Below are 57,671 nucleotides of genomic sequence, written 5' to 3' on the forward strand. Positions count from 1 at the left end.
CAATTGGGGTGCAGTTCAAAAAGGGACGTTTTTACTTCCATATGTATATGGATTAGTTTTTTCCAGGACGATCGTTATAGCCTGCTGTAAAGATGGCAGTCAGGAAGGCGAGCATCACGAGTAGGATGAGGATAAAATCCATTTGAACTCCTCCTTTGAAAGTAGTATTATTCTTTCCAGTATCTTTCCTCATTATAAATGAAAACGGTTTTCATGGGAATGTATTTCTGCTGAAATTTAACAATTCGAGGGGATTCGTGCAAGCATAAATGAAGAAAAACGTATATATGACAGGGTATCTTCCCTTGTTTTCTATTATTCTGTTCAGTTCGGGGTTTGCCATTTACTTTGAAAGACTTTTAATTGATAAGCTTACATACTTTGGTGTTTACCAGGGAATGCAAGAATTATTTGATGATCATGTGATTCACCTATCGATCGGCTTTTGTTTGTTTTTGCTGTTCTTTATGGTGTTTGCTGCTCTAAAGCTGCTGTCTGACACGTTAACGCACCTCAGTTTGTTCTTTTTTTCGAGTGATTCACAAGGGACGCTGCTTCAGCACGGAAAAGGCGGGAGCTGGTACTTTTTTGTAGGCGGTATGCTTGCGATCGGATTGAACCATTCCGTGCTGCTGATAGGTGTTGTGTTCATTGTCGCATCTCTTTTGTACTTTTTTCAATTCTTATTGCGGATCAGCTCGAGCTTATCAACCAAAGGTATCATGGGAATGGTATTTCTACACTTATTCTTCTGGACAGGTTTCGGGCTGCTTGTTGTTTATACAGTGATGCGTTTGTATAATGCGTTCGTGGCAGCTATTACCTAGAAAGTTAAGTAGGTAGAAAAAGTGAGTATTGTCGAATTTTGAAATCTCGCCGTATTTTTTATGAATCTCGCCGTATTATCATGAATATACTTCTTGTCATTAGCTCCACAGTTCCTAATACACAGCTAAAAAACCCTGCCACTACTAAGTGACAGGGTTTATTCTCAATTTTGATATGCTTTTATCATTATATCCCGCCAAATCATGACTTCTGGAGACGAACTCTCAATGGACCGAAGACTGCTTGGTGTATCACGTCCTACCCAAACGCCTGCTGTGTAACGATCAGTCAGACCGATAAACCACAGGTCGCGCACGTCATTTGTTGTTCCTGTCTTTCCGCCAATATACGTTGATCCCCTGAACCGAGCATCTTTTGCAGTACCTGAAATCGTTACAGCCTGGAGCATCTCACGCATCACGCTATTTGTTTTTTCACTCCACACAGAAACAGGTTGCTCTTTCCAAGCATATAACACCTTTCCGTTCTTATCTTTAACAGAAGTGATCAACCTAGGTTTTACAAATGTACCTCCAGAACTAAAAGTCGTATACGCACTTGTGAGTTCTAGCGGCGAAAAGCCTTTAGAAAATCCACCGAGTGCGCTTGCAAGTTGATAATCTTCACGTGTTAAAGACGAAAATCCAAAGGGCTTTAAATAAGAAAACGCCTTATTCACTCCTGTTTTCCTTAGTGCTCTGACAGCCGCTGTGTTGATTGAGCTCGCCATCGCTTTTTTCAAAGAGACAGTTCCGTAAGAAGCTCCTCCATAGTTGTTAGGACAATAGTTGCCTTCACAAATTCTTGTTGCAGAAATGAGGGAGTGTGATTTTGCGTCAAATACTTCAACATAAGGAGCATAGACGAGTAGCGGTTTTATTGAAGATCCTGGCTGTCTTTTCGCTTGGTAGGCACGGTTGAATTCTTCTAATCCAACATTCTTTCCGCCAACTATAGATACGATCTGTTTTGAAACATGATCGACAACAACGACAGATCCTTCTACATCGTTATAGGGTAACCTGCTATTCACAGCACGCACTGCTTCTTTTTGTAGCTTAGGATTTAATGCAGTCTCGACAACAACACCGCTTTTTAATAGCTGATCTCTCTTTAGCAGAAGCTCTTCGGTTGTCAGTCCATTATTAGCAGGAGCGGTTCTTATTAAACTTAGAAGCTCTTCTTTTACATATCCTACAATTTCAGGATAGAGAACGACAGGCTGAGAAACGTTTAATTTAATATGTTGTTTAAGCGATGCTTCATAAGTAGCTTCGTTTAAATAACCTTGCTCTTTCATCTTCAATAAAATCCACTTTTGCCGTTTTAGCGTGTTCTCGAAGTTTGTTAGAGGATCATACAGCTTTGGATTGTTTGGAATGGCCGCGAGCAGTGCTGTTTCAGCTACTGAAAGTGAACCCACAGGCTTACTGAAGTAATATCGACTAGCCTTTTCAATGCCATACACACCATTTTGAAAATAGATCGAGTTGATATAAAGCTCTAAGATTTTCTCTTTTGACAATTGTTGTTCGATTCTGTAGGAGATTAATAGCTCTTTTAATTTTCGGTCATATGTACGTTCGTGTGTTAAGAATAGATTGCGTGAGAGCTGCTGTGTGATCGTACTGCCGCCCTGCTGAACAGATCCTGCTGTAGAATTTGTAATAAAAGCTCGGGCGATCGCTTTTCCATCGATTCCATGATGCTGTATGAAATCTTGATCTTCCGTAGCGATGAATGCTTGGCGCATAGGTTCAGGGATTTTGTTGTAATCAAGATAAATGCGGCTCTCATTACTCTTGAACTCATACAGAAGATCTCCATTTCCATCAAGAAGGCGACTGTTTTCAGCTAGTTTCATATTCTCCACTTGAGCAAGTGACGAAATCGCTTTTTGAAAAGGAATATAGTTTTCGTGTTCAGTTCTTAAACCCATAAATGAAAAGAACACGATACAGAGGAGTAAGAGTACTGTCATAAGGCCAAGCTTTTGATTCATAAGGCTTTCTCCGTTTCAAAACATAAGGATAAACATATTTTACCATGACTATGCAAATGGAGATTCCAACTTTTTTAAATAAAAATCGCTATACAAACAGAATGATTACGGACATCCCCGCATAGAGTAGATTAACACTTGATGGAGCCAATACAATCAAGGAGGTACTCATGGATATTTTATCGAGAATCCAACTGCATCGTGAAGAAGAACAGCGTTTAGCCTGGGAAGGTACCTTCGCTGAATACCTTGATATTTTACGTGATCGGCCATTTGTTGCCCAGTCTGCGCATTCAAGAGTATACAACATGATCAAAGATGCTGGCATTTCAGAAAAGAATGGTCAAAAGGTGTATCATTTTTTCAGCGATCAGATTTTTGGATTAGAAGAATCAATCGAACGACTTGTTGAGGAGTATTTTCATCCTGCCGCTAAACGCCTTGATGTTCGTAAACGTATTTTATTGTTAATGGGACCAGTATCCGGTGGTAAATCCACTTTAGTTACAATGCTTAAACGAGGATTAGAGCAATACACGAAAACACCTGCAGGAGCGGTCTATGCGATCAAAGGCTGTCCGATGCACGAAGATCCACTGCATCTAATTCCACAGCACTTAAGAAAAGAGTTTTTTAATGATTATGGCATTCGAGTGGAGGGAAGTTTATCTCCTCTTAACACGATGAGGCTTGAACACGAATATGACAATCGCATTGAAGATGTTATGGTAGAACGCGTCTTCTTCTCAGAGGATAAGCGAACAGGGATTGGAACATTCAGCCCATCCGATCCTAAGTCACAAGATATCGCTGACTTAACGGGTAGTATCGACTTCTCCACGATTGCAGAGTATGGTTCAGAATCAGATCCACGTGCGTATCGCTTTGATGGAGAACTCAATAAGGCTAACCGAGGAATGATGGAGTTTCAGGAAATGCTGAAGTGTGATGAAAAATTCTTATGGCATCTCCTTTCTCTTACACAAGAAGGTAACTTTAAAGCGGGAAGATTTGCACTGATCTCAGCGGATGAATTAATTGTCGCGCATACGAATGAATCAGAATACAGGTCGTTCATTGCGAATAAGAAAAACGAAGCCCTGCACTCAAGGATTATCGTGATGGGCGTACCTTATAACTTAAAAGTTTCAGAGGAAGAAAAAATATACGCCAAGATGATCTCAGAGAGTGATATGTCTCATGTTCATATTGCACCGCACGCATTAAGAGTGGCCGCAACATTCTCTGTGCTAACACGATTGAAGGATTCAAAGAAACAAGGTATGGATCTATTGAAGAAGATGCGGTTGTATGATGGAGAGATCGTAGAAGGATTCAACCATGTTGACCTTGAGGAATTGAAGAAAGAGTTTGCAGATGAAGGTATGTCTGGTATCGACCCGCGTTATGTTATTAACCGAATATCATCAGCGATCATCCGCAAAGAAACACCTTCTATCAACGCGCTCGATGTTCTGCGTTCATTAAAAGACGGGCTTGATCATCATGCATCCATATCAAAGGAAGATAAAGAGAGGTTTATTAACTTTATCTCAGCTGCTCGCAAAGAATACGATGATATTGCGAAGAAAGAAGTTCAAAAAGCGTTTGTTTACTCGTACGAAGAGTCTGCGAAAACGCTCATGGACAATTATCTCGATAACGTGGAGGCGTATTGTAATAAAAATAAACTGCGCGATCCGCTTACTGGTGAAGAGATGAGTCCAGATGAGAAATTGATGAGATCGATTGAAGAGCAAATCGGAATCTCTGAGAATGCAAAAAAAGCATTCCGTGAAGAAATTCTCATTAGAATCTCTGCTTATGCAAGAAAAGGAAAGAAATTTGATTATAATTCTCATGAGAGGTTAAGAGAAGCGATTCAAAAGAAATTATTCGCGGACCTTAAAGATGTTGTAAAAATCACCACATCATCTAAAACTCCTGATGAGTCACAACTGAAGAAGATAAACGAAGTCATCGCACGGCTAGTAGATGAACACGGCTATAATACAACTAGTGCCAACGAACTACTAAGATACGTAGGAAGTCTATTGAACCGATAAAATATCGAAACACACCCAGGACACGATTGAGGTTGTCAGGGTGTGTTTTTTTACAAAAAAATAGGGAAAACTAAACAAATTACAGAGTAGAATTTACAATCGTATTTATGATAAAAATAATTGAACTTGTTTTTACTTACTTAAAAATGGTAAATTGATACTAATAAGCTAACTAAAGGAAGTGAGCCCGATGAGCTCGACTAAAAAAGAAAGAAACGGATTAATGGATTGGATAAAAGCTATTGGTGTTGCACTTATTCTAGCTATTATCATAAAAAAGTTTTTGATTGAGCAATATGTGGTTTACGGTGAGTCGATGATGCCGACCATCCAAAACGGCAACCGTCTGATTGTAAATAAGATCGGATATGAAATAAGTCAGCCTGAACGATTTGATCTGATCGTCTTTAAGGCAAATCCTGAAGAGGATTATATTAAGCGAGTGATTGGTCTACCGGGAGATCATATTGCTTATCAAGACGATAAGTTATATATCAATAACAAACCAGTGTCAGAACCTTATCTAAAAGAATTTAAGCAATTTGCTGGTGACCGGACACTCACAGGTAATTTCACACTAGAAGAGATCACAGGGCTCGATACGGTGCCTAAAGGAAAGATCTTTGTACTTGGTGACAACAGGCTTCACAGTATCGACAGCCGCCATATTGGTTTTGTTGAGATGACTGATATCGTGGGTGAAGCTAACATTCGTTATTGGCCGATGGATGAGTTAAAAGTTTTTAATGGTTTTAAAAAGGAGTAAATGGGGAAAATTTCAATAAGAGGTGAATCCCTATGACAAAACAAAATAAAGAACCTAAACGTAAAAACAGTTCAATGGCATCTAACTTTGAAGAAATGAAAGAACACGGAAAAGTAATGGAACATGTTTCTACAAATGAAGAAGTCCGTAAAAGCGGGAAAACGCCAGATCCACAGCAGCACGACAAGAAAGAATATAATAAATAACGTACACAACAAAGCCGTCTTTTCTTTTTTAGAAAAGACGGTTTTTTTATCATGAAAGTTTAGCAATTCTAAGAAGTACGTGCATATGATAATGTAACCAACCCTTTTTTTCTGATAATAGCTGATTGTATAAAGCAAGTTATGCCCCGGGTTGATCAAGAAAAGCAGCATTGACTCTTGCTGCTCTGGAGGGGAAAACAATGAGTGAGCCGGAAAAGAACAATTTTGTTGTGTCTCAGGAAAACTGGTCCCTCCACCGAAAAGGATATCAAGATCATCAAAGGCATATGGAAAAAGTGCAGGAAGCCATTAAAAACAACTTGCCGGATTTGATAAGTGAAGAGAATATCATTTTATCCAACGGACGTGATGTAATTAAAATCCCAATCCGTTCAATGGATGAATACAAAATCCGATACAACTACGACAAAAACAAGCACGTAGGCCAAGGTGATGGAGATAGTCAGGTGGGGGATGTAGTAGCCAGAGATGGACGTGCCGGACAAAGCGGGGCCGGAAAAGGAAAAGGACCTGCAGGTGACAAACCAGGTGTCGATTATGCAGAAGCCGAGGTTTCAATCTTAGAATTGGAAGAGATGTTGTTTAAAGAACTAGAACTGCCTAACTTAAAACAAAAAGAGCAAGACCAAATCGTGCTTGAAAAGATTGAATTTAATGATGTTCGTAAAAAAGGGCTCATGGGGAACGTGGATAAAAAGAGAACGATTCTTACTGCGTTCAAACGAAATGCTTTAATAGGAAAGCCAAGTGTTGCTCCTATCCATAATGACGACCTTCGCTTCAAAACATGGAACGAAGTCATCAAACCTGAATCAAAAGCAGTGGTATTAGCCATGATGGATACTTCAGGTTCGATGGGAATCTGGGAAAAGTATATGGCGAGAAGCTTCTTCTTCTGGATGACACGATTCTTGCGGTCAAAGTATGAAAAAGTAGAGATTGAATTTATTGCGCATCACACGGAGGCAAAAGTTGTATCTGAGGAAGATTTCTTTAACAAGGGTGAAAGTGGTGGAACCATCTGTTCGTCTGCATATCGCAAAGCGCTTGAGTTAATCGAGACGAAATACTCATCGAGCCGTTATAACATTTATCCGTTCCATTTCTCTGATGGAGATAACCTTACGAGTGATAATGCACGATGTGTGAAACTGGTTCAGCAAATCATGGAGCATTCTAATATGTTTGGTTATGGTGAAGTGAATGCTTATAACCGTCATTCCACTTTGATGAGTGTGTATAAGAATATGGATAATCCGAAGTTTAGTCATTATATTCTAAAAGAAAAAGCTGATGTGTATCATGCTATGAAGAGCTTTTTTAAGAAGAATGAAGTGAACGCATAAGGCCAGTTGTATTCATTGATGTACTTGAAAGTGGTTGATCTCCGTTTCAGATGCTCGCTTTCCGCGGGGCAGGCGGTGAGCCCCTTGCCACTTTGTGCCTTTAAGGGTCTCACCTGACCGCTTGTCCCGCAGGAGTCTCGCATCTTACACTCCGATCAACTTGTCGATGAAGAAAAAAATTCGATAGCAGCATTCTATTAGAAGAGAACATTATAGATATAATTCCAGACAATATTCAATTAGGAATGAGCTTTTAGAAAACGAATATTCATAAAAAACCAAATCGCCCGCATCCATGTATTGGATGGCGGGTTTTGTTGTTGAATTCAACAAAATTACATATAACTAAGGTTACGTATTATGGACGAAAAAATGGATGTAAAGGGGTGTGAGATTTGAAGACCATTAACAAGTTTGCCGTTTTCTGTTTGAGCTTGATGCTCATGTTAACTATTGTTCCTCATAAAGCTCGAGCGGACTGGTTTGATCCGTTGACGATTCACTTTTTAGACGTTGGTCAGGCTGATTGTATTCTGATAAAAGCACCAAACGGACAAACGATGCTAATCGATGGTGGAGATGAACATGACAGTGATAGAATCATCTCTTATCTAGAAAAAGAAGGAGTTACACATCTCGATATCGTGGTGGCTACTCATCCTCATCACGATCATATTGGATCATTAGATGATGTAATCAGGGCGTTTCCAGTGAGTGTATTGTACATGCCCAATCTACCATACGATACCAAATATTATCATGACCTTTTTCGAGTGATCAACGAAAAACAAATTCCCGTAGATCGCGCAAAAGCGGGTGTGAATTTTAAGATGGGCTTCTCTGTAAAAGTAGAAATGTTAGCACCTAAAGGATCTTATTATAAACACATCAATGATTACTCAGCTGTGATCAAGATTAAGCATGGCAAAAAGAATTTTCTTCTCATGGCAGATGCAGGTGCTGAAGAAGAAAAAGAGATATTAAAACGTGGTGGCGTTAAAGCAGATGTAATTAAATTGGGTCATCATGGAGCTAATACGGGAACAACGATGGAATTTTTGAAAAAAGTAAAAGCAAAAACAGCTGTGATTTCGGTCGGAAGGAATAATCCTTATCAGTTTCCATCAAAAGAGGTGTTGTATCGTTTAGACAATAGAAAGATGACAGTCTATCGGACAGATCAGCTCGGGGCAATTATCGCCACAAGCAATGGGAAGAAGATTATGTTTAGAACAAATGTCCTTCATTAAAAATCGGTTTTCTTGCGTCTTTTATAAATATTTAAGAAAATAGTATAAAACGCATAAGATGGGATTGGTTAACCGTGATCAAGGCTTTGATATTTGATTTTGATGGAACGATTCTAGATACGGAAACGCAGCATTATAACGCTTTTCAAGAACTGTATCAGGAACATGGAAGCGATCTGCCGCTAGAGGTTTGGGGAGAATGCATCGGTACCCATTCTGATTTTAATCCTTACGAATATTTAGAAAGACAGATCGATAAAAAGCTTGATCATAATGTGTTAAGAGCAAAAAAGACAGAGCGTGCACTTGCCTTAATTGCTGAGCAACGGGAACTTCCAGGTATTCTTGATTACCTTGAAGCTGCTAAGGAACTTGGATTAAAGGTTGGCCTCGCATCAAGTTCTTCACGAAAATGGGTAGAAGAGCATTTAGAAAGAATCGGTTTGATGCACTACTTTGAAGTGATAAAAACAGCAGACGATGTGGAAAAAGTTAAACCTGATCCTGCTCTTTATCTTGAAGCGGTTAAAGCCTTGAATATAAAACCTCATGAAGCTATCGCGTTTGAAGACTCTGTAAACGGATCGATGGCAGCTAAAAAAGCAGGACTATATTGTGTAGCCATTCCTAATCCTGTGACAAGACATATGACGTTTAGCGATGTTGATCATCAGATGGAAACCTTAGCAGAGTTGAGCCTCGCATCACTTATTAAACAGGCAGAGAATAAGGGTTAAAAAATATGTTTAAAGTTCAAGGTATAAATCATATTACCATCAGAGTTTCAAACTTAGAGGAATCTATCACATTTTATAAGAACGTGCTAGGTGCTAGAATCCTTCATAAAGGGAATACAGATATATACCTAGACGTAGGGGGAGTGTGGCTGTGTTTATTAGAAATTATAGATGCAAAACCTATCTGTAAGAATCAAATAGGTGTTGATCATTTTGCATTTACAGTTTCTAAAGAACATTTTCCTAAAGCGGTTCTGTTGCTGAATGAACAAAACGTTAGAATCACAAGAGGTCCGCTACAAAGAGGCGGTGGAAACACAGTTAGCTTTGAAGACCCGGATGGTAATGAAATAGAACTTTTCACAGGCAGTCTCAAAGAGCGGATGAAGGATTGGAAATAAGATAAGCAAGGTAGAGGAGCGGATAACATGAGTGAGATCGACGTTTCAAAATTCGAGAAAAAAATAGAACTACGCAACATTGAGTTTGAAGATATTGAGGAAATCTTAGAGCTTCAACAGATTTGTTTTCCAGGAAACATGGAACCTTGGAAGAGGGAACAGCTCGAAAGCCATCTTCGTATCTTTCCAGAAGGACAATTTTGTGTAACGTATGAAGGAAAGATTGTTGGAAGCTGCTCAAGTTTAATGGTTAATTTTGATGAATATGATGATAAGCATACGTGGGATGAAATCACAGATAAAGGCTATATCACGAACCATGATCCAGAAGGTTTTAACTTGTATGGTATCGAAGTAATGGTACACCCAGAATACCGACGAATGAAGATTGGGGCTCGTCTTTATGAAGCACGAAAAGAGCTAGCTGAGCAAAAGAATTTAAAAAGTATTATTCTAGGCGGAAGAATTCCAAACTACCATAAGCACGCTAAGGAAATGACTCCTCGAGAATATGTAAGAGAAGTCATTCAGCACAACATTTACGATCCTGTCTTAACCTTTCAATTGATGAATGGTTTTACTGTGATGCGATTAAACAAGAGCTATCTGCCTGATGATAAGCAATCAAATGCGTATGCGACATTAATGGAATGGAACAATGTTGATTATATTCCTAATAAAACGAAAAAGTATTTTAAAACGAGTGAGCCTGTTCGAATTACGACAATTCAATATATGATGAAAACCATAAGTTCTTTCGAAGATTTTGCGACACAGGTCGAGTATTATACAGATGTTGCATCTGATCAAGGATCAGATTTTGCTGTATTCCCTGAGCTTCTTACTACTCAGTTGTTATCGTTTTGTGAAGAGAAGAGTCCTAGCTTAGCCATTCGTAAGTTAACAGAATTTACAGAGCAATACATCGAACTCTTTACGAATCTTGCCGTTCGTTACAATGTGAACATCATAGGTGGCTCCCACTTTGTTGAAGAAGACGGAGATATCTACAATGTTGCATATCTATTCCGAAGAGACGGGACAATTGATAAACAATACAAAATTCATATCACACCGAACGAAAGAAAATGGTGGGGAATTACGGCTGGTGATAAAGTACAAGTATTTGATACAGATTGCGGAAAAATAGCGATTTTGATCTGCTATGATATCGAATTCCCTGAACTTTCACGTATCGTAACCGATCAAGGGGCGAAGATCATCTTCACACCTTTCTGTACGGAAGATCGTCAAGGCTATCTGCGCGTTCGATATTGTTCGCAGGCTCGTGCGATTGAAAATGAGATTTATACAGCGATCGCAGGTACTGTTGGAAACCTATCACAAGTGGAGAACATGGATATTCAGTATGCTCAGTCCGGTATCTTTACACCATCTGATTTTTCATTCCCAAGAGACGGAATCGTTGGGGAATGTCACCCGAATATTGAAACAGTTGTAGTAGGTGATGTGGATCTAGAAATTTTACGAAGACAACGTAAAACAGGAAGTGTAACCCTTCTACGGGATAGAAGGTTAGATCTGTATAGCGTTGTTCAAAAAGATAAAAGCAAATAACGGTATGGAAAGCGGTAAGCATATATAGCTTGCCGCTTTTTTTCTATTCCTCGGGAAATATCACGAACCTTGTCAATGTGTAAGAGTGCTTTCCTACGGTATTTTATTTTTTGTGCTGAAAGCGGTATAATAAAGGCCGTATTTAATAGAAATGGCAGGAATAACTCGATTCATATCGAAACTAACAAAAAAACAAATACATTCATTACATATAACATAAGGAGGCAGTACTATGTCCTGGGAGACAACATATGAGAAATGGGTAGGGAACGAAAAGCTCGAACAACCATTAAAGGCTGCATTAGAGGAAATCAAGGAGAACAGGACAGCACTTGAAGACTGCTTTTATAAAAATTTAGAATTTGGCACAGGTGGTATGCGTGGTGAAATAGGTCCGGGTACAAATAGAATGAACACGTACACGGTTCGGAAAGCTTCTTTAGGTTTGGCTCATTTTATTGAAGAGCAAGGGGAGAAGGCTAAAAAGCGCGGTGTTGCAATTGCATACGATTCTCGTCATCAATCACCTGAATTTGCGATGGAAGCAGCGAAAACATTAGCATCTCAGGGGATTCAAGCTTACGTATTCGAGAGCTTAAGACCTACACCTGAGTTATCATTCGCTGTAAGATACCTGAAAGCTTATAGTGGTATCGTTATTACAGCAAGCCATAATCCACCAGAATACAACGGATACAAAGTATATGGTCCAGATGGCGGCCAGCTTCCGCCAAAAGAAGCTGATGAAGTAATCGGAAAAGTAAATGCCGTTGAAGATGAACTTTCTATTGCAGTGAGATCTGAAGAGGAACTCAAAAGCGAAGGGTTGATTCAAGTTGTTGGTGAAGAAATCGACAAAGCTTACATGGATCAACTAATAAAGATTAGTTTAAACCGTGAAGTGATCAAAGAGATGCAGGACTTAAGCATCGTTTTCACGCCTCTTCACGGGACTGCAAATATTCCCGTAAGAGAAGGACTTCAACAGTTAGGTTTTACAAATGTTACAGTCGTTAAAGAACAAGAACAGCCGGACCCTAACTTTTCTACAGTGAAGTCACCTAATCCGGAAGAGCACGCTGCGTTCGAATTGGCGATTCGATATGGACAAGAAACCGATGCAGATCTTTTAATGGCAACTGACCCTGACGCAGACCGAGTAGGAATTGCCGCTAAGAACAGCAAAGGTGAATATGAGATTCTTACAGGTAATCAGACTGGAGCTCTAATGATTGAATATATCCTTTCTCAACGTGAAGAAAAAGGAAGCTTATGCTCTAAAGGGATTATCTTTAAAACGATCGTAACTTCAGAACTTGGTCGAGTAATCTCAGAATCATACGGTTTGACGTGTGAAGATACCCTCACAGGTTTTAAATTTATTGGTGAAAAGATTAAAGAATACGAAAAAAGCGGAAAACATACGTTTATTTTCGGTTATGAAGAAAGCTACGGTTCTTTAATTGGGGATTTCGTTCGTGACAAGGACGCCGTGCAGGCTTGTTTAATGGGCGCTGAAATGGCTGCATATTATAAAAAACAAGGGAAAACTCTTTTTGATGCTTTAGATGATGTTTACAAAAAACATGGGTTTTATAAAGAAGGTCTCGAGTCATTAACATTAAAAGGTAAGTCTGGGGCAGAGCAAATAGAAAATTTATTAGCAGGCTTTAGAGCAGATATGCCGCTCGAAGTGAATGGTCAAAAATTAGTGATTTCTGAAGACTATAAGTCGAGCGTTCATTACGATGTTATGAAAGATGAAAAGAGTGACATCCATCTCCCTAAATCAAATGTACTTAAATACCAATTAGAAGATGGTTCTTGGTTCTGCGTAAGACCATCTGGGACAGAACCAAAAGTGAAGTTTTATTTTGGTGTTAACGCTGATTCACATAATAAAGCAGACGAAGCTTTAGTAAACCTCAAACAATCAGTGATGGATTTGGTTCATGAAAGAATGCAAAAAGTGGTACAATAACAGGAACAGAGGCTGCAAGTTATATACTTGCAGCCATATAAATTCATGGGGTTGACATCAATATTAAAGAGATGTAATATACCCCTATAGGTATTTTGATTTTAAGAAGGAGGTGCTGAAATGGAATACACACAAGAGATGAAAAATCGTTTGAAAAGAATTGAGGGGCAAATACGTGGCGTATTGCGTATGCTAGAAGAAGAACAAGATTGTAAATCCGTTATTACTCAATTATCCGCATCTCGTACAGCGATTGATCGTACGATTGGATTAATCGTAGGCACCAACCTTGAACAATGCTTACGTGAACAAATGGAAAATGGAGAAGAAATGAATTCCGATATTGTTAAAGAAGCTGTGCAACTTTTAGTGAAAAGCCGATAAATATCTGTCAGTAGTTAGGCTGTTGACAGATTTCCTTTTATCAATTATTATACCCCTATGGGTATAATATCATTCTTAAAAAGCGTGTAATCCGGTATTAGTTATATATTTTTTTATCATTGTATATACCTATACGGGTATAAGTATTTGTTTTAGAAGGGAGATAATAATTGTGTCTATTAAGACGATTGAACCAAAAGAAGTAGAAAGATTATTAGAAACCGATAATACATTAAACATCATTGACGTTCGTGAAAACGATGAAGTTGCTCAAGGAATGATTCAGACAGCTACACATATTCCACTGGGAGAAATTTCTGACCGAATAAATGGGCTTGATCGGGATAAAGAGTATGTCATGGTTTGCCGGTCTGGAAAAAGAAGCGAAAAAGCGTGTGCGATTTTAGCTTCACATAATATTAATGTGATTAACATGTCAGGCGGAATGCTTTCTTGGAAAGGTAAAACAACTATTAAATAAGCGGAGGTTTCAAAAATGAGTATTAAAGTAGATCACGTATTAGACTGCAAAGGATTATCATGTCCGTTGCCTATTGTTCGCACGAAGAAAGCGATGGATCAGCTCGAGGCAGGTCAAGTTATTGAAGTTCAGGCGACAGATAAAGGCTCATTGGCTGATATTCAAGGATGGGCAAGAAACACAGGAAATCAATATTTAGGCACAAAAGAAGAAGGAGATGTTCTTAAGCATTATTTAAGAAAATCAAATCCTGGTGAAGTTAAAGAAGCAGCAAAGTTCGAGCATACGATTGCAAACGACGAATTAGAAAAAGTTTTAGCTGAAAATAAAGAAGATATGCTACTTCTAGATGTTAGAGAGCCGGCAGAGTATGAGTTCAAACGTATACCTGGGGCAGTATCTATTCCATTGGGAGAACTTGAAAGCAAATTAGACACACTTGATAAAAATAAAGAAATCCATGTTATTTGCCGTACAGGATCTAGAAGTGATATGGCAGCACAAATGCTAGCTGAAAATGGATTCCAACGTGTTAAGAATGTATTACCTGGTATGGTTGAATGGGATGGGCCAACAGAATAAAAAATTTTAATTAAAAATATACCTAGGGAGGTATTTCTGAAATGATAAAAGCATTATCAGCTAAAGAAGTGGCAAAACGAGTTGTTGAAGGAAGCATGTTCATTCTAGATGTTCGTAACGAAGGGGATTATAAAGATTGGAGAATTGAAGGGAAAGGAATTAAATCTATTAACCGCCCTTACTTTGATCTGATCGATGGCGTTGAAGATGTTTTAGAACATCTTCCGAAAGAAGAGGTTCTCGTTGTCTGTGCAAAAGAAGGATCTTCTGTCATGGTAGCAGAGATGCTGGATGAGGCAGGCGTTAAAGACGTTTATTACCTTGAAGGTGGTATGAAGTCTTGGAGTGAGTACTTGATGCCAGTAAAGCTTGGGGATTTGAAAGATGGAGGTTCGATCTATCAATTCAACCGTATCGGTAAGGGATGTCTTTCTTACCTTGTAGAATCAAACGGAGAAGCGGCAATTATTGACTCTGCTCGTACGATTGAAGCGTATGAAGATTTTGCAAAAGAAAACAACCTTGAAATCAAGCACATGATCGATACACACCTTCATGCTGACCATATTTCAGGCGGACGCAAACTTGCAGAAAAGACTGGAGCAACATACTGGTTACCACCAAAAGATGCTGAAGAAGTAACATTCTCATTCGCTGAATTAGAAGAAGGAAACGATATTACGATCGGAAACACGAAGATTGAGATTCAACCTTTATACACGCCTGGTCATACGATTGGAAGTACTTCTATGATCGTTGACGGACAATTCTTGCTTTCTGGAGATATTCTGTTCGTTGATTCAATCGGACGTCCAGACCTTGCGGGTAAAGCAGAAGACTGGGTTAGTGACTTACGTGATTCTTTGTATAACAAATACAACAACCTGTCTAAAGATCTAGTTGTGTTACCTGCTCACTTTGGTAAGATCAGTGAACTAGATGAAAAAGGTGCAGTCTCAGCTCCACTTGGAGAACTTTTTGAAAAGAACGATGGATTGAACATTAAGAATGAAGATGAGTTTCGAAGAGCTGTAACGGAAAACTTACCGCCACAGCCAAACGCTTATCAAGAAATTCGTCAAACCAATATGGGTAAAATCGACCCAACAAACGATGAACAGCGCGAGATGGAAATTGGTCCAAACCGCTGTGCAATCACTGAATAACTGAAAAAAATAAAAAACTATCTGGAGGTTTTACAAATGAACGTAACTCAAACTTTAGACACAAAAGGATTATCTTGCCCAATGCCGATCGTTAAAACAAAGAAAGCGATGGATACACTTGCAAGTGGAGACATCTTAGAAGTATTAGCAACGGATAAGGGTGCTGTTAATGACCTTTCTGCTTGGTCTAAGTCTTCTGGTCATGAATTGCTAGAGCATAAAGAAGAAGACGGCGTATTTAAGTTTTATATTCAAAAAGGTTAATAAAAAAATTTGAGAAACCAGATACCTATATGGGTATCTGGTTCAAAAGGAGCGTTCAATAATGGAACAAACACAAGATAAATCAACAATGGTCGTATTTAGTGGTGACCTTGATAAAGCGATGGCAAGTTTTATTATCGCAACAGGTGCTGCAGCAATGGGGAAACAAGTTACGATGTTCTTTACATTCTGGGGACTAAACATCTTAAGAAAAGAAGAGTACGTGAACGTAAAGAAAACATTCATGGATAAGATGTTTGCAAAAATGATGCCCCAAGGACCTGAAAAGTTAGGCATCTCCAAAATGAACTATGGTGGCTTAGGCGCGAAGATGATGAAGTATACGATGAAGAAGAAAAACATCGTAACGTTAAAAGAATTAATCGAAATGGCTCAAGACTTAGATGTAAAGATGGTTGCTTGTACGATGTCGATGGATGTAATGGGTATTACGAAAGAGGAACTAATTGATGGACTGGACTACGCAGGAGTTGCTTCATACCTAGCTGATGCAGATGAGTCTAAGATCAACTTATTTATTTAAGAAACATCAGTTTTAAGGAGGTGAAGTCATGGAATTAGGGTTCATTATTACAATATTTCTAATCGGCTTTATAGGTTCTTTTATCTCTGGAATGGTAGGTATCGGCGGATCCATCATCAAATATCCAATGCTTCTCTATATTCCAGCGATGCTCGGCTTCACAGCATATTCTGCTCATGAGGTATCAGGTATTAGTGCCGTTCAAGTATTCTTTGCAACGATAGGTGGGGTTTGGGCGTATCGTAAAGGCGGTTATCTGAACAAGACATTAATCATCTATATGGGTAGTGCCATCCTAATAGGAAGTTTTATTGGTGGATTTGGGTCAGAAGCCATGTCAGAAGGGCAAATTAATATTGTTTATGCTGTTTTAGCTACGTTAGCTGCTATTATGATGTTGATTCCTAAGAAAGGAATCGATGACATTCCGTTAGATCAAGTTAAGTATAATAAATGGCTTGCTGCAGTTCTAGCATTTGTTGTAGGTGTGGCAGCGGGTATCGTAGGTGCAGCAGGTGCATTTATCCTTGTACCGATCATGTTAGTCGTCCTAAAGATACCAACGAGAATGACGATTGCTACATCACTTGCCATTACGTTTATTTCGTCAATCGGTGCAACAGTTGGTAAGATTACGACAGGTCAAGTTTTATTATGGCCAGCTGTGATCATGGTAGTAGCAAGCTTGATCGCGTCTCCACTTGGGGCTCAGTTTGGTAAAAAAGTGAATACCAAAATACTTCAATTTATCTTAGCAGCACTTATAATCGCTACGTCGATCAAGATTTGGTTAGATATTCTTGGATAAAGTTAAATTAAATTTAGTTGAGTAGAACAAGGATCCGAAGTACTTTATTGATACTTCGGGTCCTTGTTTTTCATTAAAGTTGTAGGAAATAGTGTGATTGACTCTCCTTTCAAAGTGAAAGCAATGACAACAACTATATAATATTAAGCAAATGGATAGGTGCCGAAGAGTAAAATGAAGTGGGAAATAAATTGTAAGGGGTCAGTCCCCCTATATGCTTCTATAGAAATTGATCGACCTGATCAGTGTCATTGTCATGGTTGCGAATCCAACGGAGAGGATTGTTACTAGTGAATAGAATAGAATGCCTTCTCCCATTACATACAGTCCAGCAATGATGACTGCAGCATCAATCAAAAAGATAACCATCCCAACATTAATAGAAAACCATCTAGAAAGGAAAAGAGCGATCAAATCTGTTCCTCCTGTACTCGTTTCATGACGCAGCATCCAACCGATTCCTGTTCCGATGAACAACCCTCCGATCACAGAACCTTCCATGACGGAGACAGAAAACATTCCTCTTAGCGGAGATAACAAATCAATGATTAATGACGATACGAGTAAACCATGTATGCTATTTATGAAGTATCGACGCTCGAGTTTCCAAGCTATCAGATAGATAGGGATGCTCAGAATAATAATCGTTAGCCCTACTTTATAACCCCATACATATTTTACGAGCAGACTAATGCCGATCATTCCTCCATCGAGAAGATGAAAGGGAACGATGAAACCATTAATGCCTATGCCAAGTAATACGCTTCCTAAGAATATCGCTATTGTTCGTTCAAACATGGCATTCATCCCTGTCTAAGATTATTTCTACATAATATGCCTCGTTGTACAAGAATAGTCATGTGCACAGGGTGTATGTCCGTGTCTCTTTTTTCTTTTTTGCATGTAATAGTATAGAAAGCCCCTTGCTTGCAGTGCAAAATAGGGAAGGTGATTGGTGTTGAAGAACTTCAGAAGAGAAGCAAAATGTCTTTTGGAGAGGCAGGTTGTGGTGGATACAACAAATCATTCTTACGAAGGCAGACTAAGAGCTGTAGAAAGAGATTATATTACACTATGTGTGATGAGCGATAGCCATAACTATTGGGATCAAATCATTATTCGTATTGATGAGATTGTTGCTATATCTACCATTTGATTATAAAAAAATCCCTGGTACCTAAGATGGTACAGAGGGATTTTCTTTCATTTTTTTGTGAAACCTAGCGTGATCGGTTGAGGTTGCTGAGGGGGTGCACAGCATAGAGACAAATCTCGTGCATCACCAGCAGATTCAAATTCAGAGTCTTCTTTAGTATAGAAAATCTCCCAAGCGTTGCCGTCTGGATCATATACCCAAACCTTATCCTGAACGGCGTAACAGCAAGTTGTATCCATCTCGTCGATTAACAGCAATCCTGATTTTCTAAGTCTTTCTCCCATAGCCAGAACATCTTCCGTGTTGTTAACCTGGAAACCGAGATGATTTAGGACTCCGTCTTTTGAAAAGGGACGTGCATTCAATGAAAAGTGAAGAGCGGGTTGATCAAGCTCAAATTTCGCGTAGTTCTCTTTTACCTTTGTCGGTTCCGTGCCGAAAAAGCTTTTATAGAACGCTAGAGATTTTTCTAAGTCTGAACAGTTGACTGCAACATGAATGCGTTGAATCATCAAGATCTCTCCTTCTTTTTAAGATAGTAGCAATAACCATAAGTAAAGGCCGGTAAGCGTTATGAAAAGTGTTGGGACAGTCAAGATGATTCCGATTTTGAAATAATAGCCCCATGTGATCTTCACACCTTTTTTCGATAAGACGTGCAGCCATAATAGAGTGGCTAGTGAACCGATCGGAGTGATTTTTGGTCCTAAATCTGAACCAATGACATTCGCATAGATCAATGCTTCCCGAATAACTCCTGATGTTTCCGTTCCCTGTATAGCTAGTGCATCGATCATAACAGTTGGCATGTTGTTCATAATAGATGATAATATAGCAGCCAAAAAACCCATCCCGATTGTAGCAGCGAACAACCCTCCATCAGCGATCACTTGAATCCAGCTGCCGAGCATATCAGTAAGTCCTGCATTACGAAGACCATAAACGACTACATACATACCAATTGAAAAGACAACAACAGTCCATGGTGCATCTTTGATTACTTTTTTTGTTTGAATAGCAGGACTTTTACGAGCAGCGATGATAAAGAAAAGAGCTGCAGCTCCTGCAATGAATGAGACAGGAACACCAATAAACTCACTCGTTAAGTATCCGATTAATAGAACAGCTAGTATAATCCATGAAAGCTTAAACATCTTCTCATCTCGAATGGCTTCTTTTGGTCGCTTAAGTTGAGATAGATCATAGTTCTTCGGTATATCTTTTCTGAAAAAGAGGAACAAAACAAGCATGCTAGCGAACAGTGAAAAGAAGTTCGGCACGATCATTCGGCTTGCGTATTCAACGAATCCGATGTTAAAGAAATCGGCAGACACGATATTTACTAAGTTTGAGACGACAAGTGGTAATGAAGTGGTATCTGCAATAAACCCACTTGCCATAATAAACGGTAATATCATGGCTTCTTTTAATTTCAAGGCCCGAACTTGAGCAAGTACGATAGGAGTAAGAATTAATGCTGCCCCATCATTTGCAAAAAATGCTGAAACTGCAGCTCCAAGAAGAATCACATAGGCAAACATCTTTTTACCGTTTCCACCTGCAAGTCGCGCCATATGTAAGGCGGACCATTCGAAGAAACCGATCTCATCTAAAATAATCGATATGAGTATGATCGCTACAAACGCTAATGTAGCATTCCAAACAATCCCCGTAACCGTCCACACATCAGCGAGTGAAACCACGCCAAGAAGAAGTGCAATGATGGCTCCAATGGTAGCAGACCAACCGATGGAAAGCCCGCGTGGCTGCCAGATAACAAAAATAATTGTAACCAAAAATACAGCTACGGCCATTAACGCCATGCTGTTCATAAAAATCCCCCCATTTATGTAATTCTAAGTTAGCAACAAACTTTTCCGCCTGAAGCTTTTAACTCTTCAATCTTAGCTGACATATCAGGCAGAGAATCTAAATTGGCTTTAATGAATGGATAGATTTCTCCATCAATGGAGTAGAAGATCCATTGACTGTTACGTCGTTCTTTAACGAGTTTAGCTTGCTTTAATTTTCTTAAATGCTGTGAAATACTAGGCTGTGTCATCTTTAAGATATCAACTAACTCACATACACATAATTCTTCGTGGCGGAGTAAAGCTAAAATATTTAATCGTGTTTTATCTGCCATTGCTTTATAACACTCTGTTAACTGATCAAGTTCCATAATTGACTTCACCTCATTAGTATATAACCATATGTTTATATAAAATGTCAAAGAATATATAAATAAATATTGATATAAGGATATACTTATATTATGATGTTCTCGAAAGAAGTTCTTTACTACAGGAGGTTTTACACATGGCTAAACCAATCATCTATTTCCTTTGCACAGGTAATTCTTGTCGTTCTCAGATGGCAGAAGGATTTGGACACCACTACCTTGGTGATAAATATGACGTATATTCAGCTGGCATCGAAGCACATGGTGTTAATCCAAACGCGATCAAAGCGATGAAAGAAGTGGATATTGACATTACGAATCAAACATCAGATGTAATCGACAAAGACATTCTAGAAAAAGCAGACTTAGTAGTAACGTTATGCGGTCATGCAAACGATGTATGTCCAGCAACACCACCTCACAAAACACGTGAACATTGGGGATTCGATGATCCAGCAGGAAAAGAGTGGAGTGAATTCCAACGCGTTCGTGACGAAATCGCAGCACGTATCAAGCGCTTTGCTGAAACAGGAGAATAAGGTTATACCAAGCTCAGGAACTTAATAGTTCCTGAGCTTTTTTTAGTATGATTTTCTTTATTTCGCTCATGTTACTAATGAGGTGATCATGTGAAACGTCTTCTTTTATTCATATTGATTTTTAGTAGTGTGTTTATAAACACAAACTTAGCAGAAGCTGCTGATAGAAGAGCAGTATTTATTAGAAATGACGGTCTATGGCTTAAAGAAGGTGAATTAGAAAGAAAGCTTGTAGAAGGTTCAAATCTAACTCATCCAACGTTCTCAAGCAACGGAACCTATATTAGTTACATTGCGCGTAAAGGGAAAGAGCTATGGGTGTATAACCGTGTAACGCGTTTAAAAAGAAAAGTATTCGATGGCGATGTGAGTTTAACTAGATGGTCTCCGACAGAATCCAAACTTGCATGGAAAAGCGGGGGTGTGCTCAATGTAATCGACCTAACGAGACCTGCTTCATCCTTTCAAAATGTCATCCTGGGCACAGGTAACTACAGTTGGGCACCTGACGGGAGAGGATTTGTTGTCTCATCTTCTGCAAATCTAGAGCCTGATGGCTGGAGTCCAGTTCGACTTTTCTACGTTCCTGTAAATGCAAACGGTGATTTGAACAAAGTACAGAACATTACGACGCTGCCTAAGATGAGTGAAACGTTCTTTGCTATAGGTACAACAGAATTCAAGTGGGGGATGGATGATCAGTGGTTTGCCTTCATCGCATGTCCAACAGCATCCATGTCAGCAGACAGCAACACTTTATTGGTTGTTTCTTTAGACGGATCAAGAACTCGAATGATAGGAAACATGTTGGATCAGCCGAACTGGTTCCACTGGTCGCCGAATACGAAACAGCTCGGCTTTATAAAAGGAATCGGAAGGCTAATCTCTGAAAATAAACGATTAACGGTTTGGGATCCTAAGGGCGGTAACGAGATAAATCTAGGATACACGGGTTTTGCCGACGGCGATTTTACTTGGTTGAATGATAAGAACATGATTGTGAGCAGACAGATTGAATGGGGTTATGAGGTACCACAGGAAAAAAGAGCAAAACCCTTTTTAGTCAGTGTGAAAATTAAAGACGGAAGTGCAAAGAGATTAACGAATCCAGCTTCTGGGGAAGCGGATGTTTATCCAAAAACATTACCAGGTGAACAACTAACATGGATTCGTACAAATAGCCAGAGTGCAAAAGTAATGGTAAAAGAAGATTTAGGTGCACCTGAAACGTTATGGATAAATAATCTCCGAACTCCACAAGACTGTTCTGGGTGGTCGTGCATGTTAGATATATATGAAGCTAGATGAAAATTTGGTGAATCCGTGAAACTGGATTCACTTTTTTATTTTTGAACAAAGAAGTTTTTAAAACCCGTCCAATATTTCACTTGTTTTCTCATGAATGCCTGTTTTGTTTCATACAGTTAAAAGTAAGGAAATAGCAGGAGGGGGAAAATATGAACTGGGACTTGCAAAATAAGGAGCTAGAAAAAGCAATAGCTGAAATTACCGAGATTGCTGACCACTTTGGCCTTGATTTTTACCCGATGCGGTATGAGATATGTCCTGCAGATATTATTTATACATTTGGTGCATACGGAATGCCAACTCGTTTCTCTCATTGGAGCTTCGGAAAACAGTTTCATAAAATGAAGCTTCAGTATGACTTAGGACTGAGTAAAATTTATGAGCTTGTTATCAACTCAGATCCGTGTTACGCGTTCTTACTTGATACGAATTCGCTTATTCAGAATAAATTGATCATTGCCCATGTTCTGGGGCACTGTGATTTCTTCAAAAACAATGTTCGATTTTCAAATACGAGAAGAGACATGGTTGAATGCATGACGGCTACAGCTGAACGAGTAGCTCAATATGAACATCTATACGGTAAAAAAGAGGTCGAACAGTTCTTAGACGCTGTTCTGGCCATACAAGAACATATCGATCCATCACTTGTGCGAAATAAATTAAATTATGTATTTGAAGAGGAAGAAATTCTTACGCCTAAGAAGGAAACTCCGTACGATGACCTGTGGAAACTCGACGACAAAAAAGGTCCAAAACCAGCGTTGAAAAAGAAAAAATCATTTCCACCGCAGCCTGAAAAGGACATATTATTATTTATTGAACAATACAGTCGTGAGCTGGAAGAGTGGCAGCGCGACATCTTATCCATGATGCGAGAAGAAATGCTCTATTTCTGGCCACAGCTTGAAACGAAAATCATGAACGAAGGCTGGGCATCTTATTGGCACGCAAAGATCCTGCAAGAGATGGATTTGACTTCTCACGAAACAATTGAGTTCGCGAAACTGAACGCAGGAGTTGTGCAACCTTCAAAGACATCGATAAATCCATATTATTTGGGACTGCAGATCTTCAAAGACATCGAAGACCGCTACAACAACCCTGATGAAGAGTTAATCAGACAAGGCGTGAAACCTGGATCTGGACGTGAGAAAATGTTTGAAGTCCGTGAACTAGAATCTGATATGTCTTTCATCCGGAACTATTTAACGAAAGATCTTGCCCAGCGGGAAGACATGTACCTGTTTCAAAAGCAGGGTAAGGAATATAAGGTTGTTGATAAGCAGTGGGAAGAAGTACGTGACCAGCTCGTGAGTATGAGAGTAAACGGAGGATTTCCATATATCACAGTCAATGACGCCGATTATATGAAGAACGGAGAGCTCTACCTCAATCATAGCTTTGAAGATATGGAACTGGATGTGAAATACCTTGAAAAAGTACTTCCTCATCTTCATTATCTTTGGGGCCGTCCTGTTCATATGGAGACGAAAATTGAACAGAAACCAGTTCTGTTCACGTTTGATGGGAAGACAGTGCATCGGAAGTATCTATAAAATTAAACAAGTGTTTAAAAAACATTCCTTTTTAGAGGGATGTTTTTTTATTAAATAGGATATTTTTGTATGAAGTGAATGATAATTTTCTTTTCAAATGTCTTACTAGTAATTTGTTTAGAGAGGATGTTTATATAAATAACGGCATCACTGAAAATAGTTACTTTTAAACTCTTCTCCTTTAACTTTTGACCTCGAGGGGCTAGCCACTGCAACTAGACAGTCCGAAAAGTGGCCGTACAAATGTGGCTCACCGCTTGCCCCGCGGAAAGCGAGTATCTGAAACGGAAATCAACTTCTTTCACACAAGAAAGTTTACGAAACAGCCATTCTTTTTTGAACGTTTCGTGACATGTAAAACTGTCCAGTTGACTGTATGGTTTTCTCTATTGTACATTGTATTTAATTATCAAGAGGAAGAGGTGAGGATATTGGGAAGGCGTATCGTATTGGTGAACTAGCAGAGGTAACAAATGTATCTAAAAGAACCATCGACTATTATTCCCAGATTGGTTTACTCCAGCCTCTTCGAACGGATTCGAATTATCGATTATATGACGAAGAGACGATTCATGTATTAGGGTTGATCGAACATTATAAGAAACTTAACATGCCCTTACATGAAATCAAGTCTGTGATCGAACTAGTCAAATTGAAAAGTACAGAAAATGAACAGGTTGAGAAGTACGTGGACCAGATTGCTGATCTCATGAAGCATCTTGAGGCGGAAATTAGAGAAATCAAGCCAATCATGGAAAGCCTAAATGATAAGCAAAGAGAGCTTCTCTTAAATAAAGTCTCTCCTCAAGGCATGACTTTAGCACATTCATTACTTTTACTTTTCGGGTAAATAATAGTTGAGAGATATTTTTCGTGTTAATCGATCGAAACTATTTATACAACCTGGGAGGTGTATTCCTTGTGGTTCATGTAACCATAAGGAGAACATTTGGAGATTATTAACTTAATTATGGTAGCTATTTTAATCGCTTTGACTGCTTTTTTTGTAGCTACCGAATTCGCGATTGTAAAGATTCGTACAACAAGACTTGATCAACTCGTTGCAGAGGGCAATACAAAAGCAGTAGCTGCTAGAAAGGTTGTTGGAAACCTCGACGAATACCTTTCAGCCTGTCAACTTGGAATAACTATTACGGCACTAGGATTAGGGTGGTTAGGAGAGCCGACGGTTGAGCATTTGCTTCATCCTCTTTTTGTAGAGCTTGATCTGTCTGAGTCTGTTTCAAGTATCTTATCGTTTATTATCGCCTTTGCTTTAATTACATTCTTACACGTAGTTATTGGTGAGCTTGCACCGAAAACACTTGCTATTCAAAAGGCAGAAGCGGTTACGTTAAGAATCGCAAAACCAATCATGTTTTTCTATAAGATCATGTATCCGTTTATTAAAACGTTGAACGGATCTGCACGTATTTTTACAGGCTGGTTTGGTTTAAAGCCTGCATCTGAACATGAACTTGCTCACTCGGAGGAAGAGTTGAGACTCATCCTATCTGAGAGCTATAAAAGTGGTGAGATCAACCAATCAGAGTTTAAATATGTGAATAATATCTTTCAATTTGATGATCGTACAGCGAAAGAGATTATGGTACCTCGCGTTGATATGGTAACACTTGATCAATCTGAAACAGTAAAAGAAAGTATTGCTGTTGTAACAGAAGAGAACTATACCCGATATCCAATCGTAGATGGAGATAAAGACAGTGTTGTTGGTATGGTAAATATGAAGCAAGTATTAACAGACTTTGTTAACGGAAAGAATTCAGATGCTTCACTCGAAGAGTATGTAAGACCTGTTATTCAGGTTTTCGAAACTACACCTATACATGATCTTTTGTTAAAAATGCAAAAAGAGCGTGTTCACATGGCGATCTTGATCGATGAATATGGCGGCACATCGGGACTTGTAACCGTCGAAGATATCCTTGAAGAAATCGTAGGCGAAATTCGAGATGAATTTGACGATGATGAAGTACCAGATATTAAGAAGGTTGATGAAAATAGAACAATCCTTGATGGGAAAGTGTTGATCTCAGAAGTAAACGACCTTTTTGGCCTAAATATTAATGATGAAGATGTTGATACAATTGGTGGATGGATTTTATCTGAAAAGATGGAGATTCACATGGGCGATGAAGTTTCAGTAGAGAACTATCGTTTTAAGATATTGGAAATCGATGGATATCACGTTAAATCACTTGAGGTAATGAAAGTAAGGGACCAAGAGTCTTTAGCTTAATCAAAAAAAGACGTGCAAGTTTTGCACGTCTTTTTTATAAATAGAAGTAGATGCTCATAGAAGTTTTAGTTAAGAAGACAAAGGAGTTAGTTATGGAGAATTGGTTAATCAATATTATGAACGAATTTGGATATTGGGGGATTCTATTGTTAATCGCTTTAGAAAACGTTTTTCCTCCAATCCCATCTGAAATCATCTTAACCTTTGGAGGGTTCATGACGAACTCTTCAGATTTAAATATAGTAGGAGTTATTTTAGCTGCAACAGTGGGTTCTGTTTTAGGAGCAGTGATTCTATATGGGGTAGGACTGCAGTTAGATGTTGAACGTATGGAAAAGATCATAGATAGGTGGGGACATATTCTTCGATTAACGAAAAAGGATATTCATAAAGCAGATGCATGGTTTGATAAATATGGCCCATGGACGGTATTCTTTTGCCGTTTCATTCCGTTGATCCGAAGCTTAATCTCTATTCCGGCAGGCATGTCCAATATGAATTTTGGTTTGTTCCTTGTTCTTACAACGTTCGGAACGCTAATCTGGAACATCGCTCTCGTTAATTTGGGTGCGTATTTTGGAGCTTCATGGGAAGTGATTGTAGGATATATGGACGTTTACTCCAAAATCATCTATGCTGTTTTGGCGTTACTCTTTATATCTGTTGTCATTCTTTATGTACGAAAGCGCAGACGAAATAGCTAACTTTACTCTAAAAAACATAATTGGACGTTTTGAAGAATCTCCTAGTAATAGGGGATTCTTTTTTTGGAGGTGAAAAAGATGTGGAGTAGGCTGTTTTCAATGATATCGAATTCTTCAAGGGGGATAGGTTTGCGAATAAAGGAAACGAAAGTGACCTTTACAGATGAGAATAATATGTATACGAAAGAACGGGAAGCTCTGCATCACAAAATTATGGCTACACTCATTAAACAATCAAAAATGGATAGCCTTCAACCTCCTGTTGCCTTCTTAGTTGGGGGAGGAAGTGCATCAGGCAAAACATCTTTGTGTGAAACGATTGTGAAACAAGACTTAAAAAAGAAAAAGAGAAAGCTGATCACAATAGATCCGGATGAAATTAAGAAGCTTATCCCTGAATATCAAGCATTTCAAAAAACATTTCCTAGCTCAGCGGCCGCACTTGTGCATAAGGAATCAGTGGATATCTCCGAAAAATTAGTAAACACAATGATTGAATCAGAAAGGTCGTTCCTGTTAGAGGGGACGATGGCCAAAACAGGTAAATATGTTTCCCTAGTGAACAGATTACAAAAAAGAAGTTATAAAGTTGTCGTGTATATAGTCGATGTGCCCCTTCAAGTTGCAATCGAGAGAGAAGCAATCAGGGCTAAAAAAACAGGACGTTCTATACCTAGACATGTTATTGAACATACACATCAGCATATTCCAAAAACTTTTTTAGCTATTAAAGAGGATGTGAATTTTTTTGAGGGATATGACAATCAATATGGTTTAAAACTTTTTATTTCTAACCATTTTATTGATGAAAAAAGATATAAAGAATTTTTGAGGAAGAGCATTATTAGAGTGGAGTAATGGTATCAAGACAGCGTTCGTATTCGTCAATCCATATTCTTTTGGATTGATAGAAGATAGAAAATGCCCAGTAGAGTGCTGTTTCATGGGTATGACTGTTGGAGATTGAATGAGTCTTCAAGTATTTTTGAATGAAGTGATAGGCTTGCTTTTCTTTCATTGTACTTATTTTCATAAGGCTTTTGGCGATCTCAGATAGGAACAAATCATAATCATGATTTGTATGTTCCGGACTTGACATCCATTTTTTTGGTGGAAGTTTGATAATCATCGGACTTGATAAACAATGTAGAGCCTTTCTATTATGAAACGAGAGTTGTTCTTTAAATGGAGATGCTTTTATTTCACCTGTACTGTTAAAGTGTCCACTCCAAACAGGACCGTATACAAAGTCATAGTCATGTTTCATTCCTTTACGAGAATTTTTAACAAAGTCCTTCCAAGCCTCCTTATTAAATGACCACTTCTCATCGTGTGGTAAAGGGAAAATCCTACCCTGTAATCTTTGCAGGGAATGCAAATCCGCTGTGAATGCTAAATAAGCGGGAATATTTGTGTCAGGGTGATTTAAATAATCTGACTCAGTAAGGTTTAATAGGTCTAGTATACGGGGGGAAAGCTGCTTGTTCTTCGCTCTAAAATAAGACCATGATTTTGCCTGTGCTCTGTTGAAGGTTACGTAAAAGCCTTGACCAAAATCAGTTCTCAATCTTTGTGCTTCTAACCAGATACCGTTTTGTTGGATGAGCTTAGCGGCAAATAATGTAGTACCATGATAAACCGTACGATATCCATCGTTTGAAAGCAAAGTAATCTCCTCCTTATACATGTAATATGTAAAATAGAATAGAAGGTTACTTGTAGAATGTTGATTATTAAACAATTGTTTAAAACACTCTTGTCGGGGTGTTTTTTGTTAAATATTACAATATAGTGAATAACTCTTTGAATGCATTCTAATTTATGTAAAAAAATGTATAATATAATTAGAACGAACGTTCAATTTAAGAAAGGAAAAATTTCATTGAATAAAAGAAGATACAACAGTGAAACAGCAAAACAAGAAATCATGGAAAAAGCCTTTTTACTCTTTTCACAAAAAGGTTACACACAAACATCTGTCTCTGATATCTCAAAAGCTTCTGGTTATAGCAAAGGACACATCTATTATCATTTTGAGAATAAAGAAAAGTTGTTTGTGTTATTAGCTCAACAGACAATGAAGGAGTGGTATATCAAGTGGATGAACAAAGATAATGAATTTACTTGTGCAGCTGAGAAACTTTATGGAATGGCTATGCATGTTCTTTATCATTACCAAACTCCGTTATTAAAAGGGGGGCAAGAACTTGCTTCAAACCCTGAATCAAGTCCTGAATCTGTTAAGCAGTTATATGAATTAGCCGTTATTCCTATGGGTGCATATCGTGCAATTCTCGTTCAAGGGATAGAAGAAGGAGAATTTAAGAAAGGCAACGTAGAAGAATGGACGGTATTGATCGGCACATGGCTTGGTGGACTATGTCAACTTACCAATACTCAAGATCCTTATAGCTTAGAGCCACTTTTCAAAAAAGCTGTTAGCATGTTTTTAGAGTCCATTCAAAAATAAGGAGGAAATGTTATGAGAATCGGATTGATCTGTGACAGTCTGACAGAAGGACGACCTGGTGTTTCTTTCCTTCACCTCTTACAAGAACAGTATCCCCAAATGAAGTTTGTGAACATGGGAAAACCGGGCGAGTCTGTTAAAAGTTTGCAACGCCGTCTAGCTAAAACAAAACTAGAAAACTTTGATCTTATTTTCCTTTGGATTGGAGTTAATGACGTTTATTCAAAACTACTCAGTGTTCAAGCACAGCCTATTGCAAAAGATCATGAAGAGTTTAGAGATTACTATCAAAAAGTATTAGAGTGCGTTTCATCTTCCTCAAAAAGTGTAATCACTGTCACCCCAGCAATAGTCGGTGAGAACATGAATAATGTTCCAAACAAAGAACTTAAGCAATTAAATACTCTCATCACATCCATCACGAACAAATATGGAAATGCTACCACACTAAATCTACATTCCGTTTTTGAACAACACCTGTCTACAGTAAATAGTTCCGATTACATCAGCACAAAAGTATTAAGAGTTATGAAAGATGTCCTTTTTTATAAAAAACCTTCAAGGATCGATAAGTTGTCAAAGAAACGTGGATTGCACCTGACACTAGATGGTATTCATTTGAACAGTATAGGAGCTCAAATTGTTGTAGATGAATATGCCAAAATGATCGATCAACATCAATCTACCCATAAGAACGCCATACAGTAAACATGGATTAAAGAGAATAAAATAGAGGCGGTTAAACTAATGGATAAACGGAAGGTTGCAATTGTAACAGGTGGAGCATCAGGAATCGGTCATGCACTTTGTAAGGAGCTCGTCGCACAACATGTTTTTGTTATCATCATGGACATAAATAATGAGTTAGGCAGACAAGTTGAAGAGGAGTTAAACAGAGAGTCTATAAATGCAAGATTTCAATATTTAAATGTAACTGATTTAGAAAGTGTAGAGAATAGAATCAAGGAGGTATTCTGGGAGTTTGGAAGGTTAGACTATCTTTTTAATAATGCTGGCATCGCGATGTATGGTGAATTGTTTGATACAACGCTAGATGACTGGAAAAAAATTTTGGATATAAACCTTTGGGGAGTCATCTATGGAACAAACGTCGGTTATCGATTAATGAAACAGCAAGGATTTGGTCACATTGTAAACACGGCTTCAGCAGCAGGGCTTGGTCCTTCTCCCGTCTCTGCAGCTTACGGAACGACTAAACATGCAGTTGTTGGATTAACAACTTCTCTTCATTATGAGGCAGAAGAATTTGGTATTAAGGTAAGCACACTTTGCCCAACGTTTGTGGATACACCCATTTTTGAAAAAGCAAAAGCTATTCAAATAAATAAAGATCTGATCATGGAACAATTAAAAAAACAAAAGATGATGACTCCAGAAAAACTAGCAAAAATTACATTAGACGGTATACATAAAAACAAACCTATAATATGCCCAATGCCATTGAGAAGAACGATGGACATTTTCTTCACATTATTTCCTTTAGCACATAGAGCATTAATGAGGTTGATTTGCAGAGTAAGCAGAAAAGCAAGGCCAACTTAAAACGTACTTAAAGTGAACTGCTAATTCTTAAGAGCAGTTCACTTTTGTTATTTAACCATAAATCATTCGTTATAATACAAGTACTATACCTTTTGGAGGAGTCACCGTGAAAACCATTTTGATCGTAGAGGACGAGCCGAAGCTATTGGAGGTTGTTTCTTCTTATCTAAAGAAGGAAGGGTTTAACACTCTAGAAGCCCTAACTGCTAAGGAAGCTTTGAAGCATATAAATAATAACACTGTGGATTTTTTGATCCTTGATCTTATGCTGCCAGATATGAGCGGAGAAGCACTCTGTCAGAGAATAAGGCAGACACTTACATTGCCCATTTTGATGTTGACCGCCAAGGTGAGTGAAGAAGAACGAATTAACGGATTAACATTAGGTGCTGATGATTATATGGTGAAACCTTTTAGCCCGCGAGAACTTGTATTACGAGTTAAAACGATCCTGCGCCGTTCAGTAGTAGAAGGTTTGCTGGCTGAGCAGATTACATATAACGGGGGAGAACTTAAAGTAGATGCTCATAAACAACAAGTATATGTACAGGGAAATTCCGTAAATCTAACCCCTAATGAATACAAGCTATTGATAACATTTGCGAGACATCCAAATCGTGTTTTTTCAAGAGAGGAATTAGTGGAGAAGATATTAGGTTTTGATTTTGATGGTGACACCAGGACCATAGATCAACACGTGAAAAATTTAAGGTCTAAACTCGAGACAGATTCTAAGAACCCACGATATATCGTTACAGTGTTTGGGGTTGGATATAAGTTTACTGGAGGCAGTCATGCTTAGAGGCCTGCATGCAAGGCTGACACTCATTTTTATTTTGGCTGCGTCATCGATCCTCATCATTGCCGGTCTTATCATCATGTATGAAGTTCATTATCACTTTGCGATGTTTCAAAGAGATGTACCTGAATTTCAAAGTATAAAGCCTTTAACCCATCACTTTGAAAAGGCTTTGTTAAGTTCAGTTCTTTGGACGTCGATCGGAGCTATTCTTTTAGTCTGTATCATTAGTTATTTTGTTGCGAAGAACTTATCAAAACCTATGGTAGAGATGAGAAAGGCGGCAGAAAAGATGGCTAAGGGAGAGCTTCAAGTCAGAGTGAAGGCACTTGGAGATGATGAGCTCAATGACCTTGGTAATTCTTTAAATCAGCTTGCACATAAACTACAATTACAGGAAATCTACCGTAAGAATATGACTTCAGATATTGCACATGAGCTAAGAACACCTTTAGCGACGATAAAAAGTCATTTAGAGGCATTTGAAGATGGTGTTTTTAAGCCTACTACAGCTCGCATACAGTCATTAAAAGGTGAAATTGATCGACTAATTTTAATCGTGCAAGATCTTGAGTATTTAACAGCCATGGAGGCACCTGAGTTCACATTAAATAAAAAAGCCCAACAATTAAACCATATCATCATAAAAAGTATAGATGCATTTTCGGGAGCATTTGTTCAAAAGGGCATCACACTAACAAGTGAACTGGCAGAGAACGTTGTAATAAATGTAGATGCAAAACGAATTAGCCAAGTGTTCATAAATCTGTTTAGCAATGCTTTAAGGTATACACAAAGAGGAGGGGAAGTGGTGGTTCACTCTTATGTCGATAACGAATCAGTTATTATTTCGATACGAGATACCGGAATCGGCATTTCTGAAGAAGAGATTAAACAAGTGTTTGAACGCTTTTATCGTGGAGAAAAATCAAGAAACAGGGAACATGGCGGAAGCGGAATAGGTTTGACGATTGTAAAAAGAATCGTTGAAGCTCACGATGGACAGATTTGGATAAATGAGGAGTACAAGCAAGGTACTGAGGTGAAAATAAAATTTTTCAGATAAGGAAGCCGGCGTGATTTGGGACGCCGGCTGTTTTTCGATATTCATGCGTGCTTTTGTCGAAAAGCCTATAAACTTATTTGAAGGACTATAAATGGAGATTTCGGGCTTATAATTGCAGATTAAGGGTCTATAAAATATTTCTAAGGCCCATAAATCCAAATAAAGGGCCCATAAAAAATTATTTGTCCTTAGATAGCTCACTTTCTGTCACCCATTTGTGGTTCTTAATACGTTCTCCCCCTGTTGTAGGCGTATAGTCGACCATATAGACGGTAGTTTGTTCTGCAGAATCTATTGTAGCTTTTGCGCCTTTCATACCTTTCATATGATCTGTCTCAAGGACAACTTCTGTTCCTGGAATGAGTGGTTTATCACCCGAATTTTTAATCTCTTCGTGAATAACCCACTTATGATCATTTACTTTTTTTCCGCCAGTTGTAGGTGTGTAACTTACTGTATAAACAGTCGTATCGTATGCACCTGCGATTGTAGCTTCTGCACCGTTCATACCTTTCATATGATCCGCATTGATCACTGCTTTATCTCCAACTTTAAATGTTGGAGTTTCTGCCTTCTTAAGCCCTTCAGGTACTTCACCAGAACCTGAATGATTCATTTCTCCGTGATCTGCATGACCTTGACTATCTTCTTTCTTTTTTGTGGTCTCATCGTTTCCGCATGCTGTAAGAGCGAGTGTGAATGAAAGCAACAGCATGACAAACAGTTTGTTTTTTGTCATTAATAAATCCTCCTTTTCGGACTAGTGTTAGTATTCTTCTTCAAGAGAAGTTTATGAATATATGACTAGCATAAGGGACAATTATGTAGAAGTTGTGAAGAGAACTACAAGAAAATAAAAAAGAAACTGCTGGGCTCAATTAGAACTCAGGCAGTTTCGTTAAACAAACGTTTAATTCATTATAAGAATGACATCAGCAAACCACCAAGAGCACCTGTGACAACAATCACCCACGGAGGAAGCTTCCAATATACCAACATGCTGAACAATACAGCTGCAAACGCAAAGTCGATTGGTTTTATAATCGTACTTGTCCAAATAGGCTGATAGAAAGCAGATATTAAAATTCCAACCACAGCAGCGTTTACTCCCATTAAAGCACCTTTGATTTTAGCGTTCTGTCTAAGCATGTTCCAAAAGGGAAGAGAGCCTAAAATTAATAGAAAAGCAGGCAAGAAGATTGCGGCTGTTGCTAGTAATCCACCTTGCCATCCGTTCATTACAGCTCCAATATAGGCTGCAAACGTGAACAGAGGACCCGGTACGGCTTGTGCTGCTCCGTAACCAGCCAAAAATGCTTCTTCACTAATCCAGCCTGTCGGCACAAATTCTCGCTCAAGTAACGGAAGAACCACATGTCCGCCCCCAAATACAAGCGATCCTGAGCGATAGAAGCTATCAAAAATCGCGATCCAGCTGTTAGAAGTCGCATCTCTTAAGAACGGCAACAGGAGAAGTAACGCAAAGAATAAACTCAAACAGATTACAGCAAACTTTTTAGAGATAGGAAATTCATATTTTGTTTCATCGTTATCTGTTTGGTCCCTGTATAATAAGAATCCTAACAAACCTGCTAATAGGATGACACCTACCTGAGAGAAAGCGGTGTGCCACATTAGCGTTCCAATTAGTGCTAGCAATGCGATGGTTTTCCTTTTTACATCCGGTGTTAGCTTTTCAGCCATCCCTAGAATTGCGTGTGCCACAACGGCAACGGCGACAAGCTTTAATCCATGAATCCAGCTTAGATCAGTAACATTTAACCCTTGAAGGATAAGTGCAAAAACAATAAGCGCGATCACGGAAGGGAAGGTAAACCCGATAAAGGATGCTATTCCTCCAAGTACGCCTCCTCGCATAACACCAATCCCGATGCCCACTTGACTACTAGCAGGACCAGGGAGAAACTGACATAGAGCTACAAGGTCTGCGTAGCTTTTTTCATCCATCCATTTGCGCTTTCTTACGTATTCTTCATGAAAATAACCTAAATGTGCAATTGGTCCACCAAAAGAAGTGAGACCTAGCCTCGTTGAAACAATCAGAATTTCTATTAGTGTTTTAAGTAAACTTTTGTTTTGTGTCATTTATGATCACCTACTCTTTAATTTCTTTAAACAGTTCATAAGCTTTTGCTCTTGCTTCAGTTAAGATTTTCTGTCCTTTTTCAGTTGCGGTGTAGTACTTTCTAATCTTTCCATCCACATTTTTCTCTTCTCTTATTAAAAGACCATCGGCTTCCATAGAATGAAGAATGGGGTACAGTGTACCAGTGCTGATGTTGTAACCATGTTCTTTAAGCTCTTCTAGCATCCATACCCCATAGATCGGATGATCAAGTGCGTGATGCAGAATGTGTATGTGAATAAATCCTAGAAACAATTTACGCAGTACCTTATCTTCCAAAGTTGAAAGCACCCCTCACATTTAATGATATCGGTATTCAATATCGGATTTCGATATCAAATTAACATGTTTAGCTTATCCTAACAACCCTCTATAAATAAGCTTTACAAAATCTTAATAATTCTCCCAATCGTTATTATTTTAATAATTTCACAGTTTAGGCATTTACTGTTTTTTTAATGTTACAATTGTTGAAAGAGGTGTAACTCGATATAAAAGGTGAGATGGAGTGAAAAAAAGTGAAATCTACATTAACGGTTGCTCATTACTTAAATGAAAACGCTGAATATTTGGCTAATAAAATCGTTGATGAAATTGTATCCAAATTCGGTTTTCAAGTAAGTAAGGAAGATATTGAACAAGCTAGACAAATGTATGTAGAATTCTTAACGTTTTTAAGTGACTCGATCGATTGTGATGAAGGATCTATCCCTGAAGAGTTATTGAATTGGAGCAGACAGAACGGTGAGAGGTCTGCCGCTAAACATCATCGAATCTCAGAAATATTAATTCGATATCCTGATACTCGGATGGTGTTCGCTGATTTCATTCTCCAGATTAGTTTAGATCACGAACTTTCAACAGAGGATGTTGTTTTAATCCTGAAGCGGGTTCATCACATGTTAGATGTAAGTATTAATGAAACCGTTCTTGCCTTTGAGCGAAAGTCAGAGGAAATCTTAGAGAAAACTAGATCAGAACTCCGAGAGCTTTCTACACCAGTAGTCCCTATTGAAAATGGACTAGCTGTACTACCCTTGATTGGTTCGATCGACGCTGACCGTACAGAACACCTCATGAATTTTGTGCTTCCAAAGATTCCAGAACTTCAAGTTGAATGCTTGATCATGGACTTTTCAGGAATCGTAGCAATGGATACTGAGGTAGCGAATCATATCTTCAATGTGTACCGAGTTCTAGGTTTACTTGGTATTGAAGTTCTAGTAACAGGTTTACGTCCAGAACTTGCTATAAGTGCAGTGTCAGAAGGAATCGACTTCTCTTCTATAAAAACGTTCGCGAATGTTAAACAGGCGATCGAGAGCGTAAAGCAAACAACCTAGCATCAACACATGCTAGGTTATTTTTTATACTTCTGACTTCCTGAGTGAACGATTTGAACAGCTACTTTTACTGAGTCCAATGAGTCGCGTTCTAAAGCATACTTTTTAACAAGTGACGGTGATTTTCGATAAGTAGAGCGGGTTAAATTATATAGATCACTTTTAATGGATAGACCGTTTGCGTACGTTTCTTTAATATCTTTTTTCATCAATTCCACAATTTGTTTCTCCAGTTCTTTACGTGGTACAACATTTAAATTTTCATCTATTTTGGCTTTGGCTTGAACTTCTATTGTGTATTTAAGTTCACTTTTGACAGGCTCTTTAAGCTTAATTTTATATCCTTTTATTTCAATCTCTACTACGGTATTGCCTGCTGTAACCTCAAGCTTGTTTTCTTTTTCGCGTTTCGATAACCATTCTAAACCACGAAGTTTTTCATAGCTAAGTTTTCCTTTTGCTTGCATGTCTTCTATCACATAGCCGCCACCTGTAATAGGGAAAGTAGGTTTCTCTTTATCTTCTAACCATTTTCCTTTAACTAATTTTATATTGGGAATGATGGTGGATCCGAATGGTTCATTTCCATCTCTTAACAGCATCTGCATAGATAGCGGGTTAACTGCATGGTTACGTTGCAGCATCTTATCGGGATGAAACAGTACCTTATAAGTAGGTGCTTGCTTAAAAAGAGATTTGGCAACTAAAACTTTGTGTATTTCTTCGGATGTGCCAAAGATCCAAGATGTAAATCGGATCAGTGGATCATGAGCGAGGTGGGAAATGACCTCATCTAACTTCTCTTTTATAACTCTTTCGCTTAACAAAATTACTTGTACATGCCCGTAGTAAAGAGGAAATTGGGAGGATTTCTCTAGCTTTCTAAAAGCCATAGTGAGTGTCTCACCTTCTGCAACTCCTACTAGTACGGGAGAATCAGCGGTCTGAGCGCCTCCTCCTTCTTGTTTAGCAATCGATGAAAAAATGGCTGATTCGGTATACACAATATACTTTCCATCTTTATAATCCACGCCTAAAGCTTCGATATAGAGCTGCTCGTTAATTCCAGATGCTCCCCAACAGCCTGTTAGCAAAAAACATAGAATAGAAATACTGAAAAAAAATTTCACATTAGCTCTCATTATTATCACCTTGACGTGTGGAGTCATTCGGATGCAGGTACGACGATCTCTTCTTCATGAGAGGGAAGGGTGCTTTTAAAAATGATTTGAACGTATCAGCTGCATTCATTGAAGCAAGAGATTCGATATAAGGATAGTCAAATGAGCGCAAGGATCCTACTAGTAAAAATATGCTGAGCATGCTGATAAAAAAGCCAAAGAGACCGAACATGGCACACATGAGTAAGGTGTAAATTCTCAAAAAAAGAAGATTTCCACTAAGTGATTGGTTTACGAATGTATAACTTGCAATCATGGTTATGGCTACTACAACAAGGGTGGTTGGTGACGTTAATCCTGCTCGGATGGCAGCATCACCAACGATTAAACCACCTAGAACTGCTACCGTCTGACCAACTGCTCTCGGCAGTCTTGCACCAGCTTCTTTAAATAGTTCAAAAAGCACTACCATAATTATCATTTCAAGTGGCAATGATAACGGTAACCCAGTTCGAGAAAGGGTTAATGTCGCAAGGAGCGGGTAGGGAAGCTGATCTGGGTGGAATGTAGTCAAGGCTACCCATAGCCCAGGTAATGTAACGGTGGTAAACAGTCCTGTGAAGCGTAAAAATCGTTCAAACGAAACCATGTAAAAACTGGCATGAGCATCTTCAGGTGATTTTAGAGTTATAGCTAGAGAAGCTGGACCAATGAGCACAGTAGGCGAGCCATCAACAATGATAACAAACCGTCCTTGCAGTAACGATTGGACAGCAAAGTCAGGACGACCGGTGTTATCAAGTAATGGGAAGATTGAAAAAACACTATCAGCTAATGCTTCTTCTAGCTCACTGCTTGAAACAATTGCATCTACATCAATATTTGTAAGACGTTTATCAACTCGTTTGACAAGATCTGGATCGATAATATCATCTATAAAAAGTAAAGATACAGCAGTTTGGCTTCTTTTACCGATCGTGAAGGATTTGCTGTTGAGTGATGTTGTTTTTAGACGTTTGCGAATCAGGGCAAAATTTATTTCTAAGTCTTCAATAAAACCATCTCGTGCCCCGCGTATAGATATTTCCGTATTCGATTCTTCTGGTGTCCTACTCGGCTTTTTTGAAAGATTAATGGCATATAGAGTCTTGTTCTTTTCAGTAAGCAGTAACACTTGTCCTGAGAATAAACAATGCTCTATTTTCATTTTGTTTTCAGAATCGATATTGATTTCGTGGACTACAAAACGATTATTTAAAGAGCTTCGCATTGTATCATCGTCTTTTTCAACAATTTCATTCAAGAAAGGAAGTAGCGTTTTTTCTAACAAATCAGTATCTATAAGTCCTTTGCAAAAAACTAGAGTGTAGGGATAAGGGACTTTTTCAGCAAATAAATTCTTTTTAACTAAGACGTCTGTTAGGTGGTTGAACGAGTTAAGAAGTTCTTGGATATTTGTATTCTCTTTCCGATGCAGAAACTTCATCTAAAGACTCCTCATTTCTTAATTAAGACATAGATACAGATGATCGATACTAATGGTAAAATGACATACATCTGTATAGGGAAAAAGAAATCATACAAAAAATTGAAGATAGATATGTTTGAAATAGGAGCAAGTGTGTAGACGATTAATAAGATGTATAAAGAAGCTACCAGCCATGTTCTGTGCTTCTTAACTCCTGTAAGTTTTGCAACTAGAAAAATTAACAAGCTGACTCTGATAAAAGCACCTGAAATCCACTGGAAAATGGAAAGGAAGTCCATTCTTGTGATCTCTTTACTAATCGTTAATAGTTTCCATTGTTCAAACGCAGGATATCTTAATTTATTTGCTTCATAAGGGCCAAATTCTGCAATAGCTGCCATCGTTGGCCCTATCATGAGTCCAACCAAGATAAACTCTACAATAAAAACATGCTTCCATTTCAATGTTTTTTTTGTATGCTGAACCAGAAATAAGAGTGTGCACAACTCTGTTAATCCGGACAGTACATAAACACAGCCATTTAATACCGGAGACCAACCGTGTTCTGTGATCGGTAACAGCATAGAATAATCTTTATGCTGTATATTTCCAAACGCAATAAATAATCCAAAAGATACAACTAACGGTAAGGCAATCATCGCCACAATACTTAATTCTTGTAAACCTTTATTGGTTCCAAAAAAACAAAGAACTCCTAAAAGCAAACCCAAAGCTAGTGAAGGGGTATCCATTAAATAATTTGTTTGTGTCCAAGTAATGGTATCTCTAAACGTTATGCCTGCATTGAAAAAAAAGTAAATAATGAAAACTCCACTAAGCAGATAGTAAGGAATAGGACCTAGTCGTATTTTTAAGTAATCTAAAAAGTTCTGGTTTCCCAATTTTTTTAAAACTGAACCAATCAGCAGAATAAAAACGATGTAAGGGAGTACAGATAGCATAATACTTACCCAAGCATCTCTTCCTGAAGCTGATAGAATTACGGGAATGATCAGAACATGATTGATTAGGCCGGATGATAGGATAATAAGAAAATATATATGTAAAGGCGAAATACCAGATTGAATTCTCATTTGTTCCTCCGGTTCCTTAAATATGAGTTAGTATGACGTAATTTCAAAGTCATTATTCTAAAGTTTTTATGATGAAGCTATTTATCCTTTCTACCAAAAATATAAAATAAACATACAAAAAAAATCAAAAGTGATTTCCACTTTTGACTTTTCGCTACTTCGTCTTATCTTTTATATATCGTATGAATCCTTCGCGGTGACCAGCGTGATCTATAATTTTTTGAACATAATAGGGATCCTTCAATAATCCATTCTTTTTATCCACATCAATCCATCTAGCTGTCTCTGGTTGGATCGTCAATTCTTTATACCAATCCTGTTTCTCTAGAGCAGCCCAAAGTGGTCGAATATCTGGAGCCTTCATCTTTAAAACATGTTTTTGAAAAACTTCGATAAAGAAGCCTCCAGTTAATAAACATAGCAATAAAAATAGTAGCATCTTTACCTAAACCTCCACCTTGTTTAACATATCAGAAGAAATCTCGAAAAAATAGTACGCGTATTTGCGTACTATTTTCGATCGCTATGTTTTTCGATAATTTTCTTTAGTTCAGACCAATTTGTTAAGCGAGGCATGTCCAAATGTTTGTTGTAATTCTGATGTCTAACATATAGCTGAACAGGCTCTTCGGTTAGAGTATTTAAGACATTTGGTTTATCATCAAAGTAAAAGTCAAGCTTCAAATCTTTGATCGTATGAATTTTTTCCTCATCTTTCATCCCACAGAAAAAGCGTCCTTCTTGAACAGGAAATCCAGCATTCTCGACCCATTTTTTCGTTTCCTCACAATGCTTAGCAGGCCTTGCTGTAATGTAATAAATTTCATGCCCTTCTTTATCGAGTTCTTGTAGTACTTCAATCGCATCTGGATAAGCAGGACAATCTGTGAAATAGATCTCTTCCATAGAATCAATCCACATCTGATTTCCTTCTTTTGTTGATAATCCAAACGGTTCATGAATCTCAAGCGTTTCAATCGTGTCAAAAACATCGATCGGTACATCTTGTTTTAACTTTCTATTGTAGATATGAAAAGCATGTTGTCGAAGATTAATCAATGTATCATCAATGTCAAAACCAAATCTCATTTATATATACCTCTTATTCGTATTTAGGATAACTTGTAAACTTAAAGTCAGGTCCAATTTGTGTAATTGTAAGGTCTTGTAGCTGGATGGCATCAGACATCTTCTCGATGCCAGTCCCACCAAAAAATGAAGGTGAATGCTGTCCGCCGATTAATTTAGGTGCGATATAGAAAACAGCTTTATCAACAAGCTTGTTTTCTAAAAAAGCTGCGTTAATCGTACCTCCACCTTCGATCAAAAGGGAAGAGATCAGATTACTTCCTAGCGTTTTTAAAACTTCGAGTGGGTCTACTCGTGATTCACCAGTAATAAACACTTTTACACCGTGAGCTTCAAGTTGTAGCTTTTTTTGCTTGTTGTATTTTTCGGTAGTGAATACCCAGGTCTCAGCTTGATTGTCTGTTACCACTTTAGCTTCCAAAGGGATCTTAAGCGTCGAATCCATAATCACTCGAAGTGGGTTTCGTCCGTTTGGGATTCTAGTTGTTAGTTCAGGATCATCATGAATAACTGTATTAACGCCTACGAGTATTGCACGATTCTCATTTCGCAACTTATGAACATCTTCACGTGCTTCTGGTGAGGTGATCCATTTACTGTTGTTCGTATGGCTTGCAATTTTTCCATCAAGTGTGATGCCTGATTTTAAAGTTACAAAAGGAATTCTTTGAACGATAAACTTGTTGAATACTTCATTCATCTTTTCTGACTCTTTTTGAAGCACTCCAGTCTCCACTTCAATTCCAGCATCTTTTAAAATCTGAACGCCTTTTCCAGCGACAAGAGGGTTCGGATCTAATGCAGCGATTACTACTTTTTTAATTCCTGCTTCTACGATCGCTACAGCACAAGGTCCCGTTCTTCCATGGTGAGAGCAGGGCTCTAGTGTAACATAAATCGTACCGCCTTTCGCCTTCTCTCCAGCCATTCGAATAGCGTGAACTTCTGCATGTGGTTCCCCAGCTTTCAAATGAGAACCTACTCCAACAATTTCGTTATGATTAACAATAACAGACCCAACTAACGGGTTAGGGTCTGTTTGGCCTTTCATCGCCTTAGCATTGCTTAGAGCTAGCTGCATATAAAATTCATGACTACTCATTCGTGAATACTCCTTCATCTAGGTGGCCAGATCGTTTAATCTTTGTTTGCAAATACTTCTCGTTGTATTCAGACACATCACCCCAGATTGGAGCTCGTGCTGTAACAGAAAGGCCAGCCTGATAGAGTGCTTCTAATTTTTTCGGATTGTTTGTAATAAGTGTAACAGGCTTTGAACGTAATGCTTTTAATACCTCGATGGCATCTTCATAATTTCTAGAATCATCAACAAATCCAAGACTTTCATTAGCCTCTACTGTATCTTGTCCACTTTCTTGGAGAAGATAAGCCATTGCTTTACTAAATAGACCGATTCCACGACCTTCATGATTTGCCAGATAAAAGAGTGCACCTGTACCATGTTCTACAATCATTTTCATCGACTGCTTCAGCTGATAACCACAGTCACATCGCTTGCTGCCAAAAATATCACCTGTGTGACAAATCGAGTGCATTCGAATAAGAGCTTCATCATTGTACGCAAAGTCACCATAAACTAAAACACTGGATTGCTGATATTCGGCCAAGTTGGCAGAGGAAAGCTTGTCGATCACTTCTTCAAAGTCTTCGGTCTGCTCACAGCCTTCAAGCCAGCAGTACCAATTGAAAACAACAGTTTCTCCATATAGATTAACAGGTAGACGGATGGGACCAACTAAATAGATTGCACCCTCGTCTTTTTTAATAAGTTGTATTTTATCTTCAAGTATGGAAAGAACTTTTTGTTTTAAGTTTTTACTTTGTAACATACTTATACCCCTTTTGTCGTTCATACGTATTTTGTCGGTTACTTCGGTGAATATGTTTATTTTATACTAGATAATTCGATTGAAAGAAGTGTTTTGCTCTCAATGGAAAAAAAAAGCATGAAAGCCTTTAAAACAAGGGATAATCCATCCAATAAATAAACTATAACTGAACAACAGTTTGTTCACTTTTTGAGTACTAAGTTAATTTCTATTCCTATTTTATGACGAAGTACAAGGAAAGATTGGATGTTAGACTAAGTCAGTTAAAAAGATACGGATACTGCGAATTACAGCAGATGTCTGGTGTATCGTTCTATAAACTTACATAAGTTCAAACAAAAAAGATACACCATGAAGTGTATCTTTTAAGAAGTCAATGAGCGATAATATTGGATTCTGGCTTGTCGTAAATTGCTAACTTTTTCACCAGTTTGTTACTTGAAGCATCAAGACCAGTAATCTGAACGTCTGTTTGGTTTTGTCGATATTTTAGAACAACTTTATCAATAGCACCTACGGCAGAATCATCCCATACATGAGATTGTGACAGATCGATTGTAACAAGATCTACATGTTCTGAAAAATCAAACTTTGAAATAAAATCTGTTACAGATGCAAAGAATAACTGTCCTTTTACTGTATATACTTTGTTCTTGTTATCAATCTCAGAAGATATGTCAACTTTTGAGATTTTGGAGGCAAAGAACAGAGCACTTAAGATAACACCTGCTAGAACTCCTTTTGAAAGATCATGAGTAAGTACCACTGTAACGACGGTAACGATCATAACAGCAGCATCAGTCTTAGGCATTTTATGAAGCTTTGTTAAAGAAGACCAATCAAAAGTTCCGATGGATACCATGATCATAACTCCGACCAATGCTGCCATTGGAATCATCGAGAGCAGGTCGTTGAGCAGGATAATTAGTATCATTAAGAATGCTCCAGCAACAAATGTGGATAGTCTGCCTCTACCTCCAGATTTAACGTTGATAACCGATTGACCGATCATCGCACAGCCTGCCATACCTCCAAAGAATCCTGCAACAATGTTTGCGATTCCTTGTCCTCTTGCTTCTCTATTTTTATCGCTTTCTGTATCTGTCATATCATCTACAATCTGAGCGGTAAGTAGAGACTCTAAAAGACCAACTAGAGCTAAAGCAAATGAGTAAGGAAAAATAACCTGTAACGTTTCAAATGTTAACGGAATATCAGGTATTAAGAACATTGGAAGAGCTTGTGTTAATTCACCCATGTCACCTACAGTTCGAACGGTTGAACCAGACATAATAGCAATGACCGTAATTACGATTATAGCGACTAGTGGTGATGGCACAGCTTTTGTGATTCTCGGAAATAGATATATGATTGCTAAAGCTCCTGCCACCATCGCATACATCAACCATGATTCTCCTACAAAGTGAGGAAGTTGGGCACTGAAAATTAGAATGGCTAGTGCATTAACAAAACCGACCATCACTGAACGAGGGATGAATTTCATGTATTTTCCGAGCTTTAAAACTCCGATTATAATTTGGATTACACCTGTAAGGACGGTAGCTGCTAGAAGGTATTGCAGTCCGTGTTCTGCAACAAGTGTGACCATAACAAGAGCCATAGCACCAGTTGCAGCTGAAATCATTCCAGGTCTTCCGCCTAAAAAGGCGATTACAACGGCAATACAAAATGAGGCGTATAATCCAACCATAGGGTCTACACCTGCAATGATGGAGAAAGCAATCGCCTCTGGAATAAGAGCCAATCCAACTACAAGGCCTGCAAGAACATCTCCGCGAATGTTCCCAAACCACTCCTGTTTAATTTTATTTAGATCCAACTAAAACACACCTCTTTCTTATGATAAAAACTGTTTTTGACTTTCAACTCTCATGAAAGTCGGGTCCGATGTCAACGGGTTTGATTATAACATGGATAGTAGAAATGAAATAACGGAATGTAAGCGTATAAAAAGGGTTTTTTCTAGTATTTATAGCGAATTTCTTGTCTTTTCATAGCATTAGTAGAAAAATACAAATGTATGATTTACATAAAAGTGAGAGAGGAATGAGATCGATATGGAAGAGATTTCTGCAGGGTATGAGTATGCTGAGTATTACAAAACATATGTAAACTTAGTGCCTGAAGGGGATATCGTTCAATTATTAACAGATCAAATGAAAGAAACAGTGGGAATCATAAGCATGTTAAATGATGAACAGCTTTCCTATCGATATGCAAAAGGGAAGTGGAGTATTAAAGAGGTAATCGGTCATATTACTGATACGGAGAGAATCATGAGCTTTCGATTATTATCAATTGCGCGAGGGGAAAAAACCTCACTTCCAGGGTATGATGAAAATGCTTATGTAGAGGAAGCAAACTTTGATGACATTCCTGTGAGAGATTTGCTTGAACACTTTGTTGCAGTGCGTCTAGCGACGATTCAACTCATTAAAGGGATGAGCAGCGAGGCTTTAGTAAGAAAAGGAACAGCCAATGGTTATCCCGTTACCACTCGTGCTCTAATGATGATCATAGCAGGTCATGAGATACACCATCGTCATATCATAGTGGAGCGTTATTTAACCAAAAATTAAACACATAATTAAAAACGAGTCGATCTCATAAAGAGAAAGGCTCGTTTCTATACGTCTGGATTTATCCGTTATATGTTGTTCATTTCAATAGCAGCTCTGATGCCTGACTCCACAGCCCCTTCAACCCATCCGTGCTTGAGTGTAGTATGTTCACCTGCAAAATGCAGTCTACCTTCCGGAGTTTTAATTGCTTCAAACAGCTCTAATTCCTGGTAAGGCTTAAACATCGTAAAGCATCCACCTGCATTCGGATCGGTAGACCAATCATGGCTAAATCCAGTAACAAAATGTTGATAAATATCTTCACCGTGAAACTGTGCGATATATTTTAATGTTTCTTTAATTTTCATCTCATTAGAAGAACTTCTCCAAGGAAATGTATCATCTTCCCACGTATAACTTCCGATCAAAACACCTGAGGGGATGTCTTGTCTAATACGGCTCGGATAGTGAGTGAAACGTGATGCCATGTCTGTAACTGTTTTCCCGCCAGATAGACCGTTTCTTTCCCAAAATCGATGTTTAAATTCAATTCCAATCTTAATAGATGGCACATAATGAAGTTCCCGTATAGCTTTTCTTTTAAGGTAGGAAAGAGAATTGAACGGTTCAAATTCAACAAAATTAAGGACAGAGAATGGGAGGGTAATTAAAACTTTGTCCGCTTTAAAAGAAAACCGATGTAAGGTTTGCGGACTTTCTGTATAAAGTTTAACCGACGAATCAGTCTGTACAATTCTTGTCAACTTCTGACCAAAATAGATGTGATGCCGTAATTCATGAAGAAAAGCGCGAGGCAGCTGATCATAACCCCCTGTTACTTCAAAATACTTGAGTGGAGGTTTTTTGAAAATGATTAAGATGTCACGTAGCATCTCTAAAAGAGAGAGTTCTGGAAGTCCTTCTAGTGATAGAAGAACTTTGATCTTATCTATGGCTCCAGCAGATAATGATCTTCCATAAGGATTGTTGCGCAAATAATTATCTAAAGAGTATGATTGAAAATTTTGAATGATAATCGGCCAGTTATTATCAGGATCACGATCTATAAAATCTGCTATCGGCTGGACAGCATAAGCGATCAGCTCTTCAGCTGTTCTTCCTTTTTCATTTTCTAAGACAGGAAAACCTAATATATCCGGATTTTTTTCATAAGCATCATAAGTGGTTCGAATGCCATTCACCAAAAGAAGGTCATGAGGATTGCTGTTAATAAATTCATTTATAGAAAGGTTATATTTATTGATGTACGCTAAAACAAGTTTATGCATCTCAGGGATACGCATAGCGCCTGCCTCAAAATAGTTACCATGTGTAAAGGGTGATCTAACTGTGTAAATGCGTCCTCCGACTCTGTGGGTAGATTCTAGGAGGATAACGTTGTGTCCAGCATTTTTTAAAAGAGTGGAGGCAACGAGTCCAGCCATACCTGCACCAATGACAATGATTTTTTGAGGATCGTTCGTCATGGGTAAACCGTTCTTAATAGCATCCAGCATTTGTTCAACTGTTAGATGATTAATATTCATGACAGGTCCCCCCATATGAACGTTCATAGCTTCTAATAATGTATTAACTATTATTAAAGAATATTATTTTGTATATAAAACTAAAAATGACAGCCAATAATGGCTGCCCTTTTTTCGATCTATACTAACTCTTCTGTTTGAACCAAAACATCCTCTTTATTCGGGTAGGTCTTCTCAATATGCTGCTCACCCCATGCGCAGAGTGAGTCTAAGATTCCTTTTAACGACCAACCATAATCGGTTAGAGAATATTCAACTCGTGGAGGAACTTGATTATATACTTCGCGAAGGATAACGCCGTCGTCTTCCAGTTCTCGAAGCTGCTGTGTAAGCATCTTTTGTGTTATTCCTGGCATTAAGCGTTTCAATTCGCCAGTTCTTCTTCTATCTTTTATAAGATGGCAGAGGATGACGACTTTCCACTTTCCTCCGATCACTTCTAGTGCTGCTTCTACAGGTATGTTGTATTTTTTCATCCCAAAATCACCTCTATATCGTAATTGTTACTTAAAAGTGCCTACATTACTTCAAAGTGCGTACTTACTTTTAGTTTGCGTATATTTCATAATAACATCAAGTCATCACAATGACTAGTTCATTCACCAACAAAAATCAATGGAGGGATTTATAGATGAATTCAACAGCCGTTCAAACGGAAAATACGTCAAAGTCAAAAGGTGGTTTTCCGGCATTATTAGCATTAGCCATTTCGGCATTTGGTATTGGTACCACTGAGTTTGTGCCTGTAGGACTTTTATCTTCACTAGCATCTGATTTGAATATATCGATCACATTAGCAGGATTACTCATATCGGGATATGCAATGGGTGTCGCATTTGGGGCACCGGTTCTTACAGCGTTAACGAATAAAATGAATAGAAAGACGCTGTTGCTTCTGTTAATGGTCGTTTTTATTGCAGGTAACATGGTTGCTGCAATATCAACAAGTTTTACGTTACTTTTGATCGCGCGATTCATTACAGCATTTTCTCATGGTGTGTTCTTTTCAATAGGTGCAACGATTGCTGCAGATCTTGTACCCGAACATAAACGTGCAAGTGCGATCGCATTTATGTTTACAGGGCTTACCGTTGCAACAGTAACAGGGGTCCCGCTCGGAACATTTATCGGACAAACCTTCGGATGGAGAGCTACTTTTTGGGCAGTTGCACTCCTAGGTGTTGTTGCCATCATCGCTAGTGCCATCTTAGTTCCGAAGAATTTGAAAGAAGCACCACCATCAAGTTTAAAAGATCAACTCAAGATTATTAAAAACGGTCGATTATTATTAGCATTTGCGATCACAGCTCTTGGTTACGGTGGAACGTTTGTAGCATTTACGTATTTAGCACCGATTTTAGAGAATGTAACAGGCTACGCTCCTAAAGCAGTCAGCTGGATTTTGTTAGGATACGGAATTGCTGTTGCGATCGGGAATACGGTTGGAGGCAAAGCGGCAGATAAAAACCCGATAAAAGCTTTGTTTTGGATGTTCGTTATTCAAGCAATTATTTTAGTGATTTTAACATTTACAGCACCTTTTAAAATTGCTGGAACGATTACCATTTTCATGTTGGGTCTTTTAGCGTTCATGAATGTTCCAGGTCTACAGGTTTATGTTGTGAAGCTTGCGGAAAGATATGTACCGTCTGCGGTAAATGTTGCATCAGCCATCAATATTGCCGCATTTAACTTAGGTATAGCCATTGGTGCATTTGTTGGGGGAATTATTGTCGACTCGATCGGTATTATTCATACACCGTGGATCGGGGGAGTCATGGTATTTGGTGCCGTTCTTTTAACAGCATGGAGCGCATCACTTGAAAAAAGAACAGTTTAAAGTTGAAGAAGGCAGCCATTTTGGTCTGCCTTCTTTTTAGGCTGTTTTTTTATTTTTTTTTACTTTAGCTACAATAACCACAAGTAAAAGGGGCAAGAAACCAAAGAAAAACGTAACTGGTGTTTGCAAGAAAGATCCAGATTCGCTTAGTTCAATCTCGTTTTTGTACATCGTAAGAGACAGTAGAAGTACAACCGCTGAGATAATATAAATAAAATGCGTAGCTCTTACTTTAAATAGAGTGGAGAGAGCTTGATCAAGTATAAACAATAATAAAGAGATCTTCATGTACGTTCCTAGAATTAATGCGATGCCAAAGATTGCTTCTACCCTTTCAACAATCTCACCAATACTAATCAGCTGGGCAAGTACATGCAGGGGGAATTTTTTTAAAAATACTAAAGGACCGAGCCCCATTAATGAACAGAGAATTGTTAAAGTAAGTACGATTCCATTGATAAATAAACCTAAATATAGCCATTTATCGATGGACTGCCCAGGCTTTTGCTTTACAAGATAGAGAATCATGGCAAAGAAGAGAACATCCATGTAAGGAAAACCAAAACCGACATAAACGCCGTGTAAGATAGGCTTAAAGCCAAGTGGAGCTAATGGAAGCAGATTGGTGATCTCATACGTGTTGTAAGGCAGGATTAACATGATGATAAAAATGAATAACAGAATATACATCATGAGGTGAAACATGCGCCCCATAACTTCTATTCCAGCTTTTGCGGTTAGACTGGATGTGATTAAGATGAGTAGATGAAAGATAAAGAGCGGCGTTTCTCTCATCATGGATGTCGTAAAATACTGCCCCATTCCATATACAATGTTTGCTGTGATATACATTATTATTAAGAATAGCGGGATGATGATTAGATAAGTCATCACGTTTCCGACTGTTAGACGAACTTGATTAACATAACATTGATCAGGATATTCGTTGTGTAAATTTAAAGCGAGATATAAGATGATAAAACCAACCAAGTTGGCGAGGAGCATGGCGATCCAAGCACTGTTTTGTGAAGCAGCCAGCATCGGCCCTTGGATATTAATAAGGGCTGAACCTGTCATATACACTTGAAATAAGACTGCCATCTGCCAATAACTAATTTTTCCTGTGTGCATAACGGTACTCCTTACTATTTTACTTGCAGCCAAGAGGTAATTGCTTCAGCTATAGGACCGACTATTACTTGAAAAACCTCATCTAAGTTGGGGAGGTTCCGTCCTGAAAGGTAAGAATAGAGCATATATCCTGCAGGGATAGCTATCATCAAATATATTTTTTTTGTCTTGTTATCTTGTTTTAAGGTTTGATAGTCAAAGTACAACAATACGACCACAATACCTATAATGAGTTTTTCAATCATCGTGATTCCTCATCATTCTACTATTTTTTACGAAAAGGTTTGCTTACATCAGTACCTGTGTTCAATATGTTAACCTCTGACTTCACATGAATAACGGTTTCTTTGTAATAAGGTATTTTTTCTTTTTTTATTCTCTGCCATTCTTTAGGATTCGTGCGGTAGATATGATTTCCTATTCCGATAATATCTAGATCATTTTTTTGCGATTGTTTTAATAATGACATTAAGTTACTGTTCACTTGTTTTTCTAATTTTTTATGAAGTTTCTCAAGTTGTGGTTTTGTTTTGATTGAAGAACATTCTAATTCTCCTATGCTAGCTTGCAGTTTGGGTTTTATGTAGAAATGTATGGCATTTTTTTTGAATTCTAAAGATGTATTTGTGTGAGACTCTGTAATTTCAAAGGACTCCTGCAGTTTACTTCCTTTACAAGAAACACCAATAATTCCATATTGGAAATCATTAAGTGCTAGCATGAGCGACTTTGTTTGTTTATTGCTAATGATCGTCTCTAGCTTTCCACGTTGAAAGATTGAAAGACCATCTACAAAGATGCTGTTCTCTTTTTCTTTTTCCTTTTTAAGATACGGAACATATACCGTATCCACTTCGCTGTGAAGCTGTTTACCAATCGTGTACAAGTTAGCGGGATAGGTCTTTGCACTAAACTTACTTCCGGTTTTTGTCACCTCATTTAACTGTTCACTTACTGTATTTTCAACATGAGGCTTTTCTTTTAAATAGGAAGCCGCTGATCCTTCAGTAACAGCAACTCCTGTTAAGAGTCTTGGTTCATGATCACGGTAAAAAAAGTCTAGAACTGAGCCAAGGTACTGCTTTTTAGCAGCTTTCTCACTAATGACGATAAATCGAACATGACCCCAGTTTGCTTTTCTCCCCAAATGGATAGTCACATCTCTTATCGCATCGAAAACAGATTGCGCTTCTGTTTCAAGATTGAAATATGATTCTCCACCACCTCCTGCTGAAGCAATCTTAGGAGCTGGCTTATAAAATTGAGTGGTAAGTTTAATCTTTCCATCTTTCTTTTGATCGATAGCAAGAGATTGAACGAAAACATATTCAGTAAGTTCAGCATGGTCCCAGCATCCTGATAAAAAAAGGAGGGAGGATGCAACGATGTATTTGATTAGCTTTTGCATGTTTAACCCACCTTTTTTTGAGTAATCGTTCTAAATGCCTTTTCCTGTACTTCGATGTTTTAATAATTTTTTCAATGATAGACGTAAGAACCCGTCCTTAAGTAGTGAGGTACTGTTAAGTGTAAATGTCCCAAGATAAGGTTCTTTCAAAACATGTAATTTGGAAAGATGCAGGAATATAAGAATAAATCCTAAAAATAGACCAAAACCTCCCATAACTGCAGCCAGGAACATTAAAGGTACTCGCAACAAACGTGCAGCAAAGCCGAAATCATAATAAGGGATCGAGAAAGAAGCAATTCCCGTTAATCCAACAACAACGATCATGATTGGTGAGGCGAGTCCAGCGTTAATAGATGCTTCTCCGATAATCAACGCACCAACGATACTTACTGTTGATCCAATTGGTTTCGGCAGCCGAACACCTGCTTCTTGTAAAAGTTCGAAAAAAAACAGCATGATTAAAGCTTCTATAATGGCGGGAAAGGGAATACCTTCGCGTGTATCTAAAAGAGCGATCAACAAGACGGTCGGTATCAGTTCAGAATGAAAAGTAGTCAAAGCGATATAAATGCTAGGTAAGGCCAAGCTCAAAATAAAGCCAATAAACCTAACCATCCTGATAATCGATGAAAAAATAGATCGTTGATAATAGTCTGAAGCGGATTGGAAAAATTCATTAAACAATCCAGGACAGATTACGATGGTTCCTGTTCCTTCCATTAAGATAATGATCTTGCCTTCTAACAACGAGGCTGAGGCAACATCAGGTCTTTCGGTAAATCGATATTGAGGGAAGGGAGTAACCGACGACTCTTCAATTAATTCAGCAATATAGGTTGTTTCTAGAATCTCTTCATTTTTTATTTTGTTGATTCTAGATTCAAACTCTTCAAGCATTTCTTTTTTTACAGTTCCATCTAAATAGCCATAAACAAATTTTGTGTTAGACTTGCTATCTGTTTGTTTAAAGATAAATTTAAGATCGGGTGTTTTTAAACGAGAACGAATTAACCCGAGGTTCTTTTGAAGGTTTTCGATCGTTCCTTCCCTTGGGCCAACAACGACTACTTCGTTCTGTGGTTCTGCAACACTTCTTTTTTCAACTGAAGAAGCATCAAAGCTTAGAGCTAAGTCCCATTTGTCAAAAAGTAAGACAATATGACCATTCACGATGTTTGCATTTAATTCATGGTAGTTTTTAAGAAGCATGATGGGCCTTGATGAGACTCCTTTATTCTCAAAAAAGACCTTTATTTGTTGTACAGAAATAGCAAGTGAAAGGGCTGCTTCAAAGTCAGGCATATCCTTTATTACTTGGTGAAGTAGGTTAGACTTTTCTTCTTGGACGAGAGAATCACAATGTACAACAAGGGCTTCTTGTTTATAATCTAAACCAAATTGAAAATGCCTGATCTTGATATCATCACAGTTTTTATAGAGACTACGCATATATTCATCATTTGCTTGAAGGTCTTTATTTATAGGAACTTCTACATTTGTTGTATCTATTGGTAACACCTGCCTTATCCTATAATGTTTGATGAAGGATAGAAATCTATACATTATTTACCATGGGGAGGATGAAAGGAGGATGAATGATGTTGATTTCCGTTTCAGGTGCATCGCTTTACGCGGGGCGTTAGGTAATCTCCTGGGAAAATGGAGACTTTCAAAAAGATTTGTGTTTGATTCTCTTTTTTATTTTCTTCTATGAACGTTGATTGGATGGCATGGAAAGCAACTACTATTCAAACAATACAACACCAAACAAAAAAAGCTACCGAGCGAGGTGGTAGCTTTAAAAAATATATAAGGATTTTATTTAAATCTTTTCCTGTGTTCCCACTTTAGCGTCGGGATTGACCTCTAAACTTGTTTTATATTCGATCCTTTTTATATCACAGCCTGGACCGATTTCTATCGTGTTTCCGCGCACAACTTCAGCATGTGTATGTTCGAGGTACAAGTTGTCGCCTTCGATCACCTCTACCGTTAGTTGATCTGTGTGGTTGCTCATGAAAAATTTAATCAACTTTTTGAAGCCAGATGCATCGCGAGTCTTTTTAACTGTGATGTTCTCGCCACCAATTTCTTTTGCTTCACAATGACGTAAAAGTTCTACGTCGATCGTGCCTGCATTTAAGAGACCATCTATTTTAAAATTACCTCGAGCTTCAAAAGACTCAGCTGCACAATCTCCCTTTATTTTCACTTGTCCTTTTACATCTATTTCGTCACTTGATACATTTCCTTGTACAGAAGCAGATCCACGGACGATAATTTCTTTTCCTTTAACATCTCCTTTAATCGTAGAAGAGCCTTGAACTTTTAATTCGTCGCAAAGAAGATGACCATCGATGTCTGAGCTGCCGTTAATCGTTATTTCCTTCACTTCTACATCGCCTTCAAAATGGGTAGACCCATTGATTTTGGCCGTATCGGTAGTGATGTTTCCCTCTAAATGGGCACTACCGTTACATTTAAACTCTTCACATATAACATCGCCATATATATGCGCACTTCCATTAACCTTTACTTGATTAAATTCGCCACCAGAAGAAGTTCCGGATCCGGAAATACTAATGTTCTTTAACTGCGTTCGTTCCATTGCTATTCCTCCTTCAATGATTAAGAAAGCTTTAATTTTAGTTCTTCAATGCACTGACTTAATTTGTAGTGAGCGATTTTTTTTGCTTGAGGTTCTAAGAAAAGATTGGCGGGTTCAGGTGTGAGTATAAAAAAGGAAACGCCCATCTTTCTGATAAAGAATAATTCACTTCCAGCGCTCTTAACGGTTAGTGCCTGTTCATGAAAGAGCTTTAACAAGTCAATCCCTTCTGCTCGATTTACATCGCCCGTTTGCAGCAATGAATTTAATACATATAGCGTTAATACTTGAGTAAAAGAAAATGATTGATTGGATCCATGAAAGTTGTTAAACATGTCTAAAGCTGTCTGTGAAACAATGTTACGATTGGTGAGCTCTTCTGCTGACAATGAAGTAAGTGTCGGGGAAGGAGAGAACATATCAGCAAGTTCATCGAGTGAAAGGTCATCTTTTAACGTTTTAATTTTTTCAATGCGAAGCAATATATCATCTTTAGGAAAGAATGTTTCTTGCCCTGTAAAGGTAGATTTTCGTATGAACCAGTTTTCAGGAATCAGGTTCTTTCTTTTCCATCTGTATAGCTGGCCGTAAGAGATATTCGCTTCTTCTAATAAATCCTTTTTTGAGATTAGATTTTCCATGATTAACCTCCTTATAGTCAATGTAACATAACACTGTTATGTTATGCAATAAAATTAATCCTCTTTCTAAACGCTCTTTTTCTAAAAGATTGTTGCTTTGAATGTTTTCTTCTTTCTTCTTATGCAAGTTGATTGAAGCGCAAAGTGGTGAGTCTCGTAATGGCGCAAAGCGGGCAGGAGGCTCACCGCACGCCCCATGGAAAGCGAGCGAATTACTTTCGGGGCAACAATGTATACGAAACAGCTACATTTTTTAATACAAAGGAAAGTGCACTAAGACTTTTGAATATTATTAGGTAGAAGGTGGAGGATTTAAATGGAGAGTTGGTTTAGTGCAGGAACTTCGGGTTTTAGGATGTTTCAGTGGGAGCATGTTCTAGTATTGGTTATTATTTTCTTTGTGAGTATTGTCATGTACGGCTACCGTACTCGGATAAGAAAGATGCACATATGGAAGAAAATCTTGATCGCGGGGCTTGTAGTTTCGGAAACTACGTATCACATATGGGCTATCCATAATGATTTATGGGATGTTCATATTTTCCTTCCTTTGCAGCTATGTAGTTTTAATATTTTGTTATCTGTATTGTTACTCTTAACAGATAATCAGAGACTGTTTGCTTTTGTCTATCTTTTTGGTTTAACAGGTGCCATACAAGGATTACTTACACCAGAGTTATTTCATGAACCTTGGCATTTTCGATTCATCCAATATTTTATGGCACATGCTTTTATTGTATGGACAGCTCTATATTATGCGATTATAAGGTCTTACACCATTAGCTGGCGGCTTTTTTTTCAGTCATTTTTATGGCTGAACATTTATGCTATAGGTGTGTATGTTGTAGATGTAGCAATTGATGCAAATTATATGTTTTTGATAGAGAAACCATCGAATGCATCAATAATGGATTACTTGGGACCGTATCCGTGGTATATCCTTTCACTAGAGTTAGTTGCTTTATGTTTATGTCTGCTTGTTTTTCTTCCGGTTAATGAAAAACTAAATCACAAGAAGAAGGGCCATCCTCCTTTTGAGGCGTAGGTCCTTTTTTTGTACCTTTTGTGACAAAGCCATGAAAAAGAAGAAAATAATGGAATTTATTGTATAATTGAAGTAAGGAGGGATTTTATGATTGAAACCATGAACAGGCCGATTAGGTGGTTACCTTATCTATTTCTTAGTACATTGGTCATTGGAAGCAATCTAATTCTTTATCAGACGACTTATTTCCAACCAGTGCCTACTTCTGTGCTCATTGGCTCGATGTTTGATTTTCTTTTGGTTATTCCTCTCCTGACCTACTACTTTATTATTCGAAAAAGGTATTCATGGAAGCTGACACTGCTTGTTGCATTAGTGAGTTATGCTTTCGCTTCATATATTATTCCAGATGATTTGCTGAAATCTGTATCGTTTATTCCGAAAGCTCTTCTTTTTTTAGAAGCGGGTTTTATCTCTATTGAACTTTATTTGTTGTTTATCGTGTGCAGAAAGTTTCCTAAAGTAAAGAAGACGTATAGTGAATTAGCTGTTGAACTACCATTTTTATTGAGAATCAAACAGGCTGTTAACGTTCATTTTGCACAAAGTCGCTTGATTGATTCTCTCGTCAGTGAAGTAACCATGTTCTATTATGCATTCTTTTCGTGGCGAAAAGCACCTATGCTGACTGAACAAACATTTACTTATCATAAGAATACAAGTTATGTAGCTCTCCAGCTCATGTTGATCCACGCGCTTATCATCGAATCAGTCGGTCTGCATTATTTCTTCAGCCAGTGGAACCATACAGTTTCTATCATTTTATTATTCATAAACATCTACTCTATCCTTTTTCTTATCGGCCAGATGCAAGCTGTAAAAAAAGTCCCTTTGATCGTTACGGAGCATTCGTTGATATTAAGTATAGGATTTATTAAAAGCCTTGATCTGCCGTTTAAATACATCCAAGAATGGAGAACGTATGAAGGACCAGATGAATTGAGTGCAGCTGAAATGAAGTATACGTTTGAAGCGCGAGTAAGTGATTTTATTCCGGAGAAACCGAATATTGAGTTGCTGCTGAAAAAACCTGTAAGATCAGATATCATATATGGATTTAAGAAGAACGTGACAAGGGTAGTTATTAAAGTAGATCATCCAGCTGAATTAATGAGGCTTATTGAAAAGAGAATGGCTGAGGAAGAATGTAATTTAGAAGATTGACAGTCTTTTTTTAGCAAATGTTCAATTTCACCTTGTTAAATGGAAATGCTATTGTTAAGATTTCAGAAGGTTACAGAAAAATCCTTTCGACAGGTGAAAATATATGTTTAAAAATACAGCAACTTCACAACATAAAAAATCATTTCTAACTTCTGTTCAACTAATCGTAATCTTTTATTTATTGTCAGTATTAGTAGCGACTATTCTGTTAAGTTTGCCGGTCGGCCATAACGAAGGAGTAGAGTTGAAATTTATTGATGCGCTGTTTACAGCGGTGAGTGCAGTGAGTGTAACAGGCTTAACGTCTGTTAATATTTCAGAAACGTTCAACCAAGTTGGAGTCGTCCTTCTTGCCATCATCGTACAGATTGGTGGAATCGGCGTTATGACACTTGGTACAGCCATTTGGCTTTTAATCGGCAAGCGTATTGGAATGAGAGAACGTCAATTGATCATGACAGACCAAAACCAGTCGACACTGGCAGGGCTTGTACAATTGATGAAGCAAATACTAACACTCATTATTGGGATTGAAATCGTAGGAACAGTATTGTTCTTTATCCTATTTCAGCCT

At 38.1% G+C, this 57,671-nt stretch carries 61 protein-coding genes (1 of these 61 running past the window's edge); 36 read left to right on the forward strand and 25 right to left on the reverse strand.

Annotation, left to right across the window (positions count from 1 at the left end; genetic code table 11):
* The first annotated feature begins 269 nt into the window (after nucleotides 1-269).
* Complete coding sequence (locus P4V41_RS14040; RefSeq protein WP_328085674.1) at nucleotides 270-827, forward strand: DUF5366 family protein; 558 nt, start codon at nucleotides 270-272, stop codon at nucleotides 825-827.
* Nucleotides 828-991: 164 nt separating this feature from the next.
* Here the strand turns inward: P4V41_RS14040 and P4V41_RS14045 are convergent, their stop codons facing one another.
* Nucleotides 992-2,830 (reverse strand): transglycosylase domain-containing protein, encoded by a 1,839-nt coding sequence (locus P4V41_RS14045; protein ID WP_328085675.1) that lies wholly within the window; start codon nucleotides 2,828-2,830, stop codon nucleotides 992-994.
* Between the two features lie 170 nt (nucleotides 2,831-3,000).
* Here P4V41_RS14045 and P4V41_RS14050 point away from each other — a divergent pair, with 170 nt between their 5' ends.
* The 16 genes from P4V41_RS14050 (at nucleotide 3,001) to P4V41_RS14125 (ending at nucleotide 17,411) form a co-directional block, all read left to right on the forward strand.
* Complete coding sequence (locus P4V41_RS14050; protein ID WP_066391232.1) at nucleotides 3,001-4,896, forward strand: PrkA family serine protein kinase; 1,896 nt, start codon at nucleotides 3,001-3,003, stop codon at nucleotides 4,894-4,896.
* Nucleotides 4,897-5,086: 190 nt separating this feature from the next.
* Nucleotides 5,087-5,662, forward strand: coding sequence for a signal peptidase I (lepB, locus tag P4V41_RS14055; protein ID WP_328085676.1), 576 nt, complete (start codon nucleotides 5,087-5,089; stop codon nucleotides 5,660-5,662).
* Between the two features lie 32 nt (nucleotides 5,663-5,694).
* Nucleotides 5,695-5,868: a hypothetical protein gene (locus P4V41_RS14060; protein WP_328085677.1), complete on the forward strand. Its 174-nt coding sequence runs from the start codon at nucleotides 5,695-5,697 to the stop codon at nucleotides 5,866-5,868.
* A 200-nt stretch (nucleotides 5,869-6,068) separates the two neighbouring features.
* Nucleotides 6,069-7,235, forward strand: a complete 1,167-nt coding sequence (yhbH, locus tag P4V41_RS14065; protein WP_328085678.1) for a sporulation protein YhbH — start codon at nucleotides 6,069-6,071, stop codon at nucleotides 7,233-7,235.
* Nucleotides 7,236-7,630: 395 nt separating this feature from the next.
* Nucleotides 7,631-8,485, forward strand: coding sequence for a ComEC/Rec2 family competence protein (locus P4V41_RS14070; RefSeq protein ID WP_328085679.1), 855 nt, complete (start codon nucleotides 7,631-7,633; stop codon nucleotides 8,483-8,485).
* Nucleotides 8,486-8,559: 74 nt separating this feature from the next.
* Nucleotides 8,560-9,222 carry an HAD family hydrolase gene (locus tag P4V41_RS14075; protein ID WP_328085680.1) on the forward strand — a complete coding sequence of 221 codons (663 nt, stop codon included), beginning with the start codon at nucleotides 8,560-8,562 and terminating at the stop codon, nucleotides 9,220-9,222.
* A 5-nt stretch (nucleotides 9,223-9,227) separates the two neighbouring features.
* Nucleotides 9,228-9,623: a VOC family protein gene (locus tag P4V41_RS14080; RefSeq protein ID WP_328085681.1), complete on the forward strand. Its 396-nt coding sequence runs from the start codon at nucleotides 9,228-9,230 to the stop codon at nucleotides 9,621-9,623.
* A 27-nt stretch (nucleotides 9,624-9,650) separates the two neighbouring features.
* The gene (locus P4V41_RS14085) at nucleotides 9,651-11,201 is read left to right on the forward strand and encodes a bifunctional GNAT family N-acetyltransferase/carbon-nitrogen hydrolase family protein (protein ID WP_328085682.1); all 1,551 of its coding nucleotides are present in this window, start codon (nucleotides 9,651-9,653) and stop codon (nucleotides 11,199-11,201) included.
* A 232-nt stretch (nucleotides 11,202-11,433) separates the two neighbouring features.
* On the forward strand, nucleotides 11,434-13,182 hold the full coding sequence (locus P4V41_RS14090; protein WP_328085683.1) for a phospho-sugar mutase: 1,749 nt from the start codon (nucleotides 11,434-11,436) through the stop codon (nucleotides 13,180-13,182).
* 120 nt (nucleotides 13,183-13,302) lie between these two features.
* Nucleotides 13,303-13,566 carry a metal-sensitive transcriptional regulator gene (locus P4V41_RS14095; protein ID WP_197126789.1) on the forward strand — a complete coding sequence of 88 codons (264 nt, stop codon included), beginning with the start codon at nucleotides 13,303-13,305 and terminating at the stop codon, nucleotides 13,564-13,566.
* Between the two features lie 178 nt (nucleotides 13,567-13,744).
* The gene (locus P4V41_RS14100) at nucleotides 13,745-14,047 is read left to right on the forward strand and encodes a rhodanese-like domain-containing protein (RefSeq protein ID WP_328085910.1); all 303 of its coding nucleotides are present in this window, start codon (nucleotides 13,745-13,747) and stop codon (nucleotides 14,045-14,047) included.
* Between the two features lie 15 nt (nucleotides 14,048-14,062).
* The gene (locus P4V41_RS14105) at nucleotides 14,063-14,629 is read left to right on the forward strand and encodes a sulfurtransferase TusA family protein (RefSeq protein ID WP_328085684.1); all 567 of its coding nucleotides are present in this window, start codon (nucleotides 14,063-14,065) and stop codon (nucleotides 14,627-14,629) included.
* Nucleotides 14,630-14,670: 41 nt separating this feature from the next.
* Nucleotides 14,671-15,795, forward strand: a complete 1,125-nt coding sequence (locus P4V41_RS14110) for an MBL fold metallo-hydrolase (RefSeq protein WP_328085686.1) — start codon at nucleotides 14,671-14,673, stop codon at nucleotides 15,793-15,795.
* Between the two features lie 36 nt (nucleotides 15,796-15,831).
* Nucleotides 15,832-16,059, forward strand: coding sequence for a sulfurtransferase TusA family protein (locus P4V41_RS14115; RefSeq protein WP_153236556.1), 228 nt, complete (start codon nucleotides 15,832-15,834; stop codon nucleotides 16,057-16,059).
* A 61-nt stretch (nucleotides 16,060-16,120) separates the two neighbouring features.
* Complete coding sequence (locus P4V41_RS14120) at nucleotides 16,121-16,603, forward strand: DsrE/DsrF/DrsH-like family protein (RefSeq protein WP_137790616.1); 483 nt, start codon at nucleotides 16,121-16,123, stop codon at nucleotides 16,601-16,603.
* Between the two features lie 28 nt (nucleotides 16,604-16,631).
* Nucleotides 16,632-17,411 (forward strand): sulfite exporter TauE/SafE family protein, encoded by a 780-nt coding sequence (locus P4V41_RS14125; protein WP_328085687.1) that lies wholly within the window; start codon nucleotides 16,632-16,634, stop codon nucleotides 17,409-17,411.
* Between the two features lie 210 nt (nucleotides 17,412-17,621).
* On the opposite strand, the gene P4V41_RS14130 is transcribed toward P4V41_RS14125, so the two are convergent.
* Entirely contained in the window at nucleotides 17,622-18,209 is a 588-nt protein-coding gene (locus tag P4V41_RS14130) for a YitT family protein (protein ID WP_328085690.1), read from the reverse strand.
* A 157-nt stretch (nucleotides 18,210-18,366) separates the two neighbouring features.
* Here P4V41_RS14130 and P4V41_RS14135 point away from each other — a divergent pair, with 157 nt between their 5' ends.
* Complete coding sequence (locus tag P4V41_RS14135; RefSeq protein WP_328085691.1) at nucleotides 18,367-18,567, forward strand: DUF2642 domain-containing protein; 201 nt, start codon at nucleotides 18,367-18,369, stop codon at nucleotides 18,565-18,567.
* Nucleotides 18,568-18,614: 47 nt separating this feature from the next.
* Here P4V41_RS14135 and P4V41_RS14140 read toward each other — a convergent pair whose 3' ends face one another.
* The 3 genes from P4V41_RS14140 to P4V41_RS14150 are packed head-to-tail and all read right to left on the reverse strand — an operon-like array spanning nucleotide 18,615 to nucleotide 20,749.
* A complete protein-coding gene (locus tag P4V41_RS14140) occupies nucleotides 18,615-19,079 on the reverse strand; it encodes an ArsI/CadI family heavy metal resistance metalloenzyme (protein ID WP_328085692.1) in 465 nt (154 codons plus the stop codon).
* 18 nt (nucleotides 19,080-19,097) lie between these two features.
* Nucleotides 19,098-20,390: an arsenic transporter gene (locus P4V41_RS14145; RefSeq protein WP_419181323.1), complete on the reverse strand. Its 1,293-nt coding sequence runs from the start codon at nucleotides 20,388-20,390 to the stop codon at nucleotides 19,098-19,100.
* Between the two features lie 38 nt (nucleotides 20,391-20,428).
* Nucleotides 20,429-20,749 carry an ArsR/SmtB family transcription factor gene (locus tag P4V41_RS14150; protein WP_197126797.1) on the reverse strand — a complete coding sequence of 107 codons (321 nt, stop codon included), beginning with the start codon at nucleotides 20,747-20,749 and terminating at the stop codon, nucleotides 20,429-20,431.
* Between the two features lie 137 nt (nucleotides 20,750-20,886).
* Between P4V41_RS14150 and arsC the strand changes: the two genes are divergently transcribed.
* The 7 genes from arsC to P4V41_RS14185 all read left to right on the forward strand — a co-directional run bounded on the left by arsC (nucleotide 20,887) and on the right by P4V41_RS14185 (nucleotide 27,977).
* Nucleotides 20,887-21,288 (forward strand): arsenate reductase (thioredoxin), encoded by a 402-nt coding sequence (gene arsC, locus P4V41_RS14155; protein ID WP_144703067.1) that lies wholly within the window; start codon nucleotides 20,887-20,889, stop codon nucleotides 21,286-21,288.
* A 90-nt stretch (nucleotides 21,289-21,378) separates the two neighbouring features.
* Nucleotides 21,379-22,596: a hypothetical protein gene (locus P4V41_RS14160; protein ID WP_328085695.1), complete on the forward strand. Its 1,218-nt coding sequence runs from the start codon at nucleotides 21,379-21,381 to the stop codon at nucleotides 22,594-22,596.
* 149 nt (nucleotides 22,597-22,745) lie between these two features.
* Entirely contained in the window at nucleotides 22,746-24,155 is a 1,410-nt protein-coding gene (locus P4V41_RS14165; protein WP_328085697.1) for a SpoVR family protein, read from the forward strand.
* A gap of 448 nt (nucleotides 24,156-24,603) precedes the next feature.
* Nucleotides 24,604-25,005, forward strand: coding sequence for a MerR family transcriptional regulator (locus P4V41_RS14170; protein ID WP_328085911.1), 402 nt, complete (start codon nucleotides 24,604-24,606; stop codon nucleotides 25,003-25,005).
* A gap of 99 nt (nucleotides 25,006-25,104) precedes the next feature.
* Nucleotides 25,105-26,415: a hemolysin family protein gene (locus tag P4V41_RS14175; protein ID WP_328085698.1), complete on the forward strand. Its 1,311-nt coding sequence runs from the start codon at nucleotides 25,105-25,107 to the stop codon at nucleotides 26,413-26,415.
* 92 nt (nucleotides 26,416-26,507) lie between these two features.
* Nucleotides 26,508-27,119, forward strand: coding sequence for a DedA family protein (locus P4V41_RS14180; RefSeq protein ID WP_328085699.1), 612 nt, complete (start codon nucleotides 26,508-26,510; stop codon nucleotides 27,117-27,119).
* A gap of 129 nt (nucleotides 27,120-27,248) precedes the next feature.
* Nucleotides 27,249-27,977, forward strand: coding sequence for a zeta toxin family protein (locus P4V41_RS14185; RefSeq protein ID WP_328085700.1), 729 nt, complete (start codon nucleotides 27,249-27,251; stop codon nucleotides 27,975-27,977).
* On the opposite strand, the gene P4V41_RS14190 is transcribed toward P4V41_RS14185, so the two are convergent.
* Nucleotides 27,964-28,785: a DUF3990 domain-containing protein gene (locus P4V41_RS14190; RefSeq protein WP_328085701.1), complete on the reverse strand. Its 822-nt coding sequence runs from the start codon at nucleotides 28,783-28,785 to the stop codon at nucleotides 27,964-27,966. The two genes, P4V41_RS14185 and P4V41_RS14190, sit on opposite strands and share 14 nt — an antisense overlap.
* Nucleotides 28,786-29,001: 216 nt before the next feature.
* Here P4V41_RS14190 and P4V41_RS14195 point away from each other — a divergent pair, with 216 nt between their 5' ends.
* From P4V41_RS14195 to P4V41_RS14215, 5 genes are all read left to right on the forward strand, one after another.
* Nucleotides 29,002-29,589, forward strand: a complete 588-nt coding sequence (locus P4V41_RS14195; RefSeq protein WP_328085702.1) for a TetR/AcrR family transcriptional regulator — start codon at nucleotides 29,002-29,004, stop codon at nucleotides 29,587-29,589.
* 12 nt (nucleotides 29,590-29,601) lie between these two features.
* Nucleotides 29,602-30,297, forward strand: coding sequence for an SGNH/GDSL hydrolase family protein (locus P4V41_RS14200; protein ID WP_328085703.1), 696 nt, complete (start codon nucleotides 29,602-29,604; stop codon nucleotides 30,295-30,297).
* Between the two features lie 39 nt (nucleotides 30,298-30,336).
* Complete coding sequence (locus P4V41_RS14205) at nucleotides 30,337-31,152, forward strand: SDR family oxidoreductase (RefSeq protein WP_328085704.1); 816 nt, start codon at nucleotides 30,337-30,339, stop codon at nucleotides 31,150-31,152.
* 106 nt (nucleotides 31,153-31,258) lie between these two features.
* Nucleotides 31,259-31,954, forward strand: coding sequence for a response regulator transcription factor (locus P4V41_RS14210; protein WP_328085705.1), 696 nt, complete (start codon nucleotides 31,259-31,261; stop codon nucleotides 31,952-31,954).
* Complete coding sequence (locus P4V41_RS14215; protein WP_328085706.1) at nucleotides 31,947-33,017, forward strand: HAMP domain-containing sensor histidine kinase; 1,071 nt, start codon at nucleotides 31,947-31,949, stop codon at nucleotides 33,015-33,017. The genes P4V41_RS14210 and P4V41_RS14215 overlap by 8 nt, the downstream gene beginning before the upstream one ends.
* 178 nt (nucleotides 33,018-33,195) lie before the next feature.
* Here the strand turns inward: P4V41_RS14215 and P4V41_RS14220 are convergent, their stop codons facing one another.
* From P4V41_RS14220 to P4V41_RS14230, 3 genes are all read right to left on the reverse strand, one after another.
* Nucleotides 33,196-33,756 (reverse strand): YdhK family protein, encoded by a 561-nt coding sequence (locus P4V41_RS14220; RefSeq protein ID WP_328085707.1) that lies wholly within the window; start codon nucleotides 33,754-33,756, stop codon nucleotides 33,196-33,198.
* 179 nt (nucleotides 33,757-33,935) lie between these two features.
* Entirely contained in the window at nucleotides 33,936-35,123 is a 1,188-nt protein-coding gene (locus P4V41_RS14225; protein WP_328085708.1) for a chromate transporter, read from the reverse strand.
* Between the two features lie 10 nt (nucleotides 35,124-35,133).
* Nucleotides 35,134-35,442, reverse strand: a complete 309-nt coding sequence (locus tag P4V41_RS14230; RefSeq protein WP_328085709.1) for a PadR family transcriptional regulator — start codon at nucleotides 35,440-35,442, stop codon at nucleotides 35,134-35,136.
* 239 nt (nucleotides 35,443-35,681) lie between these two features.
* On the opposite strand from P4V41_RS14230, the gene P4V41_RS14235 reads away from it, so the two are divergent.
* Entirely contained in the window at nucleotides 35,682-36,506 is an 825-nt protein-coding gene (locus P4V41_RS14235) for an STAS domain-containing protein (RefSeq protein WP_328085710.1), read from the forward strand.
* Between the two features lie 17 nt (nucleotides 36,507-36,523).
* Here P4V41_RS14235 and P4V41_RS14240 read toward each other — a convergent pair whose 3' ends face one another.
* The 8 genes from P4V41_RS14240 to P4V41_RS14275 all read right to left on the reverse strand — a co-directional run bounded on the left by P4V41_RS14240 (nucleotide 36,524) and on the right by P4V41_RS14275 (nucleotide 44,968).
* Nucleotides 36,524-37,648 (reverse strand): Ger(x)C family spore germination protein, encoded by a 1,125-nt coding sequence (locus P4V41_RS14240; protein WP_328085711.1) that lies wholly within the window; start codon nucleotides 37,646-37,648, stop codon nucleotides 36,524-36,526.
* Entirely contained in the window at nucleotides 37,638-39,113 is a 1,476-nt protein-coding gene (locus P4V41_RS14245) for a spore germination protein (RefSeq protein ID WP_328085713.1), read from the reverse strand. The genes P4V41_RS14240 and P4V41_RS14245 overlap by 11 nt, the downstream gene beginning before the upstream one ends.
* A gap of 11 nt (nucleotides 39,114-39,124) precedes the next feature.
* Complete coding sequence (locus tag P4V41_RS14250) at nucleotides 39,125-40,189, reverse strand: endospore germination permease (protein WP_328085714.1); 1,065 nt, start codon at nucleotides 40,187-40,189, stop codon at nucleotides 39,125-39,127.
* Nucleotides 40,190-40,343: 154 nt separating this feature from the next.
* Nucleotides 40,344-40,628: a hypothetical protein gene (locus P4V41_RS14255; RefSeq protein WP_328085715.1), complete on the reverse strand. Its 285-nt coding sequence runs from the start codon at nucleotides 40,626-40,628 to the stop codon at nucleotides 40,344-40,346.
* Nucleotides 40,629-40,699: 71 nt separating this feature from the next.
* On the reverse strand, nucleotides 40,700-41,278 hold the full coding sequence (locus P4V41_RS14260; RefSeq protein WP_328085716.1) for a 5' nucleotidase, NT5C type: 579 nt from the start codon (nucleotides 41,276-41,278) through the stop codon (nucleotides 40,700-40,702).
* 13 nt (nucleotides 41,279-41,291) lie between these two features.
* Nucleotides 41,292-42,380 carry a bifunctional diaminohydroxyphosphoribosylaminopyrimidine deaminase/5-amino-6-(5-phosphoribosylamino)uracil reductase RibD gene (ribD, locus tag P4V41_RS14265; protein ID WP_328085718.1) on the reverse strand — a complete coding sequence of 363 codons (1,089 nt, stop codon included), beginning with the start codon at nucleotides 42,378-42,380 and terminating at the stop codon, nucleotides 41,292-41,294.
* Nucleotides 42,373-43,128, reverse strand: coding sequence for a GTP cyclohydrolase II (locus tag P4V41_RS14270; RefSeq protein ID WP_328085719.1), 756 nt, complete (start codon nucleotides 43,126-43,128; stop codon nucleotides 42,373-42,375). Before P4V41_RS14270 ends, ribD begins: the two co-directional genes overlap by 8 nt.
* A gap of 373 nt (nucleotides 43,129-43,501) precedes the next feature.
* Complete coding sequence (locus tag P4V41_RS14275; RefSeq protein WP_328085720.1) at nucleotides 43,502-44,968, reverse strand: SulP family inorganic anion transporter; 1,467 nt, start codon at nucleotides 44,966-44,968, stop codon at nucleotides 43,502-43,504.
* Between the two features lie 238 nt (nucleotides 44,969-45,206).
* Here P4V41_RS14275 and P4V41_RS14280 point away from each other — a divergent pair, with 238 nt between their 5' ends.
* The gene (locus P4V41_RS14280; RefSeq protein ID WP_328085721.1) at nucleotides 45,207-45,728 is read left to right on the forward strand and encodes a DinB family protein; all 522 of its coding nucleotides are present in this window, start codon (nucleotides 45,207-45,209) and stop codon (nucleotides 45,726-45,728) included.
* A gap of 68 nt (nucleotides 45,729-45,796) precedes the next feature.
* Here P4V41_RS14280 and P4V41_RS14285 read toward each other — a convergent pair whose 3' ends face one another.
* Nucleotides 45,797-47,257: a flavin monoamine oxidase family protein gene (locus P4V41_RS14285; protein ID WP_328085722.1), complete on the reverse strand. Its 1,461-nt coding sequence runs from the start codon at nucleotides 47,255-47,257 to the stop codon at nucleotides 45,797-45,799.
* 119 nt (nucleotides 47,258-47,376) lie between these two features.
* Nucleotides 47,377-47,733: a helix-turn-helix domain-containing protein gene (locus P4V41_RS14290; protein ID WP_328085723.1), complete on the reverse strand. Its 357-nt coding sequence runs from the start codon at nucleotides 47,731-47,733 to the stop codon at nucleotides 47,377-47,379.
* Nucleotides 47,734-47,888: 155 nt separating this feature from the next.
* Here P4V41_RS14290 and P4V41_RS14295 point away from each other — a divergent pair, with 155 nt between their 5' ends.
* Entirely contained in the window at nucleotides 47,889-49,097 is a 1,209-nt protein-coding gene (locus P4V41_RS14295) for an MFS transporter (RefSeq protein ID WP_328085725.1), read from the forward strand.
* 36 nt (nucleotides 49,098-49,133) lie between these two features.
* On the opposite strand, the gene P4V41_RS14300 is transcribed toward P4V41_RS14295, so the two are convergent.
* From P4V41_RS14300 to P4V41_RS14325, 6 genes are all read right to left on the reverse strand, one after another.
* The gene (locus P4V41_RS14300; protein WP_328085726.1) at nucleotides 49,134-50,228 is read right to left on the reverse strand and encodes an endospore germination permease; all 1,095 of its coding nucleotides are present in this window, start codon (nucleotides 50,226-50,228) and stop codon (nucleotides 49,134-49,136) included.
* A gap of 14 nt (nucleotides 50,229-50,242) precedes the next feature.
* Complete coding sequence (locus P4V41_RS14305; RefSeq protein WP_328085727.1) at nucleotides 50,243-50,473, reverse strand: hypothetical protein; 231 nt, start codon at nucleotides 50,471-50,473, stop codon at nucleotides 50,243-50,245.
* Nucleotides 50,474-50,493: 20 nt separating this feature from the next.
* The gene (locus P4V41_RS14310) at nucleotides 50,494-51,636 is read right to left on the reverse strand and encodes a Ger(x)C family spore germination protein (protein WP_328085728.1); all 1,143 of its coding nucleotides are present in this window, start codon (nucleotides 51,634-51,636) and stop codon (nucleotides 50,494-50,496) included.
* A 30-nt stretch (nucleotides 51,637-51,666) separates the two neighbouring features.
* Complete coding sequence (locus P4V41_RS14315) at nucleotides 51,667-53,157, reverse strand: spore germination protein (protein ID WP_328085730.1); 1,491 nt, start codon at nucleotides 53,155-53,157, stop codon at nucleotides 51,667-51,669.
* Nucleotides 53,158-53,461: 304 nt separating this feature from the next.
* The gene (locus P4V41_RS14320; protein WP_328085732.1) at nucleotides 53,462-54,247 is read right to left on the reverse strand and encodes a polymer-forming cytoskeletal protein; all 786 of its coding nucleotides are present in this window, start codon (nucleotides 54,245-54,247) and stop codon (nucleotides 53,462-53,464) included.
* A 20-nt stretch (nucleotides 54,248-54,267) separates the two neighbouring features.
* Nucleotides 54,268-54,888, reverse strand: a complete 621-nt coding sequence (locus tag P4V41_RS14325; RefSeq protein WP_328085734.1) for a YhbD family protein — start codon at nucleotides 54,886-54,888, stop codon at nucleotides 54,268-54,270.
* Nucleotides 54,889-55,204: 316 nt separating this feature from the next.
* On the opposite strand from P4V41_RS14325, the gene P4V41_RS14330 reads away from it, so the two are divergent.
* From P4V41_RS14330 to P4V41_RS14340, 3 genes are all read left to right on the forward strand, one after another.
* Entirely contained in the window at nucleotides 55,205-55,933 is a 729-nt protein-coding gene (locus P4V41_RS14330; RefSeq protein WP_328085735.1) for a TIGR02206 family membrane protein, read from the forward strand.
* 87 nt (nucleotides 55,934-56,020) lie between these two features.
* Nucleotides 56,021-57,097, forward strand: a complete 1,077-nt coding sequence (locus P4V41_RS14335; protein WP_328085736.1) for a hypothetical protein — start codon at nucleotides 56,021-56,023, stop codon at nucleotides 57,095-57,097.
* A gap of 103 nt (nucleotides 57,098-57,200) precedes the next feature.
* Nucleotides 57,201-57,671, forward strand: the 5' portion of a protein-coding gene (locus P4V41_RS14340; protein ID WP_328085737.1) for a TrkH family potassium uptake protein. 897 nt of this gene lie beyond the right edge of the window; 471 of the gene's 1,368 nt are visible here — the first part of the coding sequence; it begins with the start codon at nucleotides 57,201-57,203; its stop codon lies beyond the right edge, outside the window.

It is taken from the genome of Fictibacillus nanhaiensis (genome assembly GCF_036213205.1).
GTDB classification, from domain to species: Bacteria; Bacillota; Bacilli; order Bacillales; family Fictibacillaceae; genus Fictibacillus; species Fictibacillus nanhaiensis_E.

Excerpts from the sequence above, each read along its gene's own strand:
- P4V41_RS14240 (WP_328085711.1), bottom strand. The coding sequence starts at position 37,648 with ATGAGAGCTAATGTGAAATTTTTTTTCAGTATTTCTATTCTATGTTTT.
- P4V41_RS14140 (WP_328085692.1), bottom strand. The coding sequence starts at position 19,079 with ATGATTCAACGCATTCATGTTGCAGTCAACTGTTCAGACTTAGAAAAA.
- P4V41_RS14290 (WP_328085723.1), bottom strand. The coding sequence starts at position 47,733 with ATGAAAAAATACAACATACCTGTAGAAGCAGCACTAGAAGTGATCGGA.
- P4V41_RS14095 (WP_197126789.1), top strand. The coding sequence starts at position 13,303 with ATGGAATACACACAAGAGATGAAAAATCGTTTGAAAAGAATTGAGGGG.
- P4V41_RS14335 (WP_328085736.1), top strand. The coding sequence starts at position 56,021 with ATGATTGAAACCATGAACAGGCCGATTAGGTGGTTACCTTATCTATTT.
- lepB (WP_328085676.1), top strand. The coding sequence starts at position 5,087 with ATGAGCTCGACTAAAAAAGAAAGAAACGGATTAATGGATTGGATAAAA.
- P4V41_RS14250 (WP_328085714.1), bottom strand. The coding sequence starts at position 40,189 with ATGAGAATTCAATCTGGTATTTCGCCTTTACATATATATTTTCTTATT.
- P4V41_RS14040 (WP_328085674.1), top strand. The coding sequence starts at position 270 with ATGAAGAAAAACGTATATATGACAGGGTATCTTCCCTTGTTTTCTATT.
- P4V41_RS14220 (WP_328085707.1), bottom strand. The coding sequence starts at position 33,756 with ATGACAAAAAACAAACTGTTTGTCATGCTGTTGCTTTCATTCACACTC.
- P4V41_RS14165 (WP_328085697.1), top strand. The coding sequence starts at position 22,746 with ATGAACTGGGACTTGCAAAATAAGGAGCTAGAAAAAGCAATAGCTGAA.
- P4V41_RS14245 (WP_328085713.1), bottom strand. The coding sequence starts at position 39,113 with ATGAAGTTTCTGCATCGGAAAGAGAATACAAATATCCAAGAACTTCTT.
- P4V41_RS14320 (WP_328085732.1), bottom strand. The coding sequence starts at position 54,247 with ATGGAACGAACGCAGTTAAAGAACATTAGTATTTCCGGATCCGGAACT.
- P4V41_RS14130 (WP_328085690.1), bottom strand. The coding sequence starts at position 18,209 with ATGTTTGAACGAACAATAGCGATATTCTTAGGAAGCGTATTACTTGGC.
- P4V41_RS14125 (WP_328085687.1), top strand. The coding sequence starts at position 16,632 with ATGGAATTAGGGTTCATTATTACAATATTTCTAATCGGCTTTATAGGT.
- P4V41_RS14280 (WP_328085721.1), top strand. The coding sequence starts at position 45,207 with ATGGAAGAGATTTCTGCAGGGTATGAGTATGCTGAGTATTACAAAACA.
- ribD (WP_328085718.1), bottom strand. The coding sequence starts at position 42,380 with ATGAGTAGTCATGAATTTTATATGCAGCTAGCTCTAAGCAATGCTAAG.
- P4V41_RS14225 (WP_328085708.1), bottom strand. The coding sequence starts at position 35,123 with ATGACACAAAACAAAAGTTTACTTAAAACACTAATAGAAATTCTGATT.
- P4V41_RS14300 (WP_328085726.1), bottom strand. The coding sequence starts at position 50,228 with ATGCACACAGGAAAAATTAGTTATTGGCAGATGGCAGTCTTATTTCAA.
- P4V41_RS14295 (WP_328085725.1), top strand. The coding sequence starts at position 47,889 with ATGAATTCAACAGCCGTTCAAACGGAAAATACGTCAAAGTCAAAAGGT.
- P4V41_RS14325 (WP_328085734.1), bottom strand. The coding sequence starts at position 54,888 with ATGGAAAATCTAATCTCAAAAAAGGATTTATTAGAAGAAGCGAATATC.
- P4V41_RS14110 (WP_328085686.1), top strand. The coding sequence starts at position 14,671 with ATGATAAAAGCATTATCAGCTAAAGAAGTGGCAAAACGAGTTGTTGAA.
- P4V41_RS14330 (WP_328085735.1), top strand. The coding sequence starts at position 55,205 with ATGGAGAGTTGGTTTAGTGCAGGAACTTCGGGTTTTAGGATGTTTCAG.
- P4V41_RS14050 (WP_066391232.1), top strand. The coding sequence starts at position 3,001 with ATGGATATTTTATCGAGAATCCAACTGCATCGTGAAGAAGAACAGCGT.
- P4V41_RS14085 (WP_328085682.1), top strand. The coding sequence starts at position 9,651 with ATGAGTGAGATCGACGTTTCAAAATTCGAGAAAAAAATAGAACTACGC.
- P4V41_RS14090 (WP_328085683.1), top strand. The coding sequence starts at position 11,434 with ATGTCCTGGGAGACAACATATGAGAAATGGGTAGGGAACGAAAAGCTC.
- P4V41_RS14120 (WP_137790616.1), top strand. The coding sequence starts at position 16,121 with ATGGAACAAACACAAGATAAATCAACAATGGTCGTATTTAGTGGTGAC.
- yhbH (WP_328085678.1), top strand. The coding sequence starts at position 6,069 with ATGAGTGAGCCGGAAAAGAACAATTTTGTTGTGTCTCAGGAAAACTGG.
- P4V41_RS14270 (WP_328085719.1), bottom strand. The coding sequence starts at position 43,128 with ATGTTACAAAGTAAAAACTTAAAACAAAAAGTTCTTTCCATACTTGAA.
- P4V41_RS14060 (WP_328085677.1), top strand. The coding sequence starts at position 5,695 with ATGACAAAACAAAATAAAGAACCTAAACGTAAAAACAGTTCAATGGCA.
- P4V41_RS14260 (WP_328085716.1), bottom strand. The coding sequence starts at position 41,278 with ATGAGATTTGGTTTTGACATTGATGATACATTGATTAATCTTCGACAA.
- P4V41_RS14080 (WP_328085681.1), top strand. The coding sequence starts at position 9,228 with ATGTTTAAAGTTCAAGGTATAAATCATATTACCATCAGAGTTTCAAAC.
- P4V41_RS14045 (WP_328085675.1), bottom strand. The coding sequence starts at position 2,830 with ATGAATCAAAAGCTTGGCCTTATGACAGTACTCTTACTCCTCTGTATC.
- P4V41_RS14115 (WP_153236556.1), top strand. The coding sequence starts at position 15,832 with ATGAACGTAACTCAAACTTTAGACACAAAAGGATTATCTTGCCCAATG.
- P4V41_RS14215 (WP_328085706.1), top strand. The coding sequence starts at position 31,947 with ATGCTTAGAGGCCTGCATGCAAGGCTGACACTCATTTTTATTTTGGCT.
- arsC (WP_144703067.1), top strand. The coding sequence starts at position 20,887 with ATGGCTAAACCAATCATCTATTTCCTTTGCACAGGTAATTCTTGTCGT.
- P4V41_RS14305 (WP_328085727.1), bottom strand. The coding sequence starts at position 50,473 with ATGATTGAAAAACTCATTATAGGTATTGTGGTCGTATTGTTGTACTTT.
- P4V41_RS14285 (WP_328085722.1), bottom strand. The coding sequence starts at position 47,257 with ATGAATATTAATCATCTAACAGTTGAACAAATGCTGGATGCTATTAAG.
- P4V41_RS14200 (WP_328085703.1), top strand. The coding sequence starts at position 29,602 with ATGAGAATCGGATTGATCTGTGACAGTCTGACAGAAGGACGACCTGGT.
- P4V41_RS14105 (WP_328085684.1), top strand. The coding sequence starts at position 14,063 with ATGAGTATTAAAGTAGATCACGTATTAGACTGCAAAGGATTATCATGT.
- P4V41_RS14205 (WP_328085704.1), top strand. The coding sequence starts at position 30,337 with ATGGATAAACGGAAGGTTGCAATTGTAACAGGTGGAGCATCAGGAATC.
- P4V41_RS14255 (WP_328085715.1), bottom strand. The coding sequence starts at position 40,628 with ATGCTACTATTTTTATTGCTATGTTTATTAACTGGAGGCTTCTTTATC.
- P4V41_RS14150 (WP_197126797.1), bottom strand. The coding sequence starts at position 20,749 with ATGGAACTTGATCAGTTAACAGAGTGTTATAAAGCAATGGCAGATAAA.
- P4V41_RS14145 (WP_419181323.1), bottom strand. The coding sequence starts at position 20,390 with ATGGCGTTAATGGCCGTAGCTGTATTTTTGGTTACAATTATTTTTGTT.
- P4V41_RS14310 (WP_328085728.1), bottom strand. The coding sequence starts at position 51,636 with ATGCAAAAGCTAATCAAATACATCGTTGCATCCTCCCTCCTTTTTTTA.
- P4V41_RS14180 (WP_328085699.1), top strand. The coding sequence starts at position 26,508 with ATGGAGAATTGGTTAATCAATATTATGAACGAATTTGGATATTGGGGG.